At 46.0% G+C, this 56,964-nt stretch carries 58 protein-coding genes and 1 tRNA gene (2 of these 59 only partly in view); 28 read left to right on the top strand and 31 right to left on the bottom strand.

Annotation, left to right across the window (positions count from 1 at the left end; genetic code table 11):
* Positions 1 to 422: the 5' portion of a hypothetical protein gene (locus VC188_RS01215; RefSeq protein WP_323482766.1), read on the bottom strand. 346 nt of this gene lie to the left of the window's left edge; the window shows 422 of its 768 coding nt (coding positions 1-422); the start codon lies at positions 420 to 422; the stop codon falls past the left edge of the window.
* A 197-nt stretch (positions 423 to 619) separates the two neighbouring features.
* Here VC188_RS01215 and VC188_RS01210 point away from each other — a divergent pair, with 197 nt between their 5' ends.
* Positions 620 to 1,627 (top strand): tripartite tricarboxylate transporter substrate binding protein, encoded by a 1,008-nt coding sequence (locus tag VC188_RS01210; protein ID WP_323482765.1) that lies wholly within the window; start codon positions 620 to 622, stop codon positions 1,625 to 1,627.
* Positions 1,628 to 1,717: 90 nt separating this feature from the next.
* Here the strand turns inward: VC188_RS01210 and groL are convergent, their stop codons facing one another.
* Together groL and VC188_RS01200 are read right to left on the bottom strand one after the other, a co-directional pair.
* Positions 1,718 to 3,367, bottom strand: a complete 1,650-nt coding sequence (gene groL / locus VC188_RS01205) for a chaperonin GroEL (RefSeq protein ID WP_215320974.1) — start codon at positions 3,365 to 3,367, stop codon at positions 1,718 to 1,720.
* A gap of 28 nt (positions 3,368 to 3,395) precedes the next feature.
* The gene (locus VC188_RS01200; protein WP_072582790.1) at positions 3,396 to 3,686 is read right to left on the bottom strand and encodes a co-chaperone GroES; all 291 of its coding nucleotides are present in this window, start codon (positions 3,684 to 3,686) and stop codon (positions 3,396 to 3,398) included.
* Positions 3,687 to 4,002: 316 nt separating this feature from the next.
* Between VC188_RS01200 and VC188_RS01195 the strand changes: the two genes are divergently transcribed.
* Genes VC188_RS01195 through dacB form a run of 4 tightly spaced genes read left to right on the top strand, consistent with a single transcriptional unit; the run spans position 4,003 to position 9,462 of the window.
* Complete coding sequence (locus VC188_RS01195) at positions 4,003 to 4,845, top strand: diguanylate phosphodiesterase (protein WP_323482764.1); 843 nt, start codon at positions 4,003 to 4,005, stop codon at positions 4,843 to 4,845.
* Entirely contained in the window at positions 4,845 to 5,468 is a 624-nt protein-coding gene (locus VC188_RS01190; protein WP_072582788.1) for a response regulator transcription factor, read from the top strand. The genes VC188_RS01195 and VC188_RS01190 overlap by 1 nt, the downstream gene beginning before the upstream one ends.
* A 6-nt stretch (positions 5,469 to 5,474) precedes the next feature.
* Positions 5,475 to 7,901 carry a response regulator gene (locus VC188_RS01185; protein ID WP_323482763.1) on the top strand — a complete coding sequence of 809 codons (2,427 nt, stop codon included), beginning with the start codon at positions 5,475 to 5,477 and terminating at the stop codon, positions 7,899 to 7,901.
* A 31-nt stretch (positions 7,902 to 7,932) separates the two neighbouring features.
* Positions 7,933 to 9,462, top strand: coding sequence for a D-alanyl-D-alanine carboxypeptidase/D-alanyl-D-alanine-endopeptidase (gene dacB / locus VC188_RS01180; protein WP_323482762.1), 1,530 nt, complete (start codon positions 7,933 to 7,935; stop codon positions 9,460 to 9,462).
* Here the strand turns inward: dacB and VC188_RS01175 are convergent.
* The 7 genes from VC188_RS01175 to VC188_RS01145 form a co-directional block, all read right to left on the bottom strand.
* Positions 9,408 to 10,514 (bottom strand): L-threonylcarbamoyladenylate synthase, encoded by a 1,107-nt coding sequence (locus tag VC188_RS01175; RefSeq protein WP_323482761.1) that lies wholly within the window; start codon positions 10,512 to 10,514, stop codon positions 9,408 to 9,410. The genes dacB and VC188_RS01175 overlap by 55 nt on opposite strands.
* Positions 10,515 to 10,516: 2 nt before the next feature.
* Positions 10,517 to 11,701 carry a 5-(carboxyamino)imidazole ribonucleotide synthase gene (locus VC188_RS01170; protein ID WP_215320983.1) on the bottom strand — a complete coding sequence of 395 codons (1,185 nt, stop codon included), beginning with the start codon at positions 11,699 to 11,701 and terminating at the stop codon, positions 10,517 to 10,519.
* 4 nt (positions 11,702 to 11,705) lie between these two features.
* Positions 11,706 to 12,200, bottom strand: a complete 495-nt coding sequence (purE, locus tag VC188_RS01165) for a 5-(carboxyamino)imidazole ribonucleotide mutase (RefSeq protein WP_215320985.1) — start codon at positions 12,198 to 12,200, stop codon at positions 11,706 to 11,708.
* A gap of 49 nt (positions 12,201 to 12,249) precedes the next feature.
* On the bottom strand, positions 12,250 to 13,149 hold the full coding sequence (locus VC188_RS01160) for a phosphoribosylaminoimidazolesuccinocarboxamide synthase (RefSeq protein WP_323482760.1): 900 nt from the start codon (positions 13,147 to 13,149) through the stop codon (positions 12,250 to 12,252).
* Positions 13,150 to 13,156: 7 nt separating this feature from the next.
* Complete coding sequence (gene fba / locus VC188_RS01155) at positions 13,157 to 14,221, bottom strand: class II fructose-bisphosphate aldolase (protein ID WP_215320989.1); 1,065 nt, start codon at positions 14,219 to 14,221, stop codon at positions 13,157 to 13,159.
* Between the two features lie 66 nt (positions 14,222 to 14,287).
* The gene (pyk, locus tag VC188_RS01150) at positions 14,288 to 15,724 is read right to left on the bottom strand and encodes a pyruvate kinase (RefSeq protein ID WP_323482759.1); all 1,437 of its coding nucleotides are present in this window, start codon (positions 15,722 to 15,724) and stop codon (positions 14,288 to 14,290) included.
* A gap of 2 nt (positions 15,725 to 15,726) precedes the next feature.
* A complete protein-coding gene (locus VC188_RS01145; RefSeq protein ID WP_323482758.1) occupies positions 15,727 to 16,938 on the bottom strand; it encodes a phosphoglycerate kinase in 1,212 nt (403 codons plus the stop codon).
* 209 nt (positions 16,939 to 17,147) lie between these two features.
* Between VC188_RS01145 and VC188_RS01140 the strand changes: the two genes are divergently transcribed.
* The 5 genes from VC188_RS01140 to VC188_RS01120 are packed head-to-tail and all read left to right on the top strand — an operon-like array spanning position 17,148 to position 20,454.
* Entirely contained in the window at positions 17,148 to 18,071 is a 924-nt protein-coding gene (locus VC188_RS01140) for a branched-chain amino acid transaminase (protein WP_323482757.1), read from the top strand.
* 23 nt (positions 18,072 to 18,094) lie between these two features.
* On the top strand, positions 18,095 to 18,283 hold the full coding sequence (locus VC188_RS01135) for a zinc-finger domain-containing protein (RefSeq protein WP_072582777.1): 189 nt from the start codon (positions 18,095 to 18,097) through the stop codon (positions 18,281 to 18,283).
* 46 nt (positions 18,284 to 18,329) lie between these two features.
* Positions 18,330 to 19,370 (top strand): lipopolysaccharide heptosyltransferase II, encoded by a 1,041-nt coding sequence (gene waaF, locus VC188_RS01130; RefSeq protein ID WP_323482756.1) that lies wholly within the window; start codon positions 18,330 to 18,332, stop codon positions 19,368 to 19,370.
* Between the two features lie 17 nt (positions 19,371 to 19,387).
* Positions 19,388 to 19,822 (top strand): YybH family protein, encoded by a 435-nt coding sequence (locus VC188_RS01125; RefSeq protein WP_323482755.1) that lies wholly within the window; start codon positions 19,388 to 19,390, stop codon positions 19,820 to 19,822.
* A 5-nt stretch (positions 19,823 to 19,827) separates the two neighbouring features.
* Positions 19,828 to 20,454, top strand: coding sequence for a DUF2946 family protein (locus VC188_RS01120; RefSeq protein ID WP_323482754.1), 627 nt, complete (start codon positions 19,828 to 19,830; stop codon positions 20,452 to 20,454).
* Here VC188_RS01120 and VC188_RS01115 read toward each other — a convergent pair.
* Entirely contained in the window at positions 20,451 to 22,142 is a 1,692-nt protein-coding gene (locus VC188_RS01115) for a M48 family metalloprotease (RefSeq protein ID WP_323482753.1), read from the bottom strand. The genes VC188_RS01120 and VC188_RS01115 overlap by 4 nt on opposite strands.
* 32 nt (positions 22,143 to 22,174) lie before the next feature.
* Here VC188_RS01115 and moaC point away from each other — a divergent pair, with 32 nt between their 5' ends.
* Positions 22,175 to 22,651, top strand: coding sequence for a cyclic pyranopterin monophosphate synthase MoaC (moaC, locus tag VC188_RS01110; protein WP_215321003.1), 477 nt, complete (start codon positions 22,175 to 22,177; stop codon positions 22,649 to 22,651).
* Between the two features lie 55 nt (positions 22,652 to 22,706).
* Here moaC and VC188_RS01105 read toward each other — a convergent pair whose 3' ends face one another.
* From VC188_RS01105 to VC188_RS01065, 9 genes are all read right to left on the bottom strand, one after another.
* A complete protein-coding gene (locus VC188_RS01105; protein WP_215321005.1) occupies positions 22,707 to 23,219 on the bottom strand; it encodes a pilin in 513 nt (170 codons plus the stop codon).
* 127 nt (positions 23,220 to 23,346) lie between these two features.
* Positions 23,347 to 24,048, bottom strand: a complete 702-nt coding sequence (locus VC188_RS01100) for a TerC family protein (RefSeq protein WP_215321007.1) — start codon at positions 24,046 to 24,048, stop codon at positions 23,347 to 23,349.
* Positions 24,049 to 24,138: 90 nt separating this feature from the next.
* Entirely contained in the window at positions 24,139 to 25,032 is an 894-nt protein-coding gene (gene sucD / locus VC188_RS01095) for a succinate--CoA ligase subunit alpha (RefSeq protein ID WP_072582760.1), read from the bottom strand.
* Between the two features lie 15 nt (positions 25,033 to 25,047).
* A complete protein-coding gene (sucC, locus tag VC188_RS01090; RefSeq protein WP_011903667.1) occupies positions 25,048 to 26,217 on the bottom strand; it encodes an ADP-forming succinate--CoA ligase subunit beta in 1,170 nt (389 codons plus the stop codon).
* Between the two features lie 188 nt (positions 26,218 to 26,405).
* On the bottom strand, positions 26,406 to 26,927 hold the full coding sequence (gene recX / locus VC188_RS01085) for a recombination regulator RecX (protein WP_215321009.1): 522 nt from the start codon (positions 26,925 to 26,927) through the stop codon (positions 26,406 to 26,408).
* Positions 26,928 to 26,931: 4 nt separating this feature from the next.
* Entirely contained in the window at positions 26,932 to 28,017 is a 1,086-nt protein-coding gene (gene recA, locus VC188_RS01080) for a recombinase RecA (protein ID WP_370623815.1), read from the bottom strand.
* Positions 28,018 to 28,131: 114 nt separating this feature from the next.
* Positions 28,132 to 28,674 carry a DUF2878 domain-containing protein gene (locus VC188_RS01075; protein WP_323482752.1) on the bottom strand — a complete coding sequence of 181 codons (543 nt, stop codon included), beginning with the start codon at positions 28,672 to 28,674 and terminating at the stop codon, positions 28,132 to 28,134.
* Positions 28,675 to 28,728: 54 nt separating this feature from the next.
* Positions 28,729 to 28,805: transfer RNA gene (locus tag VC188_RS01070), tRNA-Met, on the bottom strand.
* Between the two features lie 78 nt (positions 28,806 to 28,883).
* Entirely contained in the window at positions 28,884 to 29,315 is a 432-nt protein-coding gene (locus tag VC188_RS01065) for a hypothetical protein (RefSeq protein WP_323482751.1), read from the bottom strand.
* Positions 29,316 to 29,375: 60 nt separating this feature from the next.
* On the opposite strand from VC188_RS01065, the gene VC188_RS01060 reads away from it, so the two are divergent.
* Both VC188_RS01060 and VC188_RS01055 read left to right on the top strand, forming a co-directional pair.
* Positions 29,376 to 29,696: a DUF6150 family protein gene (locus VC188_RS01060; protein WP_323482750.1), complete on the top strand. Its 321-nt coding sequence runs from the start codon at positions 29,376 to 29,378 to the stop codon at positions 29,694 to 29,696.
* A 29-nt stretch (positions 29,697 to 29,725) separates the two neighbouring features.
* A complete protein-coding gene (locus tag VC188_RS01055; protein ID WP_216155510.1) occupies positions 29,726 to 30,337 on the top strand; it encodes an MOSC domain-containing protein in 612 nt (203 codons plus the stop codon).
* 53 nt (positions 30,338 to 30,390) lie between these two features.
* On the opposite strand, the gene VC188_RS01050 is transcribed toward VC188_RS01055, so the two are convergent.
* Together VC188_RS01050 and VC188_RS01045 are read right to left on the bottom strand one after the other, a co-directional pair.
* Entirely contained in the window at positions 30,391 to 32,061 is a 1,671-nt protein-coding gene (locus VC188_RS01050; RefSeq protein WP_323482749.1) for an MFS transporter, read from the bottom strand.
* 176 nt (positions 32,062 to 32,237) lie between these two features.
* On the bottom strand, positions 32,238 to 32,867 hold the full coding sequence (locus VC188_RS01045; RefSeq protein WP_323482748.1) for a trimeric intracellular cation channel family protein: 630 nt from the start codon (positions 32,865 to 32,867) through the stop codon (positions 32,238 to 32,240).
* Positions 32,868 to 32,957: 90 nt separating this feature from the next.
* Between VC188_RS01045 and maiA the strand changes: the two genes are divergently transcribed.
* The gene (gene maiA, locus VC188_RS01040; RefSeq protein ID WP_323482747.1) at positions 32,958 to 33,638 is read left to right on the top strand and encodes a maleylacetoacetate isomerase; all 681 of its coding nucleotides are present in this window, start codon (positions 32,958 to 32,960) and stop codon (positions 33,636 to 33,638) included.
* On the opposite strand, the gene VC188_RS01035 is transcribed toward maiA, so the two are convergent.
* The 3 genes from VC188_RS01035 to VC188_RS01025 are packed head-to-tail and all read right to left on the bottom strand — an operon-like array spanning position 33,609 to position 36,349.
* Positions 33,609 to 34,538, bottom strand: a complete 930-nt coding sequence (locus VC188_RS01035) for an AEC family transporter (RefSeq protein WP_215321018.1) — start codon at positions 34,536 to 34,538, stop codon at positions 33,609 to 33,611. The two genes, maiA and VC188_RS01035, sit on opposite strands and share 30 nt — an antisense overlap.
* A 27-nt stretch (positions 34,539 to 34,565) precedes the next feature.
* Positions 34,566 to 35,090, bottom strand: a complete 525-nt coding sequence (locus tag VC188_RS01030) for a gamma carbonic anhydrase family protein (RefSeq protein ID WP_323482746.1) — start codon at positions 35,088 to 35,090, stop codon at positions 34,566 to 34,568.
* A gap of 56 nt (positions 35,091 to 35,146) precedes the next feature.
* Positions 35,147 to 36,349 (bottom strand): ammonium transporter, encoded by a 1,203-nt coding sequence (locus VC188_RS01025; RefSeq protein WP_323482745.1) that lies wholly within the window; start codon positions 36,347 to 36,349, stop codon positions 35,147 to 35,149.
* A gap of 136 nt (positions 36,350 to 36,485) precedes the next feature.
* Between VC188_RS01025 and VC188_RS01020 the strand changes: the two genes are divergently transcribed.
* Both VC188_RS01020 and VC188_RS01015 read left to right on the top strand, forming a co-directional pair.
* Entirely contained in the window at positions 36,486 to 36,848 is a 363-nt protein-coding gene (locus VC188_RS01020) for a Rap1a/Tai family immunity protein (protein WP_215358624.1), read from the top strand.
* A gap of 47 nt (positions 36,849 to 36,895) precedes the next feature.
* The gene (locus VC188_RS01015; RefSeq protein WP_215358625.1) at positions 36,896 to 37,183 is read left to right on the top strand and encodes a glycine zipper domain-containing protein; all 288 of its coding nucleotides are present in this window, start codon (positions 36,896 to 36,898) and stop codon (positions 37,181 to 37,183) included.
* Positions 37,184 to 37,251: 68 nt separating this feature from the next.
* Here VC188_RS01015 and VC188_RS01010 read toward each other — a convergent pair whose 3' ends face one another.
* Positions 37,252 to 37,641: an OsmC family protein gene (locus VC188_RS01010; RefSeq protein WP_215358626.1), complete on the bottom strand. Its 390-nt coding sequence runs from the start codon at positions 37,639 to 37,641 to the stop codon at positions 37,252 to 37,254.
* A gap of 48 nt (positions 37,642 to 37,689) precedes the next feature.
* A complete protein-coding gene (locus tag VC188_RS01005; protein ID WP_323482744.1) occupies positions 37,690 to 38,100 on the bottom strand; it encodes a rhodanese-like domain-containing protein in 411 nt (136 codons plus the stop codon).
* Positions 38,101 to 38,158: 58 nt separating this feature from the next.
* On the opposite strand from VC188_RS01005, the gene VC188_RS01000 reads away from it, so the two are divergent.
* The 9 genes from VC188_RS01000 (at position 38,159) to VC188_RS00960 (ending at position 48,132) form a co-directional block, all read left to right on the top strand.
* Positions 38,159 to 39,421, top strand: coding sequence for a putative Na+/H+ antiporter (locus tag VC188_RS01000; RefSeq protein WP_323482743.1), 1,263 nt, complete (start codon positions 38,159 to 38,161; stop codon positions 39,419 to 39,421).
* A gap of 66 nt (positions 39,422 to 39,487) precedes the next feature.
* On the top strand, positions 39,488 to 40,837 hold the full coding sequence (gene miaB / locus VC188_RS00995) for a tRNA (N6-isopentenyl adenosine(37)-C2)-methylthiotransferase MiaB (protein WP_323482742.1): 1,350 nt from the start codon (positions 39,488 to 39,490) through the stop codon (positions 40,835 to 40,837).
* Entirely contained in the window at positions 40,824 to 41,297 is a 474-nt protein-coding gene (gene ybeY / locus VC188_RS00990) for an rRNA maturation RNase YbeY (protein WP_323482741.1), read from the top strand. The genes miaB and ybeY overlap by 14 nt, the downstream gene beginning before the upstream one ends.
* 30 nt (positions 41,298 to 41,327) lie before the next feature.
* Positions 41,328 to 42,167, top strand: coding sequence for an HlyC/CorC family transporter (locus VC188_RS00985; RefSeq protein WP_323482740.1), 840 nt, complete (start codon positions 41,328 to 41,330; stop codon positions 42,165 to 42,167).
* 8 nt (positions 42,168 to 42,175) lie between these two features.
* On the top strand, positions 42,176 to 43,705 hold the full coding sequence (gene lnt / locus VC188_RS00980) for an apolipoprotein N-acyltransferase (protein WP_323482739.1): 1,530 nt from the start codon (positions 42,176 to 42,178) through the stop codon (positions 43,703 to 43,705).
* Positions 43,706 to 43,764: 59 nt separating this feature from the next.
* The gene (gene glyQ / locus VC188_RS00975) at positions 43,765 to 44,655 is read left to right on the top strand and encodes a glycine--tRNA ligase subunit alpha (RefSeq protein ID WP_068319536.1); all 891 of its coding nucleotides are present in this window, start codon (positions 43,765 to 43,767) and stop codon (positions 44,653 to 44,655) included.
* Positions 44,656 to 44,682: 27 nt separating this feature from the next.
* Complete coding sequence (gene glyS, locus VC188_RS00970) at positions 44,683 to 46,821, top strand: glycine--tRNA ligase subunit beta (protein WP_216190569.1); 2,139 nt, start codon at positions 44,683 to 44,685, stop codon at positions 46,819 to 46,821.
* A complete protein-coding gene (gmhB, locus tag VC188_RS00965) occupies positions 46,818 to 47,390 on the top strand; it encodes a D-glycero-beta-D-manno-heptose 1,7-bisphosphate 7-phosphatase (RefSeq protein WP_215321028.1) in 573 nt (190 codons plus the stop codon). Before glyS ends, gmhB begins: the two co-directional genes overlap by 4 nt.
* Before the next feature lie 7 nt (positions 47,391 to 47,397).
* Positions 47,398 to 48,132 (top strand): lysophospholipid acyltransferase family protein, encoded by a 735-nt coding sequence (locus VC188_RS00960; RefSeq protein WP_215321029.1) that lies wholly within the window; start codon positions 47,398 to 47,400, stop codon positions 48,130 to 48,132.
* 48 nt (positions 48,133 to 48,180) lie between these two features.
* Here the strand turns inward: VC188_RS00960 and rsmA are convergent, their stop codons facing one another.
* From rsmA to VC188_RS00940, 4 genes are read right to left on the bottom strand one after another with little or no spacing between them, the layout of a single operon-like run.
* Positions 48,181 to 48,957, bottom strand: a complete 777-nt coding sequence (gene rsmA, locus VC188_RS00955; protein WP_323482738.1) for a 16S rRNA (adenine(1518)-N(6)/adenine(1519)-N(6))-dimethyltransferase RsmA — start codon at positions 48,955 to 48,957, stop codon at positions 48,181 to 48,183.
* A 3-nt stretch (positions 48,958 to 48,960) separates the two neighbouring features.
* A complete protein-coding gene (pdxA, locus tag VC188_RS00950) occupies positions 48,961 to 49,968 on the bottom strand; it encodes a 4-hydroxythreonine-4-phosphate dehydrogenase PdxA (protein WP_323482737.1) in 1,008 nt (335 codons plus the stop codon).
* Positions 49,943 to 51,388, bottom strand: coding sequence for a peptidylprolyl isomerase (locus tag VC188_RS00945; protein ID WP_251368465.1), 1,446 nt, complete (start codon positions 51,386 to 51,388; stop codon positions 49,943 to 49,945). The genes pdxA and VC188_RS00945 overlap by 26 nt, the downstream gene beginning before the upstream one ends.
* 8 nt (positions 51,389 to 51,396) lie before the next feature.
* Positions 51,397 to 53,931, bottom strand: coding sequence for an LPS-assembly protein LptD (locus VC188_RS00940; protein WP_323482736.1), 2,535 nt, complete (start codon positions 53,929 to 53,931; stop codon positions 51,397 to 51,399).
* 33 nt (positions 53,932 to 53,964) lie between these two features.
* Here VC188_RS00940 and VC188_RS00935 point away from each other — a divergent pair, with 33 nt between their 5' ends.
* The 3 genes in view from VC188_RS00935 to VC188_RS00925 are tightly spaced (at most 10 nt apart) and all read left to right on the top strand, a layout consistent with a single transcriptional unit that may run on beyond the window.
* Complete coding sequence (locus VC188_RS00935) at positions 53,965 to 54,966, top strand: aminoglycoside phosphotransferase family protein (RefSeq protein WP_215321034.1); 1,002 nt, start codon at positions 53,965 to 53,967, stop codon at positions 54,964 to 54,966.
* A 10-nt stretch (positions 54,967 to 54,976) separates the two neighbouring features.
* The gene (murU, locus tag VC188_RS00930; RefSeq protein ID WP_215321035.1) at positions 54,977 to 55,693 is read left to right on the top strand and encodes an N-acetylmuramate alpha-1-phosphate uridylyltransferase MurU; all 717 of its coding nucleotides are present in this window, start codon (positions 54,977 to 54,979) and stop codon (positions 55,691 to 55,693) included.
* On the top strand, positions 55,686 to 56,964 hold the 5' portion of the coding sequence (locus tag VC188_RS00925) for an aminopeptidase P N-terminal domain-containing protein (protein WP_251368466.1). It continues 89 nt past the right edge of the window; the window shows 1,279 of its 1,368 coding nt (coding positions 1-1,279); the start codon lies at positions 55,686 to 55,688; the stop codon falls past the right edge of the window. Before murU ends, VC188_RS00925 begins: the two co-directional genes overlap by 8 nt.

The raw sequence follows: 56,964 nt of genomic DNA, 5'->3' as shown, positions 1-56,964 counted from the left end.
ATCTCTATACCATCAAAGGATTCTTTGACGTCATTGACAGTGCTGCCTGCCGCCTGTATTTCATCCATCGTCCAATAACGAGGGCCATTTAACAGGACAAAGGACGCATCAAATTTTTTAGAAATAGAGTCTTTAGTTAACTCTTTCCACTGGGCTTCAGGGCAAAGATTAAGTCCTTGCGTATTAAATACCTTTACTTCCAAATTAAGCCAAGCTCGCTTGCCCACCAGAACTTCGCAATAACGCTGATTACGCAGATTTGAGACACTTTTCTGAAATGCTGGCTGAGAGTCGACTGACTGGGCGATTGAAGCCCCACAAAGGAAGGTGGAGCTCAGAAAGAGCAAACCCATTGAAATAAGGGGGGTTGCTTGATTGCGACTAGTCATTTTGACGCCCGCTCCAGAGGTAATATTGGTCATAGCTTACTCCTATAAATGCAAAACGCCTGGTCTTTTGAAACAGGTGCTCTTATTTCTACAGCCACCAGTAGCAGATTAATCCTTAGTCCTTCAGTTATGCAAAAAGGGCTGTTAAGTAAGACTTAAGAGCTAGCTACTTTAGAAAAGTACCTTCGGGTGGCTTTTTCGCTAAGATACGACATAGAAGCGTCGACAGAATGCTTCATCACTTAATAAGTCGAGACAATATGCAATTCAAACCAACATTTACTGCTTTTCTCATCTCAATCTGCTCAATTTTTTGGGTAGGATCAGCCAGTTCACAAAGCAACTATCCCAACCGAACTATTCAAACCATCATGCCGCTTCAAGCAGGAAGTGGCGTTGACATCTTGATGCGCCCAGTTGCGCAAAAAATGGGTGAAAGCCTGGGTCAAGCAATCACAATAGAAAATATTCCCGGGGGTGCGGGTTTGATTGGCGCAGCTAAGGTTGCACAAAGTCCTGCTGATGGATATGTCTTAGGGGCTTTTAATGACAGCATCCTAACGATGGTACCCAATCTATACAAAAAGATTGATTACGATCCGATTCAAAGTTTTTCTCCAATATCTGAAGTAGCTGCAATTACTTTTGTGCTGGTTGCCAACCCTGCATTTCCTGGGAATACCGCAGCAGACCTAGTGCGCATTGCTAAAGAAAGGCCTGGTAAGATTGACTACGCATCTGGGGGCAATGGTTCGCCACAGCATATTGGCATGGAAATCTTCCGCCAATACACCGGTGCCCCAATCGTTCATATTCCTTATCGTGGAGCTGCTGCTGCAGTCACTGACGTCATGGCTGGCCAAGTACCAGTGATGATCAGCGCTTTATCAGTTGTACTGCCCCATATTCGCGCTGGGAAGCTGAAGGCATTGGGGGTGGCGAGCAAAACACGATCTCCGTTGCTACCCAATACTCCAACAATTAGTGAGAGTGTGAAAGGTTATGAATTCTCAACCTGGGGCGCTCTACTAGCACCCAAAGGCACTTCACCAGCAATTATTGAAAAACTCAATGAGTCTTTAGCAACTGCGCTAAGAGATCCAAAGCTGCGTGAACAACTGATTCAGCAAGGCTTTGAATTTGTCCCTCTTGGCCCAGATCATTTAAAAGAAATGATTGCGCAGGGATTGGTAAGGATGAGAAAAGTGATTAAGGATGGCGGTATACAGCCCGACTAATTCGAGAAGAGCAACAAATAAAAAACGCCTGGTCTTTTGAACCAGGCGCTCTTATTTCTACAGCCAGAAAGCTGTGGAAAGTAACAGCTATTACATCATGCCGCCCATTCCACCCATTCCACCCATGCCACCCATATCAGGCATACCACCAGCAGATTCATCTTTTGGTGCTTCGGAGATTGCGCAATCAGTTGTCAACAACAAGCCAGCAACAGAAGCAGCATTTACTAATGCAGTTTTTGTTACCTTAGTTGGGTCGATAACACCTTGTGCAACGAGGTCGCCGTATTCACCAGTAGCTGCGTTGTAGCCGTTATTGCCTGTACTTGCTTGTACTGCATTAACAACCACACCAGCATCTTCACCAGCATTGCTAACGATCGTACGCAATGGCTCTTGCATAGCGCGCAATACGATGCTGATACCAGCGTCTTGATCAGCGTTATCGCCTTTCAAGCCCTTAATACCTTGCATTGCACGAATCAACGCTACGCCACCGCCAGGAACAATGCCTTCTTCAACTGCTGCACGAGTTGCGTGCAATGCGTCGTCAACACGAGCCTTCTTCTCTTTCATTTCCACTTCAGTAGCAGCACCAACACGAATCACCGCAACACCGCCAGCCAATTTGGCTACGCGCTCTTGCAATTTCTCTTTGTCGTAGTCGCTAGTTGCTTCTTCGATCTGAACACGAATATTCTTCACACGAGCTTCAATCGCTTTAGCATCGCCAGCGCCATCGATGATGATGGTGTTCTCTTTGCCTACTTCGATACGCTTTGCTTGACCTAAGTGCTCAAGAGTTGTTTTCTCGAGTGTAAGGCCGATTTCTTCAGCGATTACTGTGCCGCCAGTCAAAATCGCGATGTCTTCCAACATGGCTTTACGACGGTCACCGAAACCAGGAGCCTTAACAGCGCAAGTCTTGATGATGCCGCGGATGTTGTTCACCACCAAAGTTGCCAAGGCCTCGCCTTCAACATCTTCTGCAATGATCAACAATGGACGGCCAGACTTTGCTACTTGCTCGAGTACTGGGAGCAAATCACGGATGTTAGCGATCTTCTTGTCAAACAAGAGTACGTATGGGCTTTCCAATACGGCAACTTGTTTTTCTGGTTGATTGATGAAGTATGGAGAGAGGTAACCGCGGTCAAACTGCATACCTTCAACTACTTCAAGCTCGTCTTCTAATGACTTGCCATCTTCAACAGTGATAACGCCTTCTTTACCTACTTTTTCCATGGCTTCTGCAATGCGCTGACCAATGCTGTGGTCGCTGTTTGCAGAAATAGAGCCTACTTGAGCGATTTCTTTAGTAGTGGTGCAAGGCTTGCTGATTTTTGCGAGTTCTTGAATAGCAGCTGCAACAGCCTTATCAATACCACGCTTCAGGTCCATTGGGTTATGGCCCGAAACAACATACTTCATGCCTTCGCGAACGATAGACTGCGCCAATACAGTAGCGGTAGTTGTACCGTCACCAGCGATGTCAGCAGTTTTGGAAGCAACTTCCTTAACCATCTGCGCGCCCATGTTCTGGAGCTTGTCTTTGAGTTCGATTTCTTTTGCTACGGATACACCATCTTTAGTGATCGTTGGTCCACCGAATGAACGCTCGATTACTACATTGCGACCTTTTGGTCCCAAAGTTGTTTTCACTGCATTAGCAAGAATGTTTACGCCTTCGACCATCTTGGTGCGGGCGTTATCTCCAAATACAACGTCTTTTGCTGCCATGATTAAATTCCTCTCTTAAATACCGAAATTACTTCTGTACAACAGCCATGATGTCGTCTTCACGCATCACGATGAGTTCTTCGCTGTCAACTTTTACTGTTTGACCTGCATATTTGCCAAACAACACGCGATCGCCTACTTTGACGTCAGGTGCGTTTAATTTGCCGCTGTCATCGCGCTTGCCCGGTCCTACTGCCAAAACTTCACCTTGATCAGGCTTTTCTGCAGCAGCGTCAGGAATAATGATTCCGGAAGCAGTTTTTGATTCTTGATCTAAACGCTTGATGATTACGCGATCATGTAAGGGACGCAAATTCATCTCTTCTCCTATGTTAGTAAGTGTTAACTATTTAAATAAACTATATAAATCAATGCTTTGTAATCTCTCACACGCAAACTAAGGCTAATTTATCTAAAAACCAGCTGTTTTAGCACTCGCGTGTAGGGAGTGCTGATTATATAGGTCTCATTCCTGGGATTTCAAGGGCGGATCACCATAAATTCTTTAAGGATTTAGCCTATTTTTATAATGGGGACAGGCTGGTAGGCCGATTCCTACAGATAAATCAGCCTAAAGCCCTTACCGCTCCAATCCGTCCTGCCTAGACTGGATAGCCACCGACTGGAGAATGCTGATGAGCCCGAAATCCCGGCTGTACACGCTTGTAAAGGCATGGAAGAACAAACCCTTCCAAGAAGTACGAGACGCCTGTGGCGACCCCTGGCTTGGACTTAGTAACCAAGCCCTTGAAGAACACCAATCCTGGTCTAAACGACAAGCGATTAGTTATGAACCCATTTTTAACTGCAAGGGAACCAAACTGACAGGATCTTTATTTAGACCATTACTGACTGCCTCTGACATGCAATTGCTGCGCCTTTTTATGGAAGGCTTAGACACCATCGCATATTGGTATCGCAGTGGTCGCTTTATTCCTGGCATTTTGCCAATACCAACACATGCCATAGCCTCAAGCCGCTACGTGGATGCAATGAGTGAACTCATTCTGAACTCACGCCTACCAGTGGGCTTGGTAAGTATTGGCATTCAAACAATTCCTGAGCCTGACATCGCCGATGCTTGTAAAGAAGGGTTGCTGCGTTTACGACGGCTTGGCATCTTGCTACATTTTCTGAAATTCACCGGAAGCATTGAAGAGTTGCAGTGGATCACGGAAATGCAATTAGAAGGCGTTCATATCGATATGAGTCAAATACGTGAACATGAGATGGCAAGCGATGCCCTTTCTCAACTCAGGCAATCGCCCTATTCACCTACACAAATTTATGCCAGCAATATTGGGTTAGTAAAGGATTTAGAAAACGCTTCCACTCTGATTGCCGACCATTCCTATGGTGGTCTCATGATGTCGCCTGTAAGTCGCCATCAGATGCTGCAGATTAACGATAGTCGTATCGCTAAAGCCATTTTTTCGCTGCACCCTCATCCACACCCAAACCAAAACGGAGACAAGTAATGAGAAAACGCGTGATGTTGGTAGATGACCATCCGGCAATGCTGATGGCTCTTAAAAGTATGTTGCAGGACCAGTTGCTTTTTGAGATCGCAGGGCAAGCCCAGAATGGTGAGGAGTGCCTTAGGTCCATGAAGGAGGTGAACCCCAATATGGTGATCCTGGATCTCGATATGCCCAAGACGGATGGCTTTGATGTCATACGCCGTATCGGATTAATGTATCCCGAGGTTCGAATGCTTGTTCTTTCCAGCATGGACGAGGCTGTTTATGGCGGGAGAGTACGCTCATTAGGCGGGCATGGTTTTGTAAACAAAACTGCAGGTGCAGATGTCATCCTAGCTGCTTGCGTTGCCATATCCCAAGGCTATAACTTTTTCACTCATGGCAAAAATGGCAATAGCTCATTAAGTGACAACGATAAGCTTGCGTTAATTTCTGATCGTGAGTTACAGGTTATGAAATATCTGGGTAAAGGTAACTCCAATCAGCAAATCTCCGAAATGCTGCATATCAGTAATAAGACAGTGGCTACTTATAAGACCAGAGTCTTTGACAAGCTGGGCATTAACAATATTGCAGACTTGATTTTGTTCTGTCGCATGAACAATATTATCGAAAGCTAATTCAGCATGCGTCGGTCCATCACCCGTATTGCCCTTTTTATCCTATTCAATGGGATATTAAGCAATACCTATGCAAACTTATTGAATTCATCAGAGCAACGGTGGATCGATGCCCATCCCGTAGTACGTTTTAGTATTCATGAAAAATACGCGCCTTACTTAGATGTGAATGGAAAGGGTGAGTCTGGAGTTTTTCATAGCTTTCTAAAAAAGCTCAGCGAATTTACCCAACAGGAGTTTTTACCGACGTGGCGAAAGAGTGATCAAGAGGGGCTTAAGCAACTAGCCAATGGAGAGGTGGATTTCATCATTGATCCGCCCGCTATAGATGATGAGTATCTGAAATTTGGGTCCTTATCAGAAGCAATCTTTTGGGGGCATGACGCTATTCTGACTAAACGGTCAAAAAACGATGCGCCTATTGAGCCAATTAATATTGCCTACTTTGACCGTGGCTTTGAAAACCCGCCAATACCCAATCATCCCCAAGCCAGCGTATCCGGTCATGCGGAAAAATTAGTATTTGATCTTCTCAAAAACGATATTGAGGCGCTTGTCTTACCGCTTCGCCTTGCGCAGCAACTCATTCAGAAATTAAATGCAGACAAGTTACGGATTGATGGGCTTTACAGCAGAGAACCCTTTGAATATCGCTGGCTTATCTCCAACCAAGATGAAGCTTTGCATGGAGTGCTTGAGCAGTTTCTCAATAATCTAGATCCAATTGCATCACGAGATCTTTTTAATATCAATGTATCTAGTTTTGAAAGAGTCCACCCATCTGCACCCAACCATTTACCTTGGCTCTCCACTTTGGCAATCCTAGTGATAGGCTCTACCTTGCTTTGGCGTATGCATCAGAGGCAAACACTTCAAAAACAGGAAGCAAAACATCTTATTTCATCGAAAGAGCAGGCAGAAAATGCAAACGCCGCAAAGTCTGCCTTCCTAGCCACCATGAGCCATGAAATTCGCACGCCCATGAATGCCATTTTAGGGGTGCAGGAGTTATTGCTTAGCAGCCCCCTACCTACAAATGAAAAAACTTTACTCAAGAGCGCGCACTCTTCAGCAGAATCTCTTCTAGGAATCCTAAACCAGGTTTTGGATCTATCAAAGATAGAGGCAGGCAAGCTTACGCTCAATATTGAGCCCTGCAATCTCAATGCTTTGATTGATGACATCGGTTCGGCATTCTCGACCGTGGCCCATAGACAGAGTCTCAAGCTACATACCTCAAAAGATCCACGCATTGCAGAAGTCTTGTTGTTAGATTCTTTACGTCTACGCCAAATACTGCAGAACCTGATTAGTAACGCCATTAAGTTCACCGATCATGGCGAAATCTACTTATCTATCGGCGTGCTTGCAGATGATCATGCGGGGCAACTGATTGAATTCAGAGTCATTGATACCGGTGTTGGTATGGGTACAGAAGAAATTACCCTAGCACTGCAAGCTTTTGAGCAAATTCCGGGTAATACCGAACAAGTGAATGGCACTGGTCTTGGCCTCACCATTACTAACCACTTAGTTACCTCCATGAACAGCCAACTTTACTTTGAGAGCGCACCTGGCTTTGGTAGCAATATTCATTTTTGCGCTGCATTCCCACGTACCAGCATTGCTGCAACCAGAGCCTCAAGACCTGAACATAGCAATATATCCAGAAAGCTAGTCTCCAAGCATGCTCAAAATAATGAGCGCCTATTGCAAGCCTTAGTAGTGGAAGATCACCCAGCAAGCCGCCAAATTATCTCGCTTCAACTTCAGGCGCTAGGCATTGAAGTATCAGTTTGCGATAACGCCAATACTGCGCTTGATCTCATCAATCAAAAGCATTTTGATCTTCTGTTAACAGATCAATCTATCCCAGGCATGCAGGGTTCAGAGCTTGCCAAGCACATACGTAATATAGGTAATCAAGACCTCATCATCATCGGAATTACCGCAGATATCTATGCCCTAGATTCACGACATCAATTCTTAGAGGCCGGCATGAATGGTGTCCTGATCAAACCATTAAGCCTCATGACTTTAGAGAATGAACTTTCTCGCTATTTCCAAGTCGAAGAATTAACTGAGACTACAACTCAAACTGGGGGTCTGGAGGAGTATTCATTTGACGCCTTCGGAAATCTCCTCAAACACAGCCCAGAGTACATTCTGGTCATCCTTGAAGAAATTAAAAAGGTGCATGATGAGGCCCTTCTTTCCCTGAGGAATGACGCCGTGGATGAAGGCGCCTTCAGAAGTATGGTTCATAAAGTCAAAGGGGGAGCTCAACTCCTCCATGCCAAAAACTTTACTAGGGCATGCGAAGCTCTGGAGCAAGAGAAGAATTTAGATGCTCGAATTACCACCTTTATTCAATTACTGGAGGACCAAAATCTAATTATTACTAGGTATCAATCTCAATATGCAAAGCTTTAATCTTTGATGCGGTGGGTTTATCCTATGGGGGATGCGTTTTTCTCCTCTTCGCCCATCCGCTTTTATCGCAATCCTCCTTTGGACGGCTAGTTCTTTAGCCTTTGCCGGCGAGACTGCATCCCCAGTAATTCCACCATCCGTAGCGAGTAGCCTCGAGCGCAATCAAATACCTCTTGATACGGTAAGCATTTCAGTTATCGAGATCGAACCTGGCCACCCCGGAAAGAATGTAGCTAAGAAAGTTTTAGATTGGCGCGGTGGCGATCCAATGAACCCCGCTTCAACGATGAAGTTGTTAACAACGCTTTCTGGTTTAGATATCTTGGGTCCACAGTATCGTTGGCGCACTAATGTCTATACAGATGGAGTGATTCGTCAGGGAATACTGAAGGGTAATCTATATTTGCAGGGAACCGGTGATCCCAAGCTTGTTCCCGAAGAGTTAGCCAAGATGATGAAAGATCTTCAGGGTCTTGGCATTCAGAAGATTGATGGCAATCTATTCTTTGATCGTAGTGCTTATGCAGCTAGTGTCATGGAGCACAACACTATTGATGGCGAAGCTCTACGTGCATACAACGTTCCGCCAGATCCTCTGCTCTATGCATTTAGAACCTTGTCGTTTCAACTAGGTAAGTCACGCACCGCGGATTTTATTGACATTAGTTACACCCCTCCCCTTTCCCAGTTAAAGGTATCTAACCAAATGCAGTTGGTCGATCGCTCATGCGATAACTGGAAAAGCAATATCCGCTTTAATTTAGATCCGGAAGGTGTCACCAATACCGATCAGCCTTTAACTGCACAGTTCTCTGGGGCGTTCCCAAGCTCCTGTAAGGGAGTGAACTTTAATGTCGTTGCGCTTGATGCCAACACCTTTCTAACGCAAGGATTTGCTGCTGCCTGGGAATTAGCTGGTGGCAGCTGGGCACAAGCTCCTATCGGCAAAGATGGCTCAGTTCCTTTAGCCGCTCGACTCCTATTGCAATTTGAAGGCAGCAAACTTGCCGATGATGTTGTAGACATCAACAAGTACTCCAATAACGTCATGGCTCGCCAAGTTCTTTTGACTATGGCTCTAGATAAGATGGGCAAACCTGCAACCACTGCCAATGGTGAGTTAGTCATTCAGAGCTGGCTCAAACAAAATAGTCTAGATTTTCAGGGGCTGGTGATTGAAAATGGCTCTGGGCTATCTCGCAACGAAGCAATCTCTGCCAGTCAAATGAATCAACTTTTATTGACTGCACGCAATCTCCCAGTGGGTGATATTTTTTATAACAGCCTACCAATTGCGGGTACCGATGGCACGATGCGCAATCGCTTAATGGTTCAACTACGCAAGTTTTTACATCTGAAGAAAAAACCAGAGGCCAGAATTAAAACGGGCTCTCTTGCCGATGTGCGAGCGATCTCAGGCTATGTAATGAGTAAATCCGGAAAGATGTATGCGGTGACTTCATTCATCAACCACCCAAATGCTTGGAGAGGTCTAGAGGCGCACGATCAGTTGCTATCGTGGCTGCTTGAAGATGGGCCAGAACCAAAGCATGCGCGCTGAAGACGATCTCTAACGCCGTCCCACTCCTCACCTGTTGGCGGTTCAGGGAATAAAATCAAATCCCAGCCTTGCTGATCTAAATCACGTAAGGAGCGATATAGGCGACTTGCAAAGGCACCGCTATCGCTTGGAACCTCAACCTCCTCAAAGTGGGCCGAAGGATGTCCATCTTCGCTTAAGGAGGATTCTGAATCCCACACTGCTACAGCAACACGCGATTTAATATCTGGATATTCAGTCAAGGCATCCAAGACACGACCCGGGGCATATAGGCGCAAAGGCGTAGTTGGCGCGTAATGCGCCTTAAGGCTTCCAGACACCCTAGGTAGACCTGCCGTTGCTTCATTACCCGCCTCAGTGCTTATCACTTCTCCAGGCTGATAAACCTTCACACCTGTCTTAGCAAAGATTTCACTTGGAGTGATTGCACCGGGTCTGAGCAGTACAGCCTTATCGCCAGATGACAAATCAATGATGGTTGACTCGATACCGACTTCACAATCTCCACCATCTAGGACCATTAAATCCAACATACCCTCGAACTCATTACGGACGTCAGCAGCACTCGTCGGCGATACCTTACCAAAGCGATTGGCTGAAGGTGCTACAACTCCGCCTTTAAATTTACGCAACAACTCTTGAGCAATAGGATGGGAAGGAGCCCGAATCGCTACCGTATCTTGGCCGCCAGTCAGTTCATTTAAAACACTTTTATCTTTCTTGAAGACCAGAGTTAATGGCCCTGGCCAAAAGGCGTTAATGAGCTTTAAGGCTTCCTCGGATAAGTCTCTTACCCACGGTGCCAAGAGCGCAACCCAATCGATTTGAGTTTGATCGAATTTATCTGGCGCAGCTAAGTGAACAATTAGAGGATGATTTGATGGACGACCCTTAGCAATAAAGATTTTCTTAATCGCTTCAGGGTTTTTAGCATCCGCGCCCAAGCCATAAACGGTCTCAGTAGGAAAGGCAACCAATCCACCGTCACGCAAGCTTTGTACTGCCTCATTAATCACTGCAGAAGATTGCAAGTGGGTACTGTCTGCGGACATTTCTAGGGCTCGATCCCTAATTCAGTAGCAACAGCTGCGCAATTTTGGCGAGCTTCATTGAGGGCTTCACCTAAGCAGTTAATGTGACCCATTTTTCTACCAATGCGTGGCGCAGACTTGCCATATAGATGCAGCTTTGCATCGGGGTGAGCGAGTACTTTATTCCAAGCAGGCTCTTTTGGTTGGTCTTCACTACCTTCAAACCAAAGATCGCCCAATAAGTTCAACATGGATACGGGCGCTAACTGACGGGTATCACCCAATGGCAGCCTAGCCATGGCTCTCACCTGCTGCTCAAACTGGCTGCTCACACAAGCATCCATGGTGTAGTGGCCTGAGTTATGTGGGCGTGGCGCGATTTCATTAGCGACGATGTCGCCGTTCTTCAGTACAAAGAATTCCACACAAAGAACACCAACGTAATCGATCTTCCGAATGAGCGCCTTTGCTGCATCAATGATTTTCTTTTCTTGAGCAGGCTTCAGTGAAGGGGCTGGCACAGTCGAGGTATGCAAAATACCATCGCGATGGATGTTTTGGGCTACCGGATAAGCCACCACAGCATCATCATAACCACGCACTACCAAAGCCGACACTTCAAAATCCAATTCCATGCGCTTTTCTAAAACGCAAGGTACGCGCCCGAACGCATTCCATGCAGTAGTTAACTCTTCTGCGCTATACACAGTCGCCTGACCTTTACCGTCATAGCCCATGCGCGCAGTCTTTAAGATTCCGGGAAAGAGCTCCTTTGGAGTATGGGCAATATCAGCCTCATGCTCAATCACAAAGTTGGGAGCTGGGCCAATATTGGTTTCTGACTTCCAGGTGGCTAAGAAATTTTTCTCAGCAATACGATTTTGAGCAAGAGAAACACAGCTACTGCGTGGCGCCACAAATACACCCAAGGATTCCAACTCATCCAAGGCTTGTGCTGGAACATTTTCAAATTCAGTGCTCACTGATGAACACAATGCAGCCATCTCTTTTAAAGCGGCGCTGTCAGTGTATTGCGCTTGAATAAATTTTTCGGCAATGGAGCCTGCGGGACTATCAGAACCAGGGTCGAGCACGCAAACCTTGTAGCCCATTGCTTGAGCGGCCTGAGTAAACATCCGCCCCAATTGACCGCCACCTAAAATTCCTAAATACGAACCCGGCAAAATGGGTTCCATACGATCTGCCATGTAATTAATATCCCGGCAAATTCATTGAACGCGCGGTATCAGACTGCTTCGCACGGAAATCTTCTAAGCGCTTTGCTAAATCAGCATCATGCAAAGCTAAACCAGCAATCACATGCAAGGCAGCATTCGCTGCACCAGCTTCACCAATCGCAAAAGTAGCAACTGGAATACCTTTAGGCATCTGCACAATAGAGAAGAGAGAATCTTCACCACGCAAATATTTACTGGCAACAGGTACGCCATAAACAGGAACAATCGTTTTTGATGCGAGCATGCCTGGTAAATGGGCCGCACCACCTGCTCCAGCAATGATTGCCTGCAAGCCATTAGCTTGGGCTTTTTCTGCATACTGAAACATATCATCTGGCATGCGATGTGCGGAGAGTACTTTTGCCTCGTGCGCAATACCAAATAGCTCAAGCATTTGAGCAGCGTGCTGCATGGTGTCCCAATCTGAATTGGATCCCATCACTATTCCGACGATTGGCTTCTTGCTCATTTACCTCTCCAAATGCCTTATAACCATTAAGGGCTCTATTATCCCTGACTCAAGAAGTCTCAGTAAGACGGGTAAGCGCTTCACGATACTTCTGGGCAGTCTTTTCAATCACATCCGCTGGCAATTGCGGCGCAGGAGCGGTTTTAGGCCATAACTTACCATTCACCATAGCAGTTTCAAGCCAATCGCGCACAAACTGCTTGTCATAAGAAGGTGGGTTTGAACCTACATAGTAGGTCTCCGCAGGCCAAAAACGTGAAGAGTCAGCCGTCAGGATCTCATCCATCAATACCAATTGTCCATTGGCATCAAGTCCAAATTCAAACTTGGTATCGGCAATGATGATTCCACGAGTAGCAGCGTACTCAGAAGCCTCTTTGTACAAACGAATACTGACTTCACGAATTTGATTGGCTAACTTTTCACCAATGAGTTCGATGACTTTTTCAAATGAGATATTTTCATCATGCTGACCAAACTCCGCTTTAGCTGCAGGAGTAAAAATAGGCTCAGGTAATTTCTGGGCATTCTCCATGCCTTCCGGCAAAGCAATACCGCAGACCTTGCCAGTTTCTTTGTAGTCTTTCCAGCCACTACCAGCTAAATAACCACGAACTACTGCCTCAACCAAAATTGGCTTTAAGCGTTTAGCAACTACCGCACGACCTTTGACTTGGCTAATCTCATCCACTGCCACTACAGTAGCTGGATCAATACCAGTTAAATGATTGGGAATCACAGCAGCCAATTTATCGAACCAAAAATTAGCCATTTGATTGAGAACTACGCCCTTCTCTGGAATGGGCTCGCCCATCACCACATCAAACGCAGAAAGACGGTCAGTAGTAATCATCAGCAACTTGTCGTCATCTAATGCATAAACATCGCGCACTTTGCCTTTAGACAACAAAGGCAATGACTTAATAGAGGTAGCGTACAAAGCGGGCATATTTAAATCACTTCACAATTTGAGTTAATTTGCCGCTCTTATATAGCTCAGCCATCTTCTCTAAAGAAATCGGTTTAATTTTGGAGGCTTGACCAGCAGAACCAAAAGCCTGGAAACGCGCAATACAGACCTTCTTAGCGGCTTCACGGGCTGGCTTCAAATAATCGCGTGGGTCAAACTTGCTTGGATTTTCAATCAAATAACGACGAATTGCACCAGTCATTGCTAAGCGGATATCCGTATCGATATTGATCTTGCGCACTCCATTCTTGATGCCCTCTTGAATCTCTTCAACAGGTACGCCATAGGTCTCTTTCATATCACCACCAAATTCACGGATCTCAGCGAGCAACTCTTGCGGAACACTAGAAGAACCATGCATTACCAAATGTGTATTGGGAATACGCGCATGAATTTCTTTAATGCGATCGATTGCCAAAATATCACCTGTTGGCTTTTTGGTGAACTTGTATGCCCCATGGCTAGTACCAATCGCAATAGCTAAGGCATCGCACTGAGTGGCCTTCACAAAATCAGCAGCCTGCTCAACGTCAGTCAGTAATTGCTCACGAGTCATCTTGCCGTCAGCGCCATGACCGTCTTCTTTGTCACCTTGCATAGTCTCTAGCGAGCCCAATACACCTAATTCAGCCTCAACCGTAACTCCAATAGAGTGAGAGAACTTCACCACTTCTTTGGATACGTCTACGTTGTACTCGTAGCTAGCAACACTTTTACCATCGGCCTCTAAGGAACCATCCATCATCACACTGGTAAAGCCACTCTTAATCGCAGCCATACACACTGCCGGGCTTTGGCCATGGTCTTGATGCATCACAACCGGAATATGCGGGTACGCCTCAACCGCAGCAGAAATCAGGTGGCGCAAGAACGCCTCACCAGCATATTTACGTGCGCCTGCTGAAGCTTGCATGATGACTGGGGAGTCTGCTTCATTTGCTGCTTCCATAATCGCCGTTACTTGCTCTAAGTTGTTCACGTTAAATGCTGGTAGGCCGTAACCGTTTTCAGCAGCATGATCCAAGAGTTGTCTTAAAGATACTAAAGCCATGATGTTCTCTTAATAAATAGTAATGAAGTTAAAAATAAATCTGTTTTGAATCTTTTTCAATGTGAATTACTTCACATGAATAATTTTGAGCGTATTGGTACCACCGGGCTCACCCATGGGCTCACCTGAAGTGAGCACAACGGTATCGCCCTTTTTGACTGCGCCCGATTTTTGCAAGCAGGCCTCGACCTCTTGCAAAGCAGTGTCACGATCCTTGGTGTAATCCAAACCGATCGGAGTGACGTTGCGATAAGTGCTTAACGCCCTCTGTGTGGCGATCTTGGAGGTCAATGCAAAAATCGGGACGTGAATATTGTGACGACTCATCCAAATGGCTGTTGAACCAGAGTCAGTTAAAGCTGCGATAGCATCGGCATTTAAATGATGGGCAGTAAACAGGGCTCCCAGGGCAATCGTTTGATCGATGCGAGTAAAGGTCTGATCCAAGAAGTCGGTGTCGAGTTTCACGCGATCTGACTTTTCTGCTTCAATACAGATCTCTGCCATCGCTTTAATAGTTTGCACTGGATACATGCCAGCAGCAGACTCAGCAGACAACATGACTGCATCAGTGCCGTCCAATACTGCATTAGCAACGTCGCTAACTTCAGCACGTGTTGGTACTGGCGCATTAATCATCGACTCCATCATTTGCGTAGCGGTAATCGTAAATTTGTCCGCCTCACGCGCCCAAGCAATCATGCGCTTTTGTAATGCAGGCACTGCTGCATTACCCACTTCAATAGCGAGATCCCCACGAGCAACCATGATGCCGTCACTCTCAGCAATAATGCTTTTAAGGGCTTCAGGCTCAATCGCTTCAGCGCGCTCTACCTTGGCAATGGTTCTGACTTTACCAACACCATACTTAGCGCTAGCGGCATCAGCCAACTTACGAGCATAGGCCATATCAGCGCCATCCTTAGGAAAGCTGATTGCTAAGAAATCTACGCCCATTGAAATTGCGGCATCTAAGTCAGCAATATCTTTTTCGGTAAGCGCAGGTGCAGTCAAACCACCACCAGCACGATTAATACCTTTGTTATTGGAGAGTGGTCCACCCTGCTCAACGATAGTAAATATCTCACCACCCTTAACGCTCTCAACTGTCAGCACCACTAAACCATCATTTAACAAAAGACGGTCGCCCGGCTTTACATCGCCTGGTAACTCCTTGTAGTCAAGACCAACGCACCCTTGGCTACCCATCTCGCAATTAACATCGAGAGTAAATTTGTCCCCTTCTTTCAGAAGGATTTTGCTATCCGCAAATTTACCCACACGAATTTTGGGGCCCTGTAAGTCGGCCATGATGCCAACCTCTTTGCCCACTTCAGCGGAGATAGTTCGCACCAAGTCATGACGAGCTTTATGGTCAGCAACGGTACCGTGAGAGAAATTCATGCGCACTACATCTACACCCGCACGAATCATGTCACGCAACACTTCAGGCCCCTCAGAAGCAGGTCCTAAGGTTGCAATAATCTTGGTTGCTCTCAACATATTTAGTCTTTCGCTCTTTCGGCAAGTACTGCAAAGGCTGGCAAAGTTTTACCTTCCAAGAATTCTAAGAAGGCGCCGCCACCAGTGGAGATGTAATCCACTTGATTCTCGATACCGTACTTCGCAATTGCCGCCAAAGTATCGCCGCCACCAGCAATCGAAAATGCAGGTGAGTGCGCAATCGCAGCAGCTAACATCTTGGTGCCACCGCCAAATTGATCAATTTCAAATACACCCAATGGGCCATTCCAAACAATCGTGCCAGCATGAGCGAGCATGATGGATAAACGTGCAGCTGTCTTTGGGCCAATGTCCAAGATCATGTCATCTTCTGCAACCTGATCCGCAGGTACGCGGTTTGCACGGGCTAACGGAGACAATTCATTTGCAACCACAACATCCTCCGGAATCGGCACATGAGCGCCACGCTTTTCCATGATCTCCATAATCTCTCTCGCTTCATCAACTAAATCAGGCTCAGCGAGGGATTTACCAATAGGCAAACCTTTGGCCAGCATGAAGGTGTTCGCAATGCCGCCACCAACGATGAGCTCATCCACTTTCTCAGAGAGCGCTTTCAGAATCGTCAACTTAGAAGAAACTTTAGATCCAGCAACAATGGCGACTAGAGGACGTTTTGGGCTAGCTAATGCACGACTAAGAGCATCTAATTCAGCAGCCATCAAAGGACCGGCACACGCTACTGGTGCAAACTTCGCTACACCGTAGGTAGTAGCCTCAGCACGATGTGCTGTACCAAATGCATCGTTGACATACACATCACACAACGCAGCAATTTTTTTCGCTAATTCGTCGCTATTCTTTTTCTCACCCACATTGAGACGACAGTTTTCCAGCAAGACTACCTCGCCTGGATTCACTTCAAATCCGCCATCCACCCAATCACTAATTAATGGAACTTTGCGATTCAGCAAAGCGGCAATGCGATCGGCTACCGGAGCCAAACTATCTTCAGGCTTAAATTCCCCTTCAGTTGGACGACCTAAATGCGAAGTCACCATCACTGCCGCTCCAGCATCCAAACACATTTGTACGGCAGGCATCGATGCCCGAATACGCGTGTCTTCTGTAATATTGCCTGCCTCGTCTTGCGGAACATTCAAATCGGCACGGATGAATACCCGTTTACCCTTTAATTGACCTGATTGGGCTAATTCACTTAAACGCTTAACTTTAAATAAGGATTCCGGCATGAGTTTTGGTAAATAAGTGGTTTATGGGGAATGTTCCATTCTAAAGGCTGTGGCCCATCCACACCCGAGGATCCAAGCCGACAGACTCCCCTGCCTGCTCTACAATAAGGACTTAAATGCATTCTGGGCCGGAAGACCAAAAACTGCCAGCCTAGTGCTCTGCTTAAACCGCTTTTACAGATACTTAATAGACACAAAAGGTAAAGAAAATGTCGATGTCCGACCGCGATGGCTTTATTTGGACTGATGGGAAGCTAATTCCTTGGCGCGAGGCCAATATTCACGTGTTAACCCATAGCCTGCACTATGGAATGGGCGTATTTGAGGGTATTCGAGCCTATAAAACCCCCCAGGGAACTGCGATTTTCCGCCTCCCAGAGCATGTAAAGCGCCTTTTTAACGGCACTAAGATCTTCCAAATGAACATGCCTTATAGCCCAGAAGAGATCACCAAGGGCATTATTGACGTGGTCAACAGCAATAAGCTCGAAGCCTGCTATATCCGCCCAATTATCTTTATCGGCTCCCAAAAACTGGGAATCTCCCCTAAAGGCAACAGCATCCACACCTCAATCGCCGCTTGGGAATGGGGTGCCTATTTGGGTGAAGATGGCCTAAATAAGGGTATTCGGGTTAAAACCTCCTCATTTACACGTCATTTCGTCAATTCTTCACTAGTTCGTGCCAAGGCATCGGGCTACTACATCAACTCCATTTTGGCCAACCAAGAGGTGACAGCCAATGGATATGACGAGGCTTTATTGCTTGATACCGAAGGTTACGTATCTGAAGGCTCCGGTGAAAACCTCTTTATGGTTCGCAACGGAGTTGTTTACACACCAGATTTAGCCTCATGCTTAGATGGCATCACACGTGACTCCGTTATCCAGATCGCCAAAGATCTTGGCTATGAAATTCGTGAAAAACGTCTGACTCGCGACGAAGTCTATTCTGCTGATGAGGCTTTCTTCACTGGTACTGCTGCTGAAGTAACTCCTATTCGCGAATTAGATGACCGCACTATTGGTGATGGCAAACGTGGTCCTATCACTGAGAAAATTCAGAAGACGTATTTCGATGCTGTCTACGGCAGAGATCCTAAATACAAATCTTGGCTCACTTACGTTAAATAATTTCAGCAATTAGGAAACAGCACATGACTCAAGCTCAAGTGGTTATGGTGGATGGCAAGGATTTACCTTTACATTGCCCCACCAATAAAACTCCAGCATGGAACTCACATCCACGCGTTTTTTTAGACATCACCGAGACCGGTGAAGCAAAGTGCCCATACTGTGGCACAGAGTACAAACTCATTCCCGGCACTGAGCCGCACGGTCACTAAGCCTTATCAGCACCTCTTCTCGAGGTGCTGAGTCGGGATACATTACATGCACGGTATTCTGATCATTGCCCCAAACTGGATTGGGGATGCTGTGATGACTGAGCCATTATTGGCATCCGTCAAAGAGCAATATCCAGAAGCAAACATTGACGTACTCGCCAGCACCTGGGTTGCTCCAATTTATCGCGCTTGCCCTGAAGTACATGAAGTCATCGAAGCTAAGTTTGAACACAAACAATTGCAGTGGAGCTTACGCAAAAAACTAGCAAAAGAACTGGCGATAAAAAAATATCAAGCCTGTTTTATATTGCCTAACAGCCTGAAATCAGCGCTCATTCCTTGGCTCGCTAATATTCCTTTTAGGGTTGGCTATCGTGGTGAATTACGCTTTGGCTTAATCAACTTATCACTAGATAACCCTAGCAAGGTGAATCGCCCACCTATGGTGGATCACTATCTTGCATTAAGCCAACTTCTCAATGAAGGACAGGTTGCATCAACATTAAGCAATCTTGTACCCAGGTTAAATGTATCCTCTACCGCTAATCAATCGGTACAGACCAAATTACTCAATGCCAAAGTTGATCCAGCTAATGTCTACGTGATGTGCCCTGGCGCTGAGTACGGTCCAACGAAACGCTGGCCTACAAGTCACTTTGCACAATTAGCTCAACAACTCATTGCCAGCAATCCGCATAGTCAAATCATTCTTTTGGGCAGCAAAGGTGATAACGCGCTTGCCCAAGAAATTCAGTTCCAGGCAAAGCAAGATAGTCATATTTATAACTGGTGTGGAGATACTTCACTAGATGAAGCGATTGCCCTGATTGGCATGAGTAAAGCGGTTATCAGCAATGACTCCGGGTTAATGCACATTGCAGCAGCCCTCAAAACTCCTCAAGTTGCTATTTTTGGATCAAGCGACCCAGCCCATACCCCACCCTTGTCAGACAAAGCCAAGGTAATTTGGTTAAACCTCCCTTGTAGTCCCTGCCATAAAAGAGAATGTCCGCTGGGTCACTTAAAGTGCTTAAACGACATCTTGCCGGAACAAGTATTCGCTACACTGAATACCTTGCAGCCATAACCCAGGAACAGTAAGCCATGACCAAACTTGCCAGACTCTTTCACAGTGCGGACGATGTTGTCGAAGCATGGCGAGATGCCTTACGTCATCGTGATATTCAAGGCGCTCTGGATATTTGGTTGGATGATGACTCCATTACCTGCGTTCTGCCCGAAGGGCATCGCCTAACAGGTCACGCAGAAATTCGTGAGGGCCTAGAGAGACTACTCTCCAAGCAACCTTTATTTCTAGAGCCGATTGCTTGCATTAGCCACTCCGTTTTAGGTGCTTCTGTATATGACACCACTGAAGCCGTTCATCTGAGAGCCGATCAAGTTGAAGCGGAATTTTTTCTGAACATCACACTCGTCCTGCTACAAGACAGTCAGGGCTGGCGCATTGCGCATTTACATGCCAGCCACTCCACAGAAGACACCTTCGACGCGCCGTCTACACCACACGGTTTGCATTAAACATCATGGATGATCAAGTGCTTCGGTCACTCATAAAGTGGCCTAATGTACCTGATTGCTATGGTTGGCTTGCTTTAGATCGCCGCGGTCAATGGCGCATGCGGGATGAGTTCACGCAACAAAATCATCTTCCTGGAAAAGTGATTCAACATGCTGCCCTCAATGAATTCATTATTCGAAACTATGCTTGCGATGAGATTGGCAGATACTTCTTCCAGAATGGCCCGCAACGCGTTTTTATTACCCTAGATGCAACCCCTTGGATAGCTCGAATCACCCCAAGTGAAACCGGTCAGCATCTGATAAATCAATGCCATCAAACCATGGAGCCTGCTGCTGCACTAAGCGATGAAAAAGGCAATATTTATATTGTTGGCACAGTAGATCAAACGATTTATGGCAACAATAAAAGCATTAGCAATAACAATCAATTTATTAGAAGAGATAGCCAAACGGTCGCCTTATTGCATGACCATGATTTAGAGCATTTTTCTGAGCTAGCTAAGTTACGCGAAGAGGCTTGTAGCTTTGGCGGCTCTTGGAATTGGCAAGGAAAACAACTGCCTCTAGACCCCATTCATTCTGATGAACTCGCCTCTCGCTTTAACTATATAGCGCAGCCACGGCCTTAGCCAGGCATCTGCTTGCCTTGCTCCTTGAGCTCATCTTGATACTGGCGCTGCATTTCTCGTAAACGGGCATCAATGCTCGAGCCTTGATAAAAATCGGCGCCACCTGCTGATCTAGCAATACGGAGTTGTTCAATTGCCGAAGGCCAAGCGCCCTCAAGAGCGTATTTTTCTCCGAGCGCGTAATGACGCATGGGAATATTGCCGGCTTGATCATAGGATTGAGATAGTAGATTCCACCACACTACTTCGTTAGGCTGAGCTCTCGTGCGCGCCTTTAACCAAGTAATCGCATCATTGGTGCGGCCGAGTTTTAAATCCGCATTAATCATGGCGGCACCAGCAGCGTATGACTGGGGGTAAGCACGCAAAGTCGCTTGGGCTATTTGCAATGCCTCCTCCCCTTTGCCTTTTGCCAGGGCAAGCTCAGAGGCAGTGATATCCAGAGATAGACTCTGTCTTTGAATAGGTGATCCTGGTGCACTTGCCTTCTGAGCTAGATTGCGGGCTTGCTGCAAATCAGCCTCTGCTTGGTCTATTTTTCCTTGGCGCTGCGCTATCAAGGCTAGTCCATAAAAACCCTCTAACTGCTTACCAATCGGCTGCTGTTTACTCAAACTCTCAAAGGTATTTTTTAAGTCGTACATTCCACTAGATGTTCCAGCCTGCTCCATGCGCGCACGAGCCTTAATAAAATAGAACTCGACCGACGTAGGCACATTACGCGTTGCAACTGTGCGCGCCCTATCTTGCATATCCGCAATACGGTCGGTTGTTAGGGGATGGGTACGGACGTAAGCGGGGACGCCCTTATCCATAATGCCGGTGGCTTTTTGTAAGCGTTGAAAAAATCCTGGCGCGCCATTGACGTCATATCCACTGGCATCTAATATCTGAAAGCCAACACGATCAGCCTCGCGCTCGGCGTCTCTCGAATAAGAGAGTTGATTATTCACTGCCACTGCTTGCCCACCTTGCATCAAGCCAGCTCCGGCCTGCGGGTTGCGAGACATTGCCAATGCACCGAGCACCATACCGGCAATGGCAATCATGGTATTGGTTGTTTGCTTATCCATCTGACGTGCCAAATGGCGCTGCAAAACGTGGCCAGTTTCATGACCCATTACAGAGGCAACTTCAGAATCCGATTCGGCACTCACAATCAAACCCGTATGAAATCCAATAAATCCACCAGGTAATGCAAACGCATTTATGCTGCTGTCTTTAACAGCAAATACCTCAAAGTTATAGGCGCCACTTCCCTGTTCATTAGCGCCACCAAGTTGTAACTTTTTAGCGGCTTGTAATAAGCGACGCTCCATCTGATTTAAAAAATCGTAGAGCGGCAAATCATTTGAATAATCGGGATCTGGACGAATCTGGCGCATGATCATCTCGCCATACTTACGCTCGTCCACTCGACTTAAGGCATCGCCACCTGGATCACCCATATCTGGCAAAACAATAGTGGGCTGACTTTGAATCGTGCTACGCGTCAGCGCATTAGTAGGGCGAGCGTCTGGTGATTGCATTGCCCTACCGATATTCTGAATAGCGGCTGAATTACCCTCTACTGACACATCACCAGCAGGGGTAGCTGCATATGCAGGGAACCCAGAGCAAGCCAATCCCAGCATCAGCTGAATAGCCAAAGCGCGGTACAAAAAAGAGGTTTTTGGAACTGACTTCATGTCTTGCATCTCTATATGGTAAAACTTATCCCATGAACAAACTAACTCATTTTGATGCCAGCGGGCAAGCCCACATGGTAAACGTTGGCGATAAACCGAATACCCACCGCATAGCCATTGCCACCGGCAAGATCACCATGTTTCCCGAAACCTTCAAGATGGTAGAGGCTGGCACCCACAAAAAGGGTGATGTTTTAGGAATCGCCAGAATTGCAGGTATTCAGGCATCCAAGAGAACATCAGACCTCATTCCTTTATGCCATCCGCTTGCGCTAACTCACGTTAGCCTGGAGTTCCAAACCAATCCAAGTGAAAACAGCATCAGCTGCCAAGTCAGAACAGAAACCACCGGGCCAACCGGCGTAGAAATGGAAGCGCTCACTGCAGTCCAAGTCGCCCTTCTCACAATCTACGATATGTGCAAAGCAGTAGACCGAGGGATGGTCATGGGTGATGTCAAACTACTTGAGAAAAGTGGCGGCAAGAGCGGGGAATGGAAGGCCGCTTGAATTCTCCAATTCAACAATAAAAAGCCGCTCATGAAGCGGCTCTTTATTTAGTTCCTTATTTACTTATTCTGCATTCTGAAGGCAGTAACTGCGGTATCAGATTAGTCTCCGAAGACCTACATGACCAACCACCCGCCCAAGTTGCTCCCTCTGGCCTGGACAAATCAATGGGCTTAGGCGAATTTGCATCCGGCTCGTTAGTTGGCACTAAATGAAGTGTATTTTTACCTTCAGGCGCCACGCTGACTTGATAGTCAATCGCAATCGCACCCGAGGGTGTGATCTCAATTAACTTAACGCTGCGTGTTGGCGTAAAAGTAAAACCGCCATTCGTTGCATCATCCATCGGAACAGTGCCGCGACTTGCAAAAGCTTCTGTCACCGCAAGCTTAGCGCTTGAGGATAAATTCATACCTTCTACAACCCTACTTCGAGCAATGTAGTCTTGATACTGAGGAACGGCTACCGCAACCAAAATGCCAATGATGGCCACAACCACCATTACCTCAATCAAGGTAAATCCAACTTCTTCACTGTTTTCTAGTTTTTGAATATCTTGAATCTGCATATTTTCTAGCTCCCGGGGTCAAATGCCTCATCATCGAGTCTAAACCTTTAATTCTCAAGATATTCAGTCGTAAAAAAAGCCAGCTTTTATCGCTGGCTTTTCTGATTCGAGGGAAGGCTGAAGAATCTTATGCTTTAGCGCGATTCTTTTTCTTCAAATAGGTACCAAGCAAGATCACAATAGCAACTCCAATGCCCTCAAAAATCATGTGAGCATCTTCCATCGCGCCTTGAATAGAATCTTTGATTGCCGGGTCTTCCACCAACATACCGCCAGCCAATAAGCCCAATAAACCAGCACCCAAAGTAATAATGACTGGGAAGCGATCCATTACTTTAAGAAGCATGGTGCTACCAAAGATGATCAACGGAATAGAAAGACCAAGACCAATGATTAAAAGGGCTAAACGAGTTTCTTCAGGACCCTTTTGAGCAGCGGCAGCTACAGCAATAACGTTATCCAAACTCATCACTAAGTCCGCTACCAATATTGTGCGTATCGCGCCCCAGATATTGGAGTGGCCATCCATCTCTGCTTCATCATCGCTATCGGCTAATAATTGCACGCCAATGTAGACCAGCAAAATAGCGCCAACGATTTTCAGATAAGGAAGGCTGAGGAGTTGTACCGCAGTGATTGTCAAGATCACACGCAAAATAATGGCTGCTGCACTACCCCAAAAAATTGCTTTCTTTTGTTGATTTGCTGGCAGATTGCGTGATGCTAATGCAATCACTACTGCGTTATCACCTGATAACAATATGTTGGCAACAATGATTGACAAAAGTGCAGCCCAAAATGCAGGGCCTGAAAATACTGAAAAATCCATGAGTCGTCTCCCTACGTTATTTTTATGTTTTAACTGCGGACACTACAAAAAAGGATGCTGTTTTATCAGCACCCTTTTCCTTATTGCTAATTACAACATTGCCTTTAGTAAAGCAGCCATCTCTGAAGGGTTCTTCGTTACTTTGAAGCCACACTCTTCCATTACAGCAAGCTTGGCATCCGCAGTATCCGCACCACCAGAAATCAAGGCACCTGCGTGACCCATACGCTTGCCTGGAGGCGCTGTTACGCCGGCGATAAAGCCAACTACCGGTTTCTTCATATTGTCTTTGCACCAGCGAGCAGCTTCCGCCTCGTCTGGACCGCCGATTTCGCCAATCATGATCACAGCATCTGTTTCTGGATCTTCATTGAACATTCTCATGATGTCGATGTGCTTTAAGCCGTTAATTGGGTCGCCACCAATACCAACTGCTGTGGACTGACCTAAGCCAATAGCTGTCAACTGACCAACTGCTTCATAAGTCAATGTACCGGAACGGCTAACAACACCAATGCGGCCTTTCTTATGAATATGGCCAGGCATGATGCCGATCTTGAGTTCGTCTGGAGTGATGATGCCCGGGCAGTTAGGGCCCAGTAATAAAGTCTTCTTACCTCCAGCAGCTTCCTTAGCATGCATCTTGTTACGCACTTCAAGCATGTCGCGCACTGGAATGCCCTCAGTGATACAGATCACAAAGTCGAGGTCAGCTTCAACAGCTTCCCAAATCGCAGCAGCAGCACCAGGAGGCGGAACATAGATAACGGAAGTCGTTGCACCAGTTTGCTGAGCAGCTTCTTTAACAGTCCCATAAATAGGAATATTAAAAATAGACTCACCCGCTTTTTTAGGGTTTACACCTGCAACAAAACAATTTTTACCGTTTGCGTATTCCTGACATTTTTCAGTATGGAACTGACCGGTCTTACCAGTAATACCTTGTGTAATGACTTTGGTGTTTTTATTGATCAAAATAGACATATTGAAATTCCTGGATTATTTGTTTTTGGCAACAGCAGCAACTACCTTGGTAGCAGCTTCAGCCATTGAATCGGCGCTAATAATTGGCAAACCAGAGTCTGCAAGAATTTTCTTGCCTAGCTCTTCATTTGTACCTTTCATACGCACAACCAAAGGTACTGTTAGGTTGACTGCTTTACATGCAGTCACAACGCCGTCAGCAATCACGTCGCAACGCATAATGCCGCCGAAGATGTTGACCAAAATTGCCTCAACACTCTTGTTCTTCAACATGATCTTGAATGCTTCAGTTACTTTTTCTGCTGTAGCACCGCCACCAACGTCCAAGAAGTTCGCTGGCTCGCCACCGAACAACTTAATGGTGTCCATTGTCGCCATCGCCAAGCCTGCACCGTTCACTAAACAGCCGATATTGCCGTCTAATGAGATGTAAGCGAGGTCAAATTTAGAGGCTTCAATTTCAGCAGCATCTTCTTCATCAATGTCGCGGTACGCAACGATTTCTGGATGACGGAACAATGCGTTTGGATCAAAGTTGAACTTCGCGTCCAAAGCCTTGATCTTGCCGTTACCCTCAAGAATCAATGGGTTGATTTCAACCAGTGAAGCATCGGTATCCCAGTAAGTCTTGTACAAGTTCTTGAATACATCGCGAGCCATTGGGATGGATGCCTCGGGCACGCCAATACCTTTAGCAACGATATCGCAATCCGCATCTGTCAAGCCAACCATTGGATCAACAAATACTTTAATAATTTTTTCTGGATGAGATTCGGCAACTTCCTCAATATCCATACCACCTTCGCTAGAAGCCATGATCACATTCTTCTGTGTTCCGCGGTCTGTAACGATGCTGAAGTAATACTCTTTTTTAATGTCAGCGCCATCCTCAATGAGGAGACGATTTACTTTTTGACCTTCTGGTCCAGTTTGATGCGTCTTGAGTTGCATGCCCAAAATTTCAGAAGCGTATTTTTTCACTTCATCCATGCTTCTTGCTAACTTCACGCCGCCACCTTTACCGCGACCACCAGCATGAATCTGGGCCTTCACAACCCATACTGGGCCACCCAGTTTTTCAGCAGCCTTCACCGCCTCATCAACACTGAATGCAGGGATGCCATTAGGAACTGGCACATTAAATTGGCGAAGAAGTTCTTTGCCTTGGTACTCGTGAATTTTCATAATTACTCCGAAACGGTATCTTTTTTAGCAAGCGATGAGGATTAGTTAAACCGATGTTGCCTTGCTCCCAAACTTACTCTAGAAATAGCTAAATTAGCCAAATTTGAATAAATGCGAACGGCTTGACCGACTTCATAAGTCTAGCATGCTGCAATGCCGCAAATTGCCTCTACGGATCCGTAATTGCCCTAGTCTGGGCTTTGACCGCCAATCACTTTTGCCACCACTTCCGAGCCAAAACCCTTCGATGCCAAGAAGCGGTACTGCCTAGCCCTCTCCTTTTGGTCCTGAGCGCGTATGCCGTATTTCCTGGTCCAGAGATCAAAGGCGCGCTGAAACTCGGTCTCTTTTAAGGCCCCAAGAAGTACAGCTGACTTTTTGGCATCCACCCCAGCCCTATCGAGTTCATCGGCAATCTTTCTCATCCCGTAGCGCTCGCTACGGCGGCGAACCAGCGCTTCAGCAAAACGCTCGTCAGACAACCAGCCTCTTGCCTCAAAGTCGTCCAAAACCGCTTCAATCTGAGAATCTCTGGATTCAGGCGTTTGCTCAGCCTGCTCACCGCCTAACTTACCCCATCTTGCTTCTGATTCTGCCAACTTTGCGGCTAAGCCTTTGCGACTGTATTCTCGCTGCGACAAAAGGCGCAAAGCCCGAGCTTTGAGACTCGGGCTTTGTTTAACCTTCTGATTACTACTTAACTCTTGCATCGAATTATTCGACTTCCTCTTCCTCGCTCAACACATCCGTTACTACTGCTGAACCGGATTTAACGCCTAATTTCTCGCGAATTCTTGCTTCGATATCTTTAGCAATGGCTGGGTTCTCTTTTAAGAACTCGCGCACATTGTCTTTACCTTGACCAATGCGATCACCGTTATAGCTATACCAAGAGCCTGACTTTTCAACGAGGTCAGCTTCTACACCCATATCAATAATTTCACCCTCTCTAGAGATGCCAGCACCGTACATAATGTCAAAAATTGCTTCGCGGAATGGAGGAGAAACTTTGTTCTTCACAACCTTCACGCGGGTTTCATTACCAACAACCTCATCGCCTTTTTTGATGCTACCAATACGACGGATATCTAAACGCATAGAGGCGTAGAACTTCAGCGCATTACCACCAGTAGTGGTTTCTGGGGAACCAAACATCACACCAATCTTCATACGAATCTGGTTAATGAAGATCACAGTAGTGTTGGTACGCTTGATAGCACCAGTTAACTTACGTAAAGCCTGACTCATCAAACGGGCTTGCAAGCCTGGTAAAGAATCACCCATATCGCCTTCGATCTCAGCCCTTGGAACCAAAGCAGCAACAGAGTCAATGACGATTAAATCAATAGAGCCTGAGCGAACTAATGCATCTGCAATTTCTAACGCTTGTTCACCAGTGTCTGGTTGAGAGATCAACAAATTATTTACATCCACGCCGAGACGAGATGCGTACTGCACATCTAACGCGTGCTCTGCGTCAATAAATGCGCAAGTGCCGCCAAGCTTTTGCATTTCTGCAATCGCATGTAATGTCAAAGTAGTTTTGCCAGAAGATTCTGGACCGTAGATTTCAATCACGCGACCACGCGCAAGACCACCAACTCCAAGAGCGATATCTAATCCGAGTGAACCGCTAGACACCACCTGAATGTCTTGGCTAATCTCAGCATCGCCCAATCTCATGATTGAGCCTTTGCCAAACTGTTTCTCAATTTGTGCCAGTGCTGCAGTTAATGCTTTTTGCTTGTCTCCGCTCATTCCTTCAAATTCTGAAGAGGCTGATTGCTTTTTGTTATCCAAGGCCATTTTTTATTCCCTTTTCGCTATGTACTGGGCTTTTTCCCGAAGTTTTATCTACTGTGTAACAACTTAGGAGTTACTGTATATAAAAACAGTGGTCTTTGCAAGCGTCTTTTAAACTGAATTTACGGATTTTTGACTAGGTTGCACTTGATTGACTCGGTCCCAATAGAAAAAGAGGGGTATAGCAATAGCCCAGACCACCCCAACCAGGATAAATCCAGCAATTTCACTGCCAGGAACCCAGGATCCGGCCCCCATGCGAATACCAGCCTCATAGGACATCGGACCAGCAATGCCGCCTAAAACAGCCCCTAAAACAGGCCTGCCGCGCAACCAAGTCAAGGAGCCATTAATGGTGGTTGCCACTAAAACCCACAGGACCCACATCCAGAGAGGCGATAAATACGGTGACGGCCAATCATTCCGAAAATCCAAGTAGCCCATATGCATGATGAGAGTATCGGCCACCAAACCAAAGACAAAGGCTTTCAATAAAAGGCTGATTTCTGTTTTGGGAGAAGGTGAACGCCAGGCGTGGAAAGCAATATAGGCTAGGGTAGCAACTACCGCCCAAAGCACGTCTTTATTGGCTGCGCCCAATACACAGGCAAACCAACCAAGCTGGAAAATAACAAAGTTCCAAAATTTAGCCATATACCTAGCAACCTAAGAAAAAGGCCACTGCCGAGGGGCAATGGCCTTTAGATTTGGTGGCGAATCAGGGATTTGAACCCCGGACCTGCGGATTATGATTCCGTCGCTCTAACCAGCTGAGCTAATTCGCCGAACTCGCTATTGTAAATGATCGGAATGCATCTGTCTAAACCAATCCAACCCTATGGCCGCTGGAGGTGCTCAAATCCCTATTTGATCTGAAAGGTGCTGACAGCCTCATCTCGGCCATAAAGGACATTAAATTCGATTTTCTTGGCTAAAAAGAGCTTTTTAAGCACTTCATCCTTGTTCTCAAACACAATCGCGGTTTGTTCAGGGTAATGCGAAAAAGGGTCGCTATTGACGTCTACCGCCACCCCATCAATCTTGATTTGCTTGATTGAGCGTTTATAAAATTTATCGGGACGTATAAAAATGAGGCGCTTTACATATTTATCTAAGACGAGCTTTTGACCCTGCTCATTAGTCTTGAAATAGTAGACCAACTCCTCTTTGCCGTTGGTAGTCATGTCGCGCTCTTCATCCCATTTAGCGTAAATGCTTGAACTCGCTATGGCACAAAGAAATATCAAGGCCAATTGGCTCAATACAAAAACGGATTTCTTTTGAGAGGAATTCATCCCGTGATCATATCAGCCAGATGAACACCTAAAAAGTAGAAAGCGTAATATTCTCAAATAATGAATTCATTTCTCTTGCGCCTTCTCAGTTTCCTGCTCTTGAGTAACTGCTTCCCTATCGCCGCTTCTGCAGCCCAAATCTTCATCACCAATTACCCATCAGAGGCCAATGCCAAAGTCTTTGTCACAAAGTACCAATCCGAAGCAAACTGCATTGTGTATGACACCCAATACTCCAGTGATAACGATCCGGGTGTTTGGTTCTATACAAAATACAAGGGCGATGCCCGTGCCGTGATTTATTACACCCAATATAAGTCTGAAGCTGATCTCATTGTGTATTTCACTAAGTACAAAAGTGAAGCTCGCTGCCGTTACTAATAAATATCTCTTAAGCCCCCATTCATCTCATGAGACTTCTTTCTATATCCACCGGCAAAGTAGCTCCTTTATTTGGCAATCACCACCCTAATTACAAATCAGTTGCTTCAGCCATTCGCAAGAAGGTGGTCAGTGATTTAGAAAATCCTGTTCTAGTTGAAATTACTCCACTGGGAATTAAAGGTGATGAGCAAGCTGACCTATCAGTACACGGCGGAATTGAAAAAGCCATTTATGTTTATCCAGCAGAGCATTACATTTTCTGGAATCAACTACTCACCAGAGAAACTAAGCAGCCAGTTGATTTGCAATATGGTGCCATCGGTGAGAACTTCACGATCGAAGGCCTGCTAGAAACAGAAGTGTTTGTTGGGGATAAATTGGTTGTTGGCGAGCTTGAATTTGCTGTAGTCAAACTACGTGAGCCTTGCTTCAAATTCAACGCTGCCGTTGGTTATAAGGGTGCAAGCAAAGCCATGCTGCAGTCTGGCTTTAGTGGTTGGTATTTGCGGGTACTCAAAACTGGAGCTCTCACTGCTGGAGCTGAAATTACTTTAATTCCAGGTTCAAGAGAAATCTCTATTGCCCAGCAAAATCAAAAGCTTTTAAACGGTCGCAATCAAAAAGATTTGTGGGAATAAAAAAACCCGACCATTTCTGATCGGGTTTCTTATTTGATGCAGACTAAAACTGCTTAGTCACGTGCGTAGATATCTACGTCTTTAGTTTCACGTACAAACAGTGTACCGATTACCAATGTCATCGCAGCGATGATGATTGGGTACCAGAGACCGTAGTAAATGTTACCGTTTTGCGCTACCAAGGCGAAGGAGATCGTTGGCAACAAGCCACCGAACCAACCGTTACCAATGTGGTATGGCAAGGACATAGAGGTATAACGAATACGAGTTGGGAACATCTCAACTAACATCGCAGCGATTGGGCCATAAACCATGGTTACCAAGAGCACTAAGTACACCAATAAGCACAACACAGCAAAGTAGTTAATCTGTGCTGGATCAGCCTTAACAGGATAGCCTTCCTTGTTCAAAGCCTCACGAATTGCCTTCTTAAACTCAGCATCTTTCGCTTTTGCTTCAGCAGGATCAATGCCCTTAGATGTATATCCAGGGATTTCGATATCGCCAATTTTCACAACAGCAGTGGCACCAGCTGGAGCCGCAACAGTTGTATAGCTAGCAGAGTTCGAGGCCATCACTTGTTTTGCAATATCGCAAGAGCTTGTGAACTTCGCTGTACCAGTTGGGTTGAACTGGAATGTACATTCAGCTGGGTCAGCAGTAATAGTTGCTGGCGCTGTTGTCATTGCCTTTTCCAACGCTGGGTTAGCAAAGTGTGTCAAAGCATTAAACACGGAAACAGGGGTGTTAGGGATGTAAGTAATTACAGCCAATAACAAACCGCCCATGATGATCACTTTACGACCGATCTTGTCAGACAGGCTACCAAAGACCACAAAAAATGGTGTGCCGATTACTAATGAACCAGCAATCAACAAGTTCGCTGTCTTAGCATCTACTTTCAACACTTGTGTGAGGTAGAACAAAGCGTAAAACTGACCTGTGTACCAAACCACCGCTTGACCTGCAACCAGACCAAACAATGCCAAGATCACAATCTTCAAGTTCTTCCATTGACCGAATGACTCTGTCAAAGGCGCTTTAGACAATTTGCCTTCTTCTTTCATCTTCTTGAAAGCTGGAGATTCATTCATGGACAAACGAATCCATACAGAAACTGCCAACAACCCAATAGAAACGATGAAAGGAACGCGCCAGCCCCAAACGTCAAAGTCTGGACCAGTGAATTCACGTGTGAACAAAATCACGAGCAAGGAGAGGAACAAGCCTAAGGTAGCTGTTGTCTGAATCCAAGCTGTGTATGCACCACGACGACCATGAGGAGCGTGTTCTGCAACGTAAGTAGCAGCACCACCGTACTCACCGCCCAAAGCCAAACCTTGAAGCATACGCAATGCGATCAAGATCACTGGAGCAGCAACGCCGATGGTTGCATAGTTAGGCAGAATACCCACGATGAAAGTTGCGCCGCCCATCAATAAGATGGTTACCAAGAAGGTGTATTTACGGCCAATCAAATCGCCGAGACGACCAAACACCAACGCGCCAAATGGACGCACGATGAAACCAGCAGCAAACGCTAACAAAGCGAAAATGAAGGCAGAGCCAGCATCTAGGCCAGAGAAGAATTGCTTAGCAATAATTGCCGCAAGTGAACCGTAAAGATAAAAGTCGTACCACTCAAAAACCGTACCTAAAGATGATGCAAAGATAACTTTGCGTTCTTCAGCGGTCATTGGGGCTGCTTTAGTTGATGTTGACATCAGTAGCTCCTAACTATTTTTATTAAATAAATAACAACGGGTCGATTATGCTTTGAAAAAATTCAAAGAAATCCACTAGTTAGGGTAATTCCCCATCAAATAGGATCGGGGTTTTCCCGAGATATTTGGGAATTAGAGCTAGCTACGCAGCACCTATAAGCCCAGCGTTGGTGCAATTAGCGTGTTTTAGTAATAAACATTTTGGGTACGCGCAGATCCCAATAAATAGCAGCTGCGCGCAGTCCAAAAATTCCGAGCATGCAAATCACGGAGCCCTCGACTACATACTGAGGTAAGAAGTTCAGCACCAGAACATAGGCGCAACAACCCAAAGTCACTGGAATGGCATAAAGCTCATGCGACATGATGAGCGTTTTTCTGCCAGCCAAGACGTCGCGCAATAAGCCTCCGCCGATTGCAGTGATTACGCCCAAGATGACTGGTGCCCCAGGCAGACCATAACCCATGCTCCACGCCTTATCAGCCCCCTGAATAGCAAAGAGAGCTGCGCCAAAACCATCGATATACAGCATCCACCGATAAATTTGCGGCTGGGTAAAGAAAGATTCTGCAAAGAAGGTGAGGATGCTAGCGCCGAGCGCAAGCCACACATACATTTGATTCTCAGACCAGAAAATAGGGGCTTCCAAAATGATGTCGCGAATAGTACCGCCGCCAATGGCGGTAATTAAACCCAGCACCAAGACGCCAAAGAGGTCTACACCACGATCTGCAATAGCTAAGACGCCTGTTACCGCAAAGGCCATGGTTGCGATGATGCCAATCCAGAAATTAATGTCTTCCATAACATTGAGTCTAATGCACTTTGTCTGAGCACAGACTTGAATGACCATCCTCAATATACTGTCAGCTATGTGTGCAAATAAGGTGTTGATATGACCTCCAAGCTGTATAGCTTTTGGCGCAGCTCCGCCGCTTTTCGGGTTCGCATTGCCCTCAATCTCAAGGGTATGGATTATCAAATCATTCCCGTACATCTCGGTAAAAATGGTGGAGATCAATTGGGCGAGGAGTATGGCAAGAAAAATCCCAGTCGCCTAGTGCCTCTTCTAGAAGATGGCAAAAAAAGTATTCATCAATCCTTAGCCATTATTGAGTACCTCGAAGAGATTCAATCTGAGCCACCACTCCTACCAACAATAGCGATTGATCGCGCATGGGTACGTGCTGTTGCAATGGATATTGCGAGCGATATTCACCCAATCAATAATTTGCGGGTATTGCGTTACCTGATCAAAAAACTCGGTATCAGCAGTGAGGCAAAGGACGAATGGTATGGGCACTGGATCAAGGTTGGACTCGAAAGTGTAGAGATGCAATTAAGTCTTGATCCACGGGTTGGGAGATTTGCCTATGGCGATCAACCTGGCTTGATTGATGTCTGCTTAGTGCCCCAACTCTTTAATGCACTAAGCGCAAGAGTAGATGTAAAGCCTTACCCCACTCTCATGCGAATCTTTCATGAATGCATGACATTGCCCGCCTTTAACGATGCCTCTTGGGAAAAACAAATGGATGCTGAGGGACTAAATCCCGTTGCTCCACCACAAAAATAAAGAGAGCGTCAGCAAAGAACTCACGGTAGTAATTAGTACCACTCTAGAAATCACACTACCGTCAGCCTTGTAGTACTGCGCCAACATAAAGGGGCCCGTACCAGTGGGTAGCGCGCTGAGTATGACGATGGCACTTACCCACAATGCTGGCAACTCCAAGATGGGGCCCGCAATGACCCAAGCAATCAAGGGTTGAAGAATCAACTTTGCCAAACTGATACCCCAAGCCCGAGCAGGAGCGGCAGTACTTTTTTGCATCAGAAATAAACCGATGGAAACGAGAGCGCAAGGTGTTGATGCGGCAGCTAAGAACGCAATTACTTGTGCAATCGGATCATACAAAGTTAAATCGCTCGAGGCCCACAATAGACCCGCAACTGGAGCTATTAACAAGGGATTAGTGCAAAGCGATTTAATGACGCTTAAACCAATCTCATGCGGCTTCTTATGCGACAAGATGCCAATCTCAATCAAGACCGTCGCCAGGGCAAACATGACAAACACAATGAAGGTGGAAATAATCGCAGGGGCTAAACCATCTTGGCCAAGGGCAAGTGCGCACAAAGGAATCCCCATATACCCAGTATTTGAATAAGAGGCGCTGAGGCTATCAAAACTGGCTGCCGCTAAATCGCGATGACATACCCAGCTTACCAAGAGCACCAGTAGAAAAACAATTAAACAACTTAGAAAAAAAGCAGTGATGAAACCAGGTTGCCAAAGCGTTTGCCATCCACTATTGGCGGCAAAGTTAAAGAGTTGCGCAGGCAATGCCAACCAAACAACAAAACGATTGAGCTCAACTGAAGCATTAATGCCTAACTTACCAGTACGCCCACCAACATACCCAATCAATATGAGTAGGAATACTGGGAGAACTACATTAAATACGTAGAGCAAAATATTTAACGGGTGATATTTAAGAGTTTAGGAAATTTTCTTCAGGGTCTTGACATAACGCTGGGCATTTTTAACATAGCGGCCAGCGATATCGTGGATGCCAGCAATCTGCTCCGGGGTCAACTCTTTTACCGCCTTAGCGGGAGTCCCCAAAATCATGGAGCCATCCGGAAATTCTTTCCCTTCGGTAACAAGTGCGCCCGCACCAACGAGACAGTTTTTCCCAATCTTTGCGCCATTCAAAATGACTGCGCCAATACCAATCAAACTACCATCTCCAATGTGACAACCATGCAGCATCACTTGATGACCAACAGTGACATGCTTGCCAATGATGAGTGGATAACCTGGATCGGTATGCAAAACAGAAGCATCTTGCACATTGCTGCCTTCGCCAATTTGAATAAGGTCGTTATCACCACGAATAACAACTTTGGGCCAGATACTCGCATCTTGATGAAGTTCAACCTTGCCGATCACCTCTGCGCTGTCGGCAACCCAAGCACCCTCAGATAAATGAGGGGCATTTCCGTCTAGTTCAAATATAGCCATAACTCATTATAGGTATGAATCAGGCCATAGATAAACGACTGAGCACTAAAAGTGCATTACCAGTTTGGCTCACGATCAGGCGTAGAGGAAATGCGGTGGACACTTAAATCTGCACCTTCAAATTCTTCTTCTTGAGACATCCGAATACCCAAGACTGCTTTCAGGGCTCCATAGACCACAAAGCCACCAACTAATGCAATGCCAACACCTAAGGCGCTACCAATCAGCTGACCAGTAAAAGTAACACCGCCAATTCCGCCCAAGGCTTTGGTCCCGAAGATACCAGCAGCTAATCCACCCCAAAGACCGCACAAGCCATGCAAAGGCCAAACACCGAGAACATCATCAATCTTCCAGCGGTTTTGAACCAAGGTAAACATATACACAAACAAGGCGCCGGCAACCAAGCCAACAAATAAGGCACCGAGAGGATGCATTAAGTCTGACCCTGCACATACTGCAACCAAACCGGCAAGCGGCCCATTATATGTAAAGCCAGGATCGTTACGACCTACCACCCAAGCAGCCAATGTTCCACCAACCATCGCCATCAACGAGTTCATTGCAACTAAACCACTGATTTTGTCGATCGTTTGTGCGCTCATCACATTAAAGCCAAACCAACCCACCGCTAAGATCCATGCACCCAAGGCCAAGAAAGGAATGCTTGATGGTGGATGAGCAGAGATTTGACCTTCTTTTGTGTAACGGCCACGGCGCGCGCCCAGCAAAATAACAGCAGGCAAGGCAATCCAACCACCTACTGCATGAACCACTACTGATCCCGCAAAGTCATGAAACTCTTCACCAGCAAATCCCTTGATCCAAGCCTGAATACCGTAATGCTGATTCCAAGCAATGCCTTCAAAGAATGGGTAGACAAAACCTACCAATACAAAAGTGGCAACTAGTTGCGGATTAAATTTAGCGCGCTCTGCAATGCCGCCAGAAATAATGGCAGGGATAGCAGCGGCAAAAGTCAGTAAGAAGAAAAATTTGACTAACTCGTAGCCATTTTTCTCTGCCAGCAACTCTGCTCCAGAGAAAAAGTTCACACCATAAGCTATGCTGTAGCCAATAAAGAAATAGGCAATTGTTGAGACCGCAAAGTCCACCAAGATTTTGACTAAGGCATTGACTTGGTTCTTCTTCCGAACCGTTCCTAACTCCAAGAATGCGAAGCCTGCATGCATGGCAAGAACCATGATGGCGCCAAGCAAGATAAATAAAGCATCACTTCCAGATTTCAAAGTTTCCATGCAATTTCCCCTCTTATTTTTTGCCTCATTATGGGGAATGAAAAATCCCAAAAAGGGGCATAGCGCACCTATTTAGTGCATATGGAGAGATTTTTATGGTTTATCATCGTTTTTACATACACCTAAGGGAGAACCCATGAAAAAAATCCTCATCGCATTGGCCGCTTTAGCCGCATTTTCCGGTCTTGCTCAAGCACAAGAAACCATCAAGGTATTAAGCACTCAAGAACTTGCGAATGTTTGCAAACTTCCTGCAAGCCCAGAATCTCGTAGTTTCTGCATTGGCTTTACTACCTCTGTATATGAAACCTATTTAGCTACGCGTCACCCACAACGTGCAAAGCCATTTATTTGCGTTAAGCAACCTGCTCCAGCGCGTGATGAAGTCATTGGCGATTTTGTGAAGTTTGCAAACAGCACTCCACAAGTTGCAGACAAACCAGCAGCAGGCGTTTTCTTGGGCTTCTTAGCTTCACGCTTCCCTTGCGCCAGAAAATAATCTAAACAACTTAGACAAACGAATACTCATTTAAAGGATCAGTTGAGATGAAAAAAATTATCGCAATTACCGCAGCAACTTTAGCAATCGCTGGTTGCTCAAACATGAGCAACACAGAACAACGTACACTTTCGGGCGCAGGCATTGGCGCAGCTGCTGGTGCTGTTGGCACCGCAATCTTTCACGGCAATCCTATTTGGGGCGCAGTTGGTGGTGCAGCAGTTGGTGCAGCATCTGGCTATGTCTATGATGCATACAAGAAAAATGAAGCTGCTAATTACAACTCCGGTTATAACGCTGGTAAAAATAATCAGCCAGCTCAGGCACCTAATTAATAAGCCTAGCTAAGCAGAATACCCAGGCCTATTGAGGCCCGAGTTCAGCAACACAAACCCAGCTCGTATTAATTTACCAGCTGGGTTTTTATTTGAATCTGTCCTGCTAATGCTTTATGGATTGGGCATTTATGTGCAATCTCAAGTAAGCGCTCTTTTTCTTCAGCACTCAAGTTGCCTTGCAACTGAATCTCGCGGGAGAATGTTTCAACATCATCATGCCGCTCGATATCCACAGTTACGATCGCATTGTCTAATTTCATTTCTTTGCGCCCAGCGTACATCTTTAAAGTCATTGAGGTGCAGGCTGCCAAAGCAGCGCCAAGATATTCGTGAGGACTTGGGCCAGTATCAGAGCCACCTTTAGAAACTTCTGCATCAGACAAAAAATGTAAATCACCAGCAGTCAATTTCTGCTGAAGAGGGCCTTGGCCAAACTGTGAAACTACTTTTCTCATAAGAATCCTAAAAAAATTATTAACCCGAAGAAATGATCAAGACTGAATTTAACCCGAATGGGATTTGCTTGCTTTTTCTGCAACGGGTAATTGCGCCTTCTTCCAAGCACTAAAGCCACCCTCTAAGTGACATATATTGGGCACACCCATTCTCTGGAGAGTTTGTGTTGCTAGGGCCGAACGCCAAGCCGAGGCGCAATACAACACCAGCCTCTTGCCTTCGCCAAAGATTGGCTTGTAATAAGGGCTATCTGGGTCAACCCAAAACTCCAACATCCCCCTGGGGGCATGGAGCGCATTCGGAATCATGCCCTCACGCTCTAACTCACGAACATCCCGTATATCCACAAACACCACATTTGTATCTACCAATAAATCTGACGCCATTTCCAAGGAGAGCGTCTCAATTTCAGCCATTGCCTCCTGAATGAGCTCTTGATACCCAATCTTTAATTTCACCAAAATCTCCTAAATTAACAATGTCTGAGCCTCACCAAGCACCTGCTACCATTCTGCTATGAACTTTACCCCCACAGAACTTGGTGCGAGCATTATTTTTGCAATTGCTGTTTTGCATACCTTTTGCACAGGCTATTTTGAAACGATTGCTAAAAAATCGCCTCGACATGCTGGTCTTTGGCATCTCCTTGGTGAAGTAGAAATTGTTTTTGGTTTTTGGGCTGCCATACTGGTTATTTTTATTTCCTTATATGACGACTTAGGGACTGCTAAGAACTTTCTGAATAAACGCAATTTCACAGAACCACTCTTTGTCTTTGCCATCATGATTGTGGCTGGTACAAAACCCATTCTGTATTTTTCTACTCAAATTTTGCATGTGCTGGCCAATGGCCTGCAATATCTTTTGCGTATCAGAAGCGCTCCTGCTTTATATTTTTTAACTCTAGGGGCCACACCACTCCTTGGCTCTTTGATCACCGAGCCTGCAGCGATGACTCTGGCTGCTTTTTTATTGCGCGACCTTGTCTATCGTCACCAATGTTCTAAAGCGCTTCTATTTGGCACCCTTGGCGTGCTCTTTGTGAATATCTCCATTGGAGGCACACTCACCAATTTTGCTGCTCCGCCTGTTCTGATGGTGGCCTCTACCTGGGGATGGAGTTCAGCATTTATGTTTAGCAACTTTGGTCTAGAGTCTTGCATTGCGATCTTCATCAATGCTCTGGCAGCAACGCTTTTATTTCATCGCCAATTGATTGAACCTAATGCCGATAAAGGGGAAGTAAAAATTCCTTTCGCAGTCATTTTGACGCACCTGATTTTTTTATTTGGAGTGGTTTTCTTTGCGCATGATCCAATTATTTTCACGTGGATTTTGCTTTTCTTTATTGGTTACACCACGGCATATCCAAAACATCAAAGTCCTCTCATTCTGAAAGAGGCGCTTTTAGTGGGATTCTTCCTGGGTGGTTTAGTAGTATTGGGTGCATTGCAAGGATGGTGGCTGCAACCCATTCTCGAAATGATGAGCCCTACCGCAGTCTTTTATGGCAGTCTTGTTTTGACTGCTTTCACTGACAATGCGGCACTCACCTATTTAGGATCATTGGTAACCGGTACCTCACCGGAGTTCAAGCTAGCATTAGTGGGTGGAGCAGTTGCTGGTGGCGGCCTCACCGTTATTGCTAATGCTCCCAACCCAGCAGGTATTGCGATCTTGCGTGGCCACTTTCCTGGACATACGGTTTCAGCGCTGTATTTATTGATTGCGGCCATTCCGCCCACCATCGTGGCAATTCTGGCTTACAGACTCATATAAGAACAACTTGGGTCTTAGGCGGTAAAATCTGAGCTTCGCCCCCAGCTATATACCTGAGAACGGCATATGAAAAAGCTCTACATCAAAACCTTTGGCTGTCAAATGAACGAGTACGACTCGGGAAAAATGGCAGACCTCCTGCATGCGGATGAAGGCATGGTCATGACGGATCGCCCTGAAGATGCCGACGTGGTTCTTCTCAACACCTGCTCTATCCGCGAAAAAGCGGAAGATAAAGTCTTTTCAGATTTGGGACGGTTACGTGAACTCAAAAAAACGAAGCCCGACTTACTAATTGGCGTTGGTGGCTGCGTTGCCAGCCAAGAAGGTCAACAAATTGTTAGTCGCGCTCCTTACGTAGATGTTGTGTTTGGACCTCAAACACTCCATCGCTTATCCGACCTCATTGCACAGCGTCGCAAAACAGGCATCTCACAAGTGGATATTTCTTTTCCTGAAATCGAAAAGTTTGATCATCTTCCCGCATCTCGCCAAACTCGTGGCTCTGCATACGTCTCCATTATGGAAGGTTGCTCCAAGTATTGCAGCTACTGTGTTGTACCCTATACGCGCGGTGAAGAAGTCTCAAGACCATTTGATGATGTGCTGACAGAAGTCGCTGGCCTTGCTAGCAAAGGCGTCAAAGAAATTGTTCTGCTTGGTCAAAACGTAAACGCCTATCTTGGCAAGATGAGTGATACCGAAGAAATCGCTGACTTTGCTCTATTGATTGAATACATCGCTGACATTCCCGGGGTTGAACGGATCCGCTTTACCACCAGCCACCCTAAAGAATTTACACAACGCCTCATTGACGTCTACGCTAAAGTGCCCAAGCTTGTAAGTCACCTTCATCTGCCAGTACAACATGGCTCAGATTCTATGCTCTCAGCGATGAAGCGCGGCTATACAGCCCTAGAGTTCAAGAGCATTATTCGTAAGATGCGCGCTGTTCGTCCCAACCTAACACTGTCAAGTGATTTCATCGTGGGCTTTCCAGGTGAAACTGAGGCTGACTTTGAGAAGCTACTCAAAATGGTTAAGGAGCTGAACTTTGATAACAGCTTTTGTTTTATCTTTAGCCCACGCCCAGGAACTCCTGCAGCAAACCTTCACGATGACACACCTTACGAGGTAAAACTCAAGCGCCTCCAAACTTTATTGGCATTGGTTGAGGGGCAGGCAAACCAAATTAGCCAAAAAATGCTGGGTAATACCGAAAGAGTATTAATTGAAGGTCTTGCTAAGGATGGCGTCAACTTACAGGGTCGTGCTGAAAATAATCGCGTCATTCATTTCACAGCGCCTGATCAAGATATTGAGAGCCTTATTGGTCAATTCGTAGACATTCGCATTACGGAAGTTCTGAACTACACCCTCAGAGGCGAGTTGGTAGAAGCCCATGTCAGTCAATAAAAAAAGCATCTCTTCGAAGCTAGCGATTGAGCTGCAATACGCCAGTCCGGCGATTGAGTCTTCCGTTAATAAAGCAGCCTCCTCAACCCTAATCAAGAAATGGGTGAAAAGTGCCACAGCTCTTAGTGGCTTAATCACCCTTCGCTTTGTGAATGCTGCGGAAGGTAAGAAGCTAAATTTCGCTTTTCGTCAAAAAGATTACGCCACCAATGTTTTAACTTTTACTTACGAGCTTTCAAAAGAAGCTGTAGTAGCGGATATTATTTTTTGCTTACCTGTTCTACAAAAAGAAGCCAAAGAGCAAAGTAAATTACTAAAAGCCCATTTGGCCCATTTAATTGTGCACGGCTGCCTTCATGCTCAAGGTCATGATCACGAGGTAAGCCGGGATGCAAAAAAGATGGAGGCCCTGGAAATCCAAATTCTCCAAAAATTGGGCTTTGCCAACCCCTATTCTTGATTTGCCATATTTCTACGCTATTCTTGCTATATGCCTGACCCCAATAAATCCCTTTTAGATCGCTTGGCTGATTTTTTAACTCCGCAGCCAACTGAACCCAGTGAACGCCGTCAAGAACTGATTGATACCCTTCGGGAAGCTCAAGCAGAGGGATTAATTGATGCGGATGCCCTCTCCATGATTGAGGGTGTTTTTCAAGTAGGGCAGTTATGCGCTCGCGACATCCTTGTGCCTCGCGCCCAAATTGATTGGATTGATATTGGCCAACCTCTCTCTGAAATCATTAAGAGCGTTATTGAAGCGGCTCACTCACGCTTTCCTGTATTCGAAGGCAGTCGAGATAATGTCATTGGCATTTTGTTAGCAAAAGATTTGTTACGTCACGCTACTGAGAAAGATTTTCAGGTGCGGGATTGGTTACGCCCAGCGGTATTTATTCCAGAGTCCAAACGTCTTAGCGTCTTGTTGCGAGACTTCAAAGACAACCGCAATCATTTAGCTATCGTAGTTGACGAATATAGCGGCGTTGCCGGCATCATCACCATTGAAGATGTGCTCGAGCAGATCGTTGGCGATATTGAGGATGAACATGATATCGATGAAGAAGCAGATAACCTCATCGCTTTAGATAATGGCGACATTCGCGTTAAAGGCATTACCGAGCTTGAGCAATTTAACGAAAGACTTGGCACTCATTTTGAAGTGGAAGATATTGAAACTGTGGCGGGCTTGGTGATCCAGCATTTAGGCCGCGTCCCTAAAATGGGTGAGCTCATTGATATAGGTGGCATTGAATTTGAAGTGCAGCGCGCCGACCCAAGACAAATTCATATTCTGCTTGCACGACAATCCAATAAAAAATCAGACTGAGATTTACATTGTTTGATCAGCACTCCAATCATTCGGGCATGAGCATCAAGATTTTTTCGGTTTGCATTCTGTTTATATTGGGAGCGGCCCTTGCTGCCGTTGCTGAGTTACCCTATGGTGGCTGGATTCAGATTCCCGTTCTCAGCCTTCTGTGGTGGCGCCTTGATCAGAAGTCCATCTCCTTTAAAAAACAATTTGTCTTAGGCCTCTCATTCGGCATTGCGTATTTTGTTGTGGGTCTATGGTGGCTTTACATCAGTCTGCATGATGTTGGTGGCATGAGTGCGCCACTCGCCTGTATGGGTGTATTTCTGCTCTCTGCTTATGTGGCGCTCTATTTCTCATTGGCAACACTTGCTATTCCACTGTTTAAACAGAGTCGCTTATTTGGTCTGCTGCTGGCAGCGAGTTGGGTTCTTGCAGAATTTCTACGGGGCTATATCTTCACTGGATTTCCTTGGATGGGCTTTGCGGAAACCCAGTTCAATGGCCCATTTGCGCCTGTCGCCCCCTTCTTTGGCGGGCTAGCATGTACCTTTTTGGCAGTATGGGCCTCCTGGGAAATTTACCAAGCCCGTAAGCATGTCATTTCTAGCGCGCTACTCATTTTGATTGCCATTGGCATCTCTCAAAGTGCTGGATTCCTTACCTTCACCAAGCCAGTTGGAGAGCCAATTAGCGTTCGCTTAATACAGGGTAACTTTGAACAAAGTCTGAAATTCAATCCTCAAGCTATTGGCAAGCAAATCGATTTCTATGCTGGAGAAATTACCAAAGAAGCAGCCAACCTCATCATCATTCCTGAGACCGCGTTTCCATGGCCACTTCCAAATTTACCCATTGGCCTATTGGATTACTTACAAAACTTTTCCAATAAAAGCAGTAGCAATATTCTGCTTGGCTTGATCGGCGAAGTACCTGGAGAAGGCGGTATGCAGTATTCGAATCGCGCTACTGGACTGTCGCCCAATGCATTGCCCTATCAATACGATAAAGCCCACCTCGTTCCCTTTGGAGAATTTATTCCTCTAGGTTTTCAGTGGTTCGTTAAAGCCTTTCATGTACCCATGAGCGACTTTGCAAGAGGAAAGCTGTATCAACCTCTCTTTGCGATTGTGCGCAAGGATCAAGATGATCTTCATGCGGCAATTACGATTTGCTATGAAGACGTCTTTGGTGGTGAACTTGCCTCCCGTATTCAACACAGCGATCAGCCAGTCAACCTACTCATCAATATGACCAATCTAGCCTGGTTTGGTGATTCTCAAGCGTCTACCCAACAACTCAGGCTTTCACAATTGCGCTCCCTGGAAACCGGGCTTCCCGCCTTGCGTGCCACCAATACTGGGATTACTGCGGTTCTTGGTCCTGATGGCAGAGTGCTGAAAGCGCTCCCGGAATTTACCCAAACAACCCTCAGTACCCAGGTTCAGGCCTACTCTGGTAAAACGCCTTATGTCATTTGGGGTAATTTACCGATTTTGGGTATTTCTTGCCTGCTCTTGCTTTGGGGTCTGATTCGTCAGAGACGTTTTTAAGTATTTTTAACTCCAGAGTGCTCTAGCCATGTAAAATCAAAGGCTTAGCCAGGTTAATCATGCTTACTTTTCAGCAAATCATTCTCAAACTTCAAGATTATTGGGACCAACAAGGTTGTGCCCTACTACAACCTATCGACCTCGAGGTTGGTGCTGGTACATCCCATACCGCCACCTTCCTACGCGCCATTGGTCCTGAGCCTTGGAAAGCGGCTTACGTTCAGCCATCCCGCCGACCTAAAGATGGTCGCTATGGCGAGAACCCAAACCGCTTACAACACTACTATCAATATCAAGTAGTCCTCAAGCCGGCACCTGAAAATATTCTCGATCTTTACCTAGGATCTCTTGCCGCTTTAGGCTTAGACCTTAAAGAGAATGATGTTCGTTTTGTAGAGGACGATTGGGAAAACCCAACGCTGGGTGCATGGGGTCTTGGCTGGGAAGTTTGGCTCAATGGCATGGAGGTGACACAGTTCACTTACTTCCAACAAGTAGGCGGCTTAGATTGCAAACCTGTTCTTGGTGAGATTACCTATGGCATCGAACGTTTGGCAATGTATATCCAAAACTGCTCTAACGTCTACGACTTAGTATGGGCCGATGGCATCTCCTATGGCGATGTGTATCACCAGAATGAAGTGGAGCAATCTTGCTACAACTTTGAACACTCTAATACTGATTTACTCTTTGCCAACTTCACAAACTATGAAAGTGAAGCAAAGCGTTTGATGGAAGTTCCACTGGCACTACCTGCTTACGAGATGGTTCTGAAAGCTGCGCACACATTTAATTTACTGGATGCGCGTGGCGCTATCTCGGTTACTGAGCGCGCAGCCTACATAGGTCGCATTCGCAATCTTTCTCGCGCAGTGGCTCAAGCTTACTTTGAGTCTAGAGAAAAACTGGGCTTCCCAATGTGTCAACGTCAAGCTAAAGCTCAGGCTTAAGCGCATCGAGATTTCTGCATTCCACTTATGAGCACATCTAATTTAAAACCTCAATCAGCGACTTTATTGATCGAGGTATTTACCGAAGAACTGCCACCTAAGACTCTGCGTCGCTTAGGTGATGCATTTAGCGAAGGCATCTTTGCAGGACTCAAAACAGCCGGCCTTGCATCAGAATCATCGAGGATGACCGGCTTTGCAACCCCGCGCCGTTTAGCCGTTCAAGTCACTAACGTTCTTGATCAAGCGCCCGACTACCCTGTGCGGGAAAAATTATTACCTACTAGCATTGCATTTGACGCTGAAGGCAAGGCAACCCCACCACTACTCAAAAAATTAGGCGCTCTTGGGTATGGGGATATTGATCTTGCCACTTTAGAAAAAGCAGGCGAGGGTAAGAATGAAGCCCTGTACCTTAATGTCATTGCTAAAGGTGCTGCGCTTGAGAAAACTGCACAGGCTGCGCTTGAGCAAACATTGAGCAAGCTGCCCATTGCAAAAATGATGCACTACCAAGTGCTGCAAAAGGATGGTCAATTGGCCGACGTGCAATTTGCTCGTCCTGCCCACCGCATCATTGCACTACACGGCGACAGTACTTTAAAAATCAGTGCTTTGGGTATCGATGCGGCCAATCAAACCGAAGGGCATCGTTTCCTGGCTCCTGGTCTCATCACTATTACGAATGCAGACCAATACGAGACCACTTTGCAGTCCAACGCGAAGATTATTCCTAGCTTTAATCAGCGTCGGGCGCAAATTGAAGCGGCCCTATTAAAAGCGGCTGGCGATGATTTGGTATTGATGCCGGATAGCCTTCTAGATGAAGTAACAGCCCTTGTTGAGTGGCCGGCCATCTATGAATGCCATTTTGATCAAGAGTTCTTAGAAGTGCCTCAAGAATGCTTGATTTTGACCATGCAAACCAATCAAAAGTACTTTGCATTAACAGACAAGCAAGGCAAATTACGTAATCGCTTCTTGATTGCTTCTAATATTGAAACAGGTAAGCCTGATGCCATCATTTCAGGCAATGAGCGCGTTGTACGCCCACGCTTGTCCGATGCTCGCTTCTTCTTCCAACAAGATCAAAAGCGCCCTTTGGCTTCTCGTGTGGCAGATCTTGGTAAGGTGGTTTATCACAACCAGTTAGGCAATCAGCTAGATCGCACAAAGCGCGTTCAAGGGTTAGCTGTAGGTATCGCCAAAAAACTGGGTGCCGATGAAAAGCTAGCATCACGCGCTGCAGAAATTGCTAAAACAGACTTACTAACCGATATGGTTGGCGAGTTTCCGGAGTTGCAAGGAATCATGGGGCGCTATTACGCTACTCATGATGGCGAGAATGCTGATGTTGCTAGTGCTTGCAGCGAACACTATATGCCGCGCTTTGCCGGCGATGCTTTGCCACAAACCCAAACTGGCACGATCTTAGCCATTGCCGACAAACTAGAAACATTGGTTGGCATTTGGGGTGTTGGACTTGCCCCTACAGGCGATAAAGACCCGTATGCTCTGCGTCGTCATGCCTTAGGTATTTGCCGCTTGCTCTTGGAAAAGAATCTTTCACTCAATTTGCCTGAATTAATTGAATTAGCTCGTGCGCAGTTTCCCCAAGCGGATGTACAAGAAAAAGCAAAGGCTGCCGATATCTATGCCTTCATCATTGATCGCTTACGCGCCTATTTGCGAGACCAATCAGTTGCTGGTAAAGCATTTACTAGCGCCGAGATTGATGCTGTCCTGAGTCAAGACCCAGCGCAAATTAATGATTTAATCGAGCGCTTGACTGCCTTGCGTGAATTTAATGCTCTGGCAGAAGCGGCTCAGCTCGCTGCTGCTAATAAGCGCATTAGCAATATTCTAAAGAAAACCACTACCGCTATTCCTGTAGCGTGTTCAGCCAAATTACTGCAAATTCCTGCAGAGGCAACACTACACAAGGCATTGGAAGCGGTGACTCCTGCACTCAATACCGCTTATGAGAAGCGTCAATTTGTTGAACTCTTAAGAGCGTTGGTCGCCTTGAGCGGACCAATTGATCAATTCTTTGCGGATGTGATGGTCATGGATCCTAATCCTGAGCTACGTGATAACCGCTTAGCCCTCCTGCAACAACTTCACCAGAAAATGAATCTCGTTGCCGATCTCGGCAAATTAGCATGAGCTCCAGCTCTTCTAAATTAGTCATTCTTGATCGCGATGGCGTGATCAATGAAGATCGCGATGATTATGTAAAGTCAGTGGACGAATGGCTTCCCCTTCCAGGAAGCTTAGAGGCGATAGCACTACTCAATCAAGCGGGCTATCAAATTGCCTTGGCAACCAATCAGTCAGGTCTTTCCAGGGGCTACTTCACAGTTAATGATCTACATGCCATGCATAGCAAAATGGAGGCTTTGCTAAAGCCATTAGGTGGTCATATCGACAGCATCTTCTTTTGCCCCCATCAAGATTCACATCAATGTGATTGCCGTAAACCGGCCCCAGGAATGATGAAAGAAATTGCATTGCGCTACAAGAGGATAGATAGCATCAAACCACTGACAGGCGTTCCTATAGTGGGGGATTCTTTACGGGATCTCCAGGCTGGCGTAGCCTTGGGAGCTTCACCCCACCTAGTGCTCACCGGCAAGGGTGAAAAAACGCTTACAAAAGGTGATCTACCTGAAGGCACGCAAATTCATGCTGATCTACTGGCTTTTGCAAATGCACTTTTAGAAAATAAGGTTTAGACCCATCGTGAAATTGATTCGCTCCATCCTCTTTGCCTTATTTTTAGTTATATTCACGCCCATTTGGTCAGTGCTATGCATGTTGGCCTTTCCATTCCTAAGCCCAGAAAACCGTTACACATTTATTGGGCTCTGGAACAAAATCGTTATCGCCCTATTAAAGCCATTGTGCGGCATTCATTATGAAATCCGCGGCATAGAGAATATGCAGGCCGTACTCAATGAACGCGTCATCATCTTAAGTAAGCACCAGTCCGCTTATGAAACCATTGCGTATATCGCACTACTGCCAAAACAACTTTGCTTTGTCTTTAAGCGCGAACTACTTTGGATCCCATTTTTTGGTTGGGCACTCGCCTTACTAAAGATGATCCACATTAATCGTTCTAATAAGCAGACAGCAGCCCATTCTGTAGCGACTCAAGGTCGTAAACGCTTAAGTGAAGGTAAATGGATCATGCTCTTTCCAGAAGGCACTAGAACTCCTATTGGATCAACGAAGCCTTACCGCAAAGGTGGGGCACGCCTTGCGAATGCTACAGATGCACTAGTGATTCCGATTGCACACAACGCTGGTCGTTGCTGGCCGAAAAATAGCTTTGTCAAGGAACCGGGCACAGTCATCTTTTCAATTGGTCCAGCAATTAGCTCAACCAATAAATCAGCAGAAGAGCTCCAACGGGAAGTAGAAGGCTGGATTGAAGCTGAAATGCGCGTGATTGACCCCAGCGCTTATAAATAATTCACTAGAAGGCAGTAATTCAGTGCTGAGTCAGGACTGAATATTGATTTATGAGGCTAGAACTTTAGCCCACTCGATATAGCGGTCAACGGAAATATCCTGGGCTCTCGCCTTAAGCTCTATCTCCGTCAAACTCAATCTGTCTGAAAAAGCACTCAAATTAGTCCGCAACATTTTTCTTCTTTGGGAGAAGGCGGCGGCAACTACTTTTTCCAATGAATTCCATTGAGCATCAGTCAATGTAAAGTCCCTTCTTGGGATCATCCGCACTACAGCTGAGTTCACTTTGGGCTGAGGATCAAAAGCTTCAGGAGGCACCTCTAGCACTAGCTCCATGTCGTAACGGGCTTGTAGCATGACCGACAAACGACTGAAATCAGAACTTCCGGCCTTTGCAACCATTCTTTCCACCACCTCAGCTTGCAACATAAATACCTGCTCATCAATTGAGGCCGCAGCAGAAACCAAATGGAACAATAAAGGCGAAGAAATATTGTATGGAAGATTACCAACCACTTTACATAAACCTTGCTTGGTCGATCTATTTTGAGCCCATGTCAAAAAGTCAAACTTGAGCGCATCACCCTCAATCACTGTGAGGCTTTTGAGATTTTTCTCATTCCAAAAAGCCACCAAATCACGGTCAATCTCCAAAAGATCTAGGTGATCAAGATTGCTCAGTAAAGGAAGGGTTAGCGCACCCAGGCCAGGACCAATCTCAATGACATGCATATCCGCACCAGGATTGATAAGCGCAACAATAGAATAAATAATTCCATTGTCCTGCAAAAAGTTTTGGCCAAATCGTTTGCGAGCGCGATGCATGTTTTAGACTTGCTTTCGTTTATTCAGAGCCAACTTATATGCCAAACGCAAAGCCTCAAGCATGCTCTTAGAGTCCGCCACACCTTTACCGGCGATATCCAAAGCGGTTCCGTGATCTACAGAAGTGCGAATAATGGGCAATCCTAAAGTGACATTAACGCCATTACCAAAGGTCACAAACTTAAACGGCGCGAGTCCTTGATCGTGATACATCGCAATAAAAGCATCTACTTGTGCAACAGATTCTGGATCAAACATTGTGTCGCCAGGATAAGGGCCAGAAACATGGATTCCCATCTTCTTGGCTGCTTCAATTGACGGTGAGATGGCATCAATCTCCTCTCGGCCCAAATAACCTGACTCTCCTGCATGTGGATTTAAACCCGCCATTCGAATGATGGGCTTAACGATTCCGAATTTCTGCTGTAAATCTTGATTGACGATTTGAATCGTTTCCAATATCAAGTCATAACTCACCGCTGGCGCAACTTCCTTTAAAGGAAGATGAGTTGTGACGAGAGCAACACGTAAATCCCTGGGTACCTTGAGCCCCAAAAATCCAATGGGCAATGGTGCGCACAACATCATCACCACATGAGAAACCTTGCAGCGCTGTGCTAGGTATTCCGTATGCCCTGTAAATGGCGTACCAGCCTCATTAATAATGCTTTTTTGAAGAGGCGCAGTCACCATGGCGTCAAAGCGCCCTTGCTGACAACCATCAATCGCCTGATCTAAAAGATTCACCACATACTGAGCGTTTTGCGAATTCAAACTACCCAAAACAACAGGGGCTCCCAGGGGAAAGGATTGGATTTGTAATCGACTAGATAACTCTGAGCTAAGCCCCTTAGATAATGTCAATAACTGGTCGTTACCCAATAAAGTGATGCGAGCATCTGCATGTTCACGTAGAAACTCCAGCGAAGCAGCTAAAGAAACTTCTGGCCCGACGCCGGCTGGTTCACCTGTAGTTATAACGAGATTAACGAGGTGCGCTGCTTGCTGCATCTTCCACGTTCAGAATTTTTACAGTTGCGTTATCACGCAGCTCACGCATCCACTCTTGATAAGCTTGCTCAAACTTTCTCTCACGGATTGCTGCTTTTGCAAATTGACGCTGCTTTTCAACGGTCAGCTGGCCTTCGCGACGCTCTAATACCTGAATTAGGTGCCAACCAAACTCGGTTTTTACAGGGTTACTAACTTCGCCAATTTGTAAGCGATTCATAGCTTGCTCAAATTCAGGAACCAAATCTCCAGGACTCATCCAACCTAACTCACCGCCATTTGCCGCAGATCCATCTTCAGAATATTTCTTTGCAAGTTCCGCAAAGTCCGCAGTCTTTGCCCGCACCTGATCACGGTAGCCCTGCAAGCGCCTCTCTGCATCTTGATCACTTAACCCAGGACGACTTCTTAACAAGATGTGGCGAGATAAAGTTTGGGTAATGGGAATATTTTGCGGGGTAGGTGAACCGGCATCAGATGCTGTAGCTTGTTGTTGAGGAGTGCTAGCGCCTGCTGCACGGCGATCTAGAACTTTGAGCACATGGTACCCAGCAGGACTTTTAACAACTGTATTAGCAACCTGGCCACCACCAGTATTACGAATAGCCTCATAAAACAATTGCGGCAAACGATCAGGAGTACGGTAGCCCAACTCTTGAAACTTAATCTTTGGATTATCTTTTGCAGCCATTGCACCTAGCTGCAGAAAATCGACATCCCCACGAGCATCCTTTAATAGAGCGTCCGCTTTCTTTTTTGCTTCAGCCTGAGCCCCCGCACCGGCACCGGTATCAACCGGGATAAAGATTTGCGCTACATCAATTTCCTCCGGCTCGCCGTTAGCTGCTGGAGTTGACCGTGGCGCACCGCCTGATGTCATGGCACGAGTACGCTCGGCAATGAAGTTATCTATCTCAGCATCTGATATTTTGAGCTTACCCTCAACTTCGCGCTCTCGATAGCGGGTAACGATGACATCATCGCGCAAGGTCTCCTTATAACGCTCAAACGTAGTCCCAGTAGCGATTACCTTAGCTTTAAATTCTGCATAACTTAGCTTGTTCTTGGCGGCAATGTCACCAATAATTCTGTCCAACTCCTTATTGGTAACCTTAACCCCTTCTTGATCAGCATTTTGCAGTTGGATTTTTTCTAAAATGAGTCGATCTAAAATTACCTTACGCAGTGAACCATCTTCAGGTAATTTCACACCTTGTTTTTTAAGTGCAGCAATTCGGTCATCAATCTCTTTACGGGTTACATAACCCGTGTTGACAACTGCAGCTACGCCATCAATATTACGAATTTTGCTTTCGGCAATAGTATTCGTCTTTGCCGAATCCTGGGCAAAAGCAATATTCACAAATAATCCAATGCCAATTAAAATGGCATGAATACTAATTTGTTTAAAACGTTTCATACAAAGCATTATTGATAGTTCTCGTATGTTGAAGGTGGTATAGGCTTGGAAGTAGGCATATATCCGGGAACATTTAGCTTCATGATATCAACAGGATTGCCTCCAGCGCTACCAAAGCCCTTAAATTCAACCTGAAAGAGCACCTGAGTGGTGGTTATTTGCGAAGTATTTAAGACTTGGGAGTAAGCCCCACGGAAAGTCCAGCAGTCCCTGCTCCACTCCAAGGCCACTAAGGAGTTCAAAGTCTTAGTAGTCAAGGCATCATATCCCCAACGTCCTAAAACAGAAACCTCACGGGTAATAGGCCACTGCCCAGAAATATTGTATTGATCCGTTGTCGTTTGAGCCAGGGTTGCTGGAGTTGGACCAAAAGCCTGCGTGGGAGGAGACCAAACATTCCGGTATCCGAAATTTAAACTCCTGCCTTGTGTTGGGCGCCAACTACCACCAACAGTGGTTTGAACAAAACGATTGAGCTGAGTGTTGTACTGGCCGAAAACGTCTGCACTGAAATTGCCAAGTAAACGTACCGAACCAGAACCCAGAGTGTCTAAATAAGTAGTGGGATTCACAATAGTGCGGTTCAAGCCAACCTTTTGCCCCGTGAACTGCTGCTTTTGAGCAAGTGTTACGTTCGCACGTTCCGCTCCAGTATTAGCCTCAATCATGCGACTGGTTAAACCAAGGGTGGTGGCATTACTATCTGCAATACGATCATTACCAACAAAAGTATTTTCACTGAAAATTTGGGAAACACCAAAACCAGCATCAGTCGTATCAAACAGGGGTGTCTGCGATTGATTTTGATAGGGCGTATAAACATAGAAAGCGCGCGGCTCCATTGTCAGCAACATATCACGGCCAAAGAAGCCCTTTAATTCAGCAGCATCCCTTTCAAACGCCAGGCCCGAATCCAGACTAAATGTTGGGATCGTAAAGCCTTGCGGTGGGGGTGCAGCGCCTAGAGGATTGGCACTAGTAACTGCAGCAGTAGCAGCATAAGTATTAGACTGAAAACTGACCTTTGGAGTGATGTAGTAGCCCGGAGTAATCTGCGGTAGAGCCATTGCACCCTTAATAACAGTTCGATCCGCTTGACTATATAAGTATCCAGCCGGGGCATAAGCTAAATTACTATTTACGTTATACGCAAAACGAGTGTAATCCGTAGAAAAGGTGGTGGCAGGGCCTGTTGGCAACGTCACATACTTACCACTGACATCTGCCACCGCTGGAGTAAGTCGATTGTTGTAGGACGCATTAATATTCGGCAATACATTGTAGGGAGATTGCACTGGGGCAGTTAGGTCAGGCTGCAAGGTCTGGAAGGTGATTGCTTTTGCTGAAACATTCCAATTACTTAAACTTCCCGTTAGCCCTTTCGTGGTCCCAACCTCTTGGCGAAACTGACTTGTAACGGCTCCTGCAATACTTTGCGAGAAATCCGTTGGATATAAATTGTCAGAAACACGGGACATATTTGCATAACCTGACCATGCGCCTGGCATCGGAATGCCGCCAGGACCTACACTCCCACTAAATACTTGTCGTTGTTGCCAGTCATACTTCCAGCGACTGGTGCCGGTTTTTTTGTCGTATGACATATATTCACCCATCGCAGTTCCGGAGTACTGAGTATCTAAGAAGCGATATTGCGCGCCGAGCATTGCACCGCGATGATTCATATAGCGGGGCAATAAAAGCAAGTCACGATTAGGGGCGATATTGACGTAGTAAGGCTGGGTAATATCAAGGCCGTTATTAGAACTGTAGCCAGCGACCGGAGCAAGTAAACCAGTGCGACGTTGTCCTCCAGTAGGCGCAGTGAAATAAGGAACATAGGCAATAGGCACATCAAAGAAACGCATCACACCATGGGTCCCTACCATCTCCTTTTGCTCATTATCGATTTCTAGAGTGCTGGCAGAAAAATACCAATCCATGTTTTGCGGTGTACAGGTGGTGTACGTTGCTTTATCAAAAACAAAGATATCGGTATTTTCAATCGTTAATTTTTTAACCTGGCCATTACCGCCGTTATCCCTCAATTCATATTCGGCTGTCTCCATAGAGCCCTCGCGCGCATCAACCTTGAAAGTTCCTTTGGGCCCTTTAAAAGTTACATTCCCCTTAGAGAGCTCCACATTCCCTAATAAATCGGCAACGTCGGTGTCGGGGTTATAAGTAATTTCATCCGCTTTAACGACCCCACCATTGCGGCGAATTTGGGCTCGTCCTTGTAAATGCATATCACGATCAACAACTCCATTTACTGAATCGCTTGAAGTAAAGGTTAAAGCCTCTCCATCATTAATGGGCTTACCGACCCGCAGCTGATCATCCAACTTTAAAACAGTGACATTGCCGCGATCTGGCAATAAAACGGTATTGGTATTAGCTTGTGCATTTGCAGGCAAAGGAGCAGGTGCTTGAGCACGTCCGCAGAGGGCAAATTGAAGCAATGCCACCCCCATCAATACGCGCAGGGTTACATGCAAAAAAAGAGGGGCGCAAAGGCCGGCGCGACGGCGATAATGACTCATAGATCCAGACCCGCCTTATTATACGAATCGACCATGACTGACTCACGCTTAAACACCCTCCGTAACTGGCTAAAAGCCCTAGAAGCTAGCTGGCAATTAGATCTCGACTCTTTGGTGCCAGCCTCGGCTGACGCCAGCTTTCGACGCTATTTTCGAATTGAGTCCAAAAAGCCCAATTTTGGGACTTTGATCGTAATGGACGCCCCGCCCCAACATGAGCCTTTGGATGCCTTTATAAAGGTCGATTTATTACTCGCTGAGGCTGGTCTAAATGTGCCAAAAATCCTAGAGCAAAATCTTGCTGAAGGCTTCTTGCTCTTAAACGATTTAGGCACTAAAACCTACTTAGCCGAGCTCAACAATGAAACGGCTGATTATCTTTACAAAGATGCAACTCACGCTCTAGTGCTCATGCAATCAGCAAGCAAACCAGGGGTTTTGCCAAACTATGATGAAGCGCTATTACAACGAGAATTAGATTTATTTCCAGAGTGGTATCTAAAAAAGCATCTCAATATCAATCTGAGCGAACAACAAACAGAACAGCTCAAGAAATCTTTTGAGTTCATTATTGAAAATAATTTAGCTCAAGCTAAAGTGTATGTTCATCGTGATTACCATTCTCGCAACTTAATGGTGACTGAAAAACGTAATCCTGGAGTAATTGACTTTCAGGATGCAGTTTACGGACCTATTACTTATGATGCTTCTTCACTGTGGCGTGATGCCTATATTGCATGGCCCGAAGAATGTGTGATTGATTGGGTTATTAAATTTTGGGAGGATGGTCGTAAAGCAGGATTGCCAATGCCAAATGATTTTGGACAGTTCTATCGTGACTTTGAATGGATGGGCTTACAGCGCCACCTTAAAGTTTTGGGCATTTTTGCAAGACTCCTTCATCGTGACGGCAAGGATGGGTACATTAAAGATATTCCACTTGTGTTGGAATACGCTATTGCAACAGCGAACCGTTATATTGAACTAAAACCATTAGCCCGGATTCTGGAATCTACTCGCATAAATCAAGCGTAATTCATAAACCATGAGTCAGCTCAATCCCATACCTTGTTTTTTACTAGCGGCTGGACGCGGCGAGCGTATGCGCCCCCTGACGGATGATTTACCCAAGCCTTTACTCGCTATTCAAAAAAAATCTTTGCTGGAGTGGCATTTGGAAGCGCTGGCAAAGGCAAAGATTCAGGATGTCGTGATTAACCATGCTTGGTTGGGTGAAAAAATTGAGGCAGCCCTAGGTAATGGAGATCAATTTGGTCTTCACATTAAATACTCTCCGGAAGGCAGGGCCCTTGAAACCGCTGGGGGTATTTGCAAGGCGCTCCCCATCATTGCACCCAAAGACTACTTCTTAGTCATTAATGGGGATGTATTTAGCCCGAAGCTACCAATTACCCAGCTTTTGGAAGCAACCTCCAAAATGCGAATGGACGAAAGCAAGCCTTTGGCTCACCTATTAATGGTCCCCAACCCAATCCAGCATCCTGAAGGAGATTTTTACCTCCAAGGTTCGGTGGTTGGAAACACCCAATCACTTGGAGCAGAAAAGCTCACCTTCTCTGGAATTGGGATTTATCACAAAGACCTCTTCCAAGACTTGGAATTCGGTACCCCAGCTAAGCTCGCGCCCCTATTAAGAACTGCCATGGAGCAAAATAAAGTGTCTGGTGAAAAATATCTCGGTCCATGGCACGATGTAGGCACACCACAACGCTTACAAGAGCTTAATGCAGCATATGAATAAAACTAACATTTATCAGCTTCGTAGAAACCAATTAGCAGAACAAATCTTTGCCAAGACTGGCGGAGGTATTGTTGTCATCTCAACTGCTCCTGAACTTTCTCGCAACCGTGACAGTGAATTTCCTTATCGTCACGACAGCGACTTTTATTATCTGACGGGTTTCGAGGAGCCGGGCGCAACACTCGTCATGAAGGTTGGTAGCTATGGAAAAAACTTCCAACTGCAATCCCACTTATTTTGTAGACCCAAAGATTCTGAGCGAGAAATTTGGGATGGCATTCGCCTTGGGCCTGAAGCAGCACCGGACGCTTTGGGTATTGACTACGCATATAGCAACCAAGAGTTAGATCAAAAACTCGGTGACTTACTGGCTGATCAAGATGCGGTATATATTCGCCTTGCTGAGAGCGCCGAAGCCGATAGACGCCTACGTCACTGGATGAAACAGGTGCGTGGACAAGCACGTTCTGGTGTAAATCCACCATCAGAATTTCATGATGTTGAAACGCTGATTCATGAAATGCGTTTATTTAAAGATGTAGATGAAATTGATATCATGCGCCGAGCTGCAGAGATCTCCGCTCGTGCGCATATCCGCGCTATGCAAGTCTGTAAGCCTGGCCTACGTGAATATCAACTTGAAGCTGAATTACTACATGAGTTCCGCAATAGCGGTTCGCAAAGTGTTGCCTACAACAGCATTGTTGCCGGTGGTGCAAACTCTTGCATTCTTCACTATCGCGCAGGCTCAACTGAATTACGTAGTGGCGAGCTTTGTCTGATTGATGCGGGTTGTGAACTCGATGGTTATGCATCAGACATTACACGTACCTTTCCAGTCAATGGGAAATTTACGGGACCGCAACGAGCTTTGTATGACATCACATTAGCCGCGCAAGAAGCTGCGATTGCGATGACCAGGCCTGGCAATACATTTATGCAGCCACATGAGGCGGCACTTAAAGTGCTGACCCAAGGTCTGCTGGATGAAAAGCTTCTCAAACTTTCAGAGTTGGGTTCTTTAGAAAACGCCATTGAGACTGGCGCCTACCGTCGTTTCTACATGCACCGCACGTCCCACTGGCTGGGCATGGATGTCCACGATGTAGGCTCTTATCGTGAAACCGCCCAAAACCTATCAAGCGAAGAAAAGCCTTGGCGCATCCTAAAAAGCGGCATGGTGATTACGGTGGAACCAGGCCTCTATATCAGACCTACTGATGATGTTGATCAGGCCTTTTGGAATATCGGCATTCGTATTGAAGATGACG

Source organism: Polynucleobacter sp. MG-28-Ekke-A2, assembly GCF_035012985.1.
Classification (GTDB): domain Bacteria; phylum Pseudomonadota; class Gammaproteobacteria; order Burkholderiales; family Burkholderiaceae; genus Polynucleobacter.
Note: the sequence above shows the minus strand (reverse complement) of the source record. Positions and strands in the feature narration are given on the sequence as shown.

Bases quoted from the DNA above. Each gene is read 5' to 3' on its own strand.
- fba (WP_215320989.1), bottom strand. From the start codon at position 14,221: ATGGCTTTAGTATCTTTAAGACAACTCTTGGATCATGCTGCTGAAAAC.
- VC188_RS00935 (WP_215321034.1), top strand. From the start codon at position 53,965: ATGACTGACTCACGCTTAAACACCCTCCGTAACTGGCTAAAAGCCCTA.
- VC188_RS01135 (WP_072582777.1), top strand. From the start codon at position 18,095: ATGACTCAAGCTCAAGTGGTTATGGTGGATGGCAAGGATTTACCTTTA.
- VC188_RS01055 (WP_216155510.1), top strand. From the start codon at position 29,726: ATGAGACTTCTTTCTATATCCACCGGCAAAGTAGCTCCTTTATTTGGC.
- glyS (WP_216190569.1), top strand. From the start codon at position 44,683: ATGAGCACATCTAATTTAAAACCTCAATCAGCGACTTTATTGATCGAG.
- VC188_RS01100 (WP_215321007.1), bottom strand. From the start codon at position 24,048: ATGGATTTTTCAGTATTTTCAGGCCCTGCATTTTGGGCTGCACTTTTG.
- VC188_RS01120 (WP_323482754.1), top strand. From the start codon at position 19,828: ATGGATGATCAAGTGCTTCGGTCACTCATAAAGTGGCCTAATGTACCT.
- VC188_RS01185 (WP_323482763.1), top strand. From the start codon at position 5,475: ATGCGTCGGTCCATCACCCGTATTGCCCTTTTTATCCTATTCAATGGG.
- pyk (WP_323482759.1), bottom strand. From the start codon at position 15,724: ATGTTGAGAGCAACCAAGATTATTGCAACCTTAGGACCTGCTTCTGAG.
- VC188_RS01170 (WP_215320983.1), bottom strand. From the start codon at position 11,701: ATGGCAGATCGTATGGAACCCATTTTGCCGGGTTCGTATTTAGGAATT.
- VC188_RS01195 (WP_323482764.1), top strand. From the start codon at position 4,003: ATGAGCCCGAAATCCCGGCTGTACACGCTTGTAAAGGCATGGAAGAAC.
- VC188_RS01010 (WP_215358626.1), bottom strand. From the start codon at position 37,641: ATGAGAAAAGTAGTTTCACAGTTTGGCCAAGGCCCTCTTCAGCAGAAA.
- VC188_RS01020 (WP_215358624.1), top strand. From the start codon at position 36,486: ATGAAAAAAATCCTCATCGCATTGGCCGCTTTAGCCGCATTTTCCGGT.
- gmhB (WP_215321028.1), top strand. From the start codon at position 46,818: ATGAGCTCCAGCTCTTCTAAATTAGTCATTCTTGATCGCGATGGCGTG.
- VC188_RS01105 (WP_215321005.1), bottom strand. From the start codon at position 23,219: ATGCAGATTCAAGATATTCAAAAACTAGAAAACAGTGAAGAAGTTGGA.
- VC188_RS01115 (WP_323482753.1), bottom strand. From the start codon at position 22,142: ATGAAGTCAGTTCCAAAAACCTCTTTTTTGTACCGCGCTTTGGCTATT.
- VC188_RS00945 (WP_251368465.1), bottom strand. From the start codon at position 51,388: ATGAAACGTTTTAAACAAATTAGTATTCATGCCATTTTAATTGGCATT.
- murU (WP_215321035.1), top strand. From the start codon at position 54,977: ATGAGTCAGCTCAATCCCATACCTTGTTTTTTACTAGCGGCTGGACGC.
- miaB (WP_323482742.1), top strand. From the start codon at position 39,488: ATGAAAAAGCTCTACATCAAAACCTTTGGCTGTCAAATGAACGAGTAC.
- VC188_RS01000 (WP_323482743.1), top strand. From the start codon at position 38,159: ATGAACTTTACCCCCACAGAACTTGGTGCGAGCATTATTTTTGCAATT.
- VC188_RS01210 (WP_323482765.1), top strand. From the start codon at position 620: ATGCTTCATCACTTAATAAGTCGAGACAATATGCAATTCAAACCAACA.
- waaF (WP_323482756.1), top strand. From the start codon at position 18,330: ATGCACGGTATTCTGATCATTGCCCCAAACTGGATTGGGGATGCTGTG.
- dacB (WP_323482762.1), top strand. From the start codon at position 7,933: ATGCGTTTTTCTCCTCTTCGCCCATCCGCTTTTATCGCAATCCTCCTT.
- VC188_RS01045 (WP_323482748.1), bottom strand. From the start codon at position 32,867: ATGGAAGACATTAATTTCTGGATTGGCATCATCGCAACCATGGCCTTT.
- groL (WP_215320974.1), bottom strand. From the start codon at position 3,367: ATGGCAGCAAAAGACGTTGTATTTGGAGATAACGCCCGCACCAAGATG.
- VC188_RS01015 (WP_215358625.1), top strand. From the start codon at position 36,896: ATGAAAAAAATTATCGCAATTACCGCAGCAACTTTAGCAATCGCTGGT.
- recX (WP_215321009.1), bottom strand. From the start codon at position 26,927: ATGCAAGAGTTAAGTAGTAATCAGAAGGTTAAACAAAGCCCGAGTCTC.
- VC188_RS01060 (WP_323482750.1), top strand. From the start codon at position 29,376: ATGAATTCATTTCTCTTGCGCCTTCTCAGTTTCCTGCTCTTGAGTAAC.
- VC188_RS01190 (WP_072582788.1), top strand. From the start codon at position 4,845: ATGAGAAAACGCGTGATGTTGGTAGATGACCATCCGGCAATGCTGATG.
- VC188_RS01025 (WP_323482745.1), bottom strand. From the start codon at position 36,349: ATGGAAACTTTGAAATCTGGAAGTGATGCTTTATTTATCTTGCTTGGC.
- VC188_RS01140 (WP_323482757.1), top strand. From the start codon at position 17,148: ATGTCGATGTCCGACCGCGATGGCTTTATTTGGACTGATGGGAAGCTA.
- moaC (WP_215321003.1), top strand. From the start codon at position 22,175: ATGAACAAACTAACTCATTTTGATGCCAGCGGGCAAGCCCACATGGTA.
- sucD (WP_072582760.1), bottom strand. From the start codon at position 25,032: ATGTCTATTTTGATCAATAAAAACACCAAAGTCATTACACAAGGTATT.
- VC188_RS01075 (WP_323482752.1), bottom strand. From the start codon at position 28,674: ATGGCTAAATTTTGGAACTTTGTTATTTTCCAGCTTGGTTGGTTTGCC.
- VC188_RS01125 (WP_323482755.1), top strand. From the start codon at position 19,388: ATGACCAAACTTGCCAGACTCTTTCACAGTGCGGACGATGTTGTCGAA.
- VC188_RS00985 (WP_323482740.1), top strand. From the start codon at position 41,328: ATGCCTGACCCCAATAAATCCCTTTTAGATCGCTTGGCTGATTTTTTA.
- rsmA (WP_323482738.1), bottom strand. From the start codon at position 48,957: ATGCATCGCGCTCGCAAACGATTTGGCCAAAACTTTTTGCAGGACAAT.
- glyQ (WP_068319536.1), top strand. From the start codon at position 43,765: ATGCTTACTTTTCAGCAAATCATTCTCAAACTTCAAGATTATTGGGAC.
- VC188_RS01200 (WP_072582790.1), bottom strand. From the start codon at position 3,686: ATGAATTTGCGTCCCTTACATGATCGCGTAATCATCAAGCGTTTAGAT.
- VC188_RS01050 (WP_323482749.1), bottom strand. From the start codon at position 32,061: ATGTCAACATCAACTAAAGCAGCCCCAATGACCGCTGAAGAACGCAAA.
- VC188_RS00940 (WP_323482736.1), bottom strand. From the start codon at position 53,931: ATGAGTCATTATCGCCGTCGCGCCGGCCTTTGCGCCCCTCTTTTTTTG.
- ybeY (WP_323482741.1), top strand. From the start codon at position 40,824: ATGTCAGTCAATAAAAAAAGCATCTCTTCGAAGCTAGCGATTGAGCTG.
- sucC (WP_011903667.1), bottom strand. From the start codon at position 26,217: ATGAAAATTCACGAGTACCAAGGCAAAGAACTTCTTCGCCAATTTAAT.
- VC188_RS01030 (WP_323482746.1), bottom strand. From the start codon at position 35,090: ATGGCTATATTTGAACTAGACGGAAATGCCCCTCATTTATCTGAGGGT.
- purE (WP_215320985.1), bottom strand. From the start codon at position 12,200: ATGAGCAAGAAGCCAATCGTCGGAATAGTGATGGGATCCAATTCAGAT.
- pdxA (WP_323482737.1), bottom strand. From the start codon at position 49,968: ATGCAGCAAGCAGCGCACCTCGTTAATCTCGTTATAACTACAGGTGAA.
- maiA (WP_323482747.1), top strand. From the start codon at position 32,958: ATGACCTCCAAGCTGTATAGCTTTTGGCGCAGCTCCGCCGCTTTTCGG.
- VC188_RS01065 (WP_323482751.1), bottom strand. From the start codon at position 29,315: ATGAATTCCTCTCAAAAGAAATCCGTTTTTGTATTGAGCCAATTGGCC.
- VC188_RS01175 (WP_323482761.1), bottom strand. From the start codon at position 10,514: ATGTCCGCAGACAGTACCCACTTGCAATCTTCTGCAGTGATTAATGAG.
- VC188_RS01160 (WP_323482760.1), bottom strand. From the start codon at position 13,149: ATGCCCGCTTTGTACGCTACCTCTATTAAGTCATTGCCTTTGTTGTCT.
- VC188_RS01145 (WP_323482758.1), bottom strand. From the start codon at position 16,938: ATGCCGGAATCCTTATTTAAAGTTAAGCGTTTAAGTGAATTAGCCCAA.